Origin of the sequence: Streptococcus parasanguinis, from assembly GCF_001069785.1 — a bacterium.
Lineage (GTDB): Bacteria > Bacillota > Bacilli > Lactobacillales > Streptococcaceae > Streptococcus > Streptococcus parasanguinis_T.
The window spans coordinates 1-49,548 of sequence record NZ_JVSR01000073.1 but is presented as its reverse complement, the minus strand read 5'-3'; the positions used below and the strand labels follow the sequence as shown (position 1 = coordinate 49,548).

The following is a 49,548-nucleotide window of genomic DNA, read 5'->3' as shown; positions in this document are numbered from 1 at the left end:
ACGAAATCGAATTCTAACGAATTACCGATTTCTGTCCCACTCTCTTTTTTCGGGCTTCTTCTTGGGGAAAATGAAAGGGATTTCTTTTTTCCACTGAAATTCAGAAAAATCGTCGAGAAATCAAAAAAGCGCTTTTCAAGCACCTATTTTTTTTGTATAATAGAGTCAGATAGTTATATATAAAAAAGAAGTGAAACACATGATTACATTATTTTTATCACCGAGTTGTACATCATGTCGAAAAGCTCGGGCTTGGTTAAAAAAGCACGATGTTCCATTTAAAGAACACAATATTATGACAAGTCCTTTGAGCAAACAGGAGTTGACAAGTATATTGGCCTTGACCGAAAACGGAACAGACGACATTATTTCAACTCGTTCAAAGATTTTTCAAAAATTGGATGTTGATGTTGAAGATTTATCCATCTCAGCCTTGATCCGTCTGATTGAGGAAAATCCAAGTCTCTTGCGGAGACCGATTATTTTAGATAACAAACGTATGCAGATTGGCTTTAACGAAGATGAAATTCGGGCCTTCTTGCCACGGAGTTATCGCAAACAAGAGTTACGCTCTGCCACTCTAAGAGCAGAAATAAACTAAGAAGTATGTCGAATGCAAAAATATTATAGTTACCCACTGGACTTATCGTGGAGCACTGAAGAGCTTGCTTCAGTGCTTTCTTTTTTCAATAAAGTTGAAGAAGCCTATGAAAGTAAGGTAGAGGCCAAAGAATACATGGAAGCCTACCGCGCTTTTAAGAAGGTCGTACCTAGTATCGGAGAAGAAAAGCGTCTCGGACGGGAGTTCGAAGAAGTGAGCGGTTATTCTCTCTATCGTGCGACCCAGGCTGCAAAGCAAAAAGAGGAAGGATGGTTTTCTCTTGAAGAATAAGTTAGAGTTTGCCAAACAAATCGTTTTAGAGTCTGGAGACTATTTGCGTCTTCATCTCCATGATGACTTGATGATCTCAAAAAAAACTGGGCCGACAGATTTAGTCACCCAGATGGACCAACAGGTTCAAAAGGATTTGGTTGAAAAAATCAAACATCGCTACCCAGAAGATCGGATTTTTGCGGAGGAAAATGGCCTTCGTTCCCCAATTTCAGAAGGTTCCGTTTGGGTGATTGATCCTATTGATGGGACCAATAATTTTGTGACCCAAAAGGAAGATTTTGCGGTGATGGTGGCCTATTTTGAAGACGGAATTGGTCAGTTTGGCCTGATCTACGATGTGATGCGGGATCACCTTTTTTACGGGGGTGGAGAATTCCCTGTTTATCGCAATGAGGTTGAACTGACGCCCTTTGTGGACCAACCTCTGGAAAACCTTTTGATTGCTTCAAATGTCGGCATGCTTGAGAAAAATGACTGGGGCATGGCCGATCTTGGTATGGACTCTCTTGGCATTCGGGTCTATGGCAGTGCCGGTATTAGTTTTTCAAAAATTCTCTCAGGTGGGATTCTAGCTTATTTTAGCTATATCTGGCCTTGGGATTATGCCGCAGCTGCGATCATGGGGGAACAGTTGGGCTATACCGTTTTAAATCTAAATGGAGATAAACCTAATTACCAGTCAGTGGAACCCATTATGATGGTTCCAAAGGTGAAGTTAACAGAGATTCAAACCTATCTTAAGAAAGGGAGAAGTTAAATGAATTTTCCCCATGGTTTTAAAGAAAAATACCAGCATCTTCTAGGTGAGGATGCTGCTGCTTTTTTTGCGACCTTTGATCAAGAAGCAGTAGCAGCCTTTCGCACCAATCCTTTGAAAGAAGCACAAAAAATATTTGATGATTCGATTCCCAATACTCCTTGGGGCCATTATGGAAAGGTCTCAGGGAAATCCATCGAACACGCGACGGGCTTGGTCTATTCACAAGAACCAGCAGCTCAGATAGTGGCCCAAGTCGCCCAGCCAAATCCTGGGATGAAGGTTCTAGACTTAGCCGCAGCACCTGGTGGTAAGACGACGCAACTTTTGTCTTATTTGGACAATCAAGGACTCTTGGTCTCCAATGAAATCCACAAGGGTCGTTCGAAAATTCTTGTAGAGAATGTAGAACGCTTTGGTGCGCGAAATGTGCTGGTGACCAATGAGTCTGCCGATCGTCTGGCCAAAGTTTTCTCAGGCTTTTTTGATCTGATTGTACTAGACGCCCCGTGTTCAGGTGAGGGGATGTTCCGTAAGCAACCAGATGCCATGGACTATTGGTCCATCGATTATCCTCGAGAGTGTAGTCTTCTTCAAAGAGAAATTCTAGAGGATGCTCTCAAGATGTTGGTTCCAGGTGGTTCCTTGGTTTATTCAACCTGTACCTGGGCTCCTGAGGAAAATGAAGAGATCGTATCCTGGCTCTTAGATAATTTTGATCTAGAATTGGAAACGATCGAGAAGATCAATGGTATGGCAGAAGGCATTGACCATCCAGAAACGGCGCGCATGTATCCTCATCTCTTTAAAGGGGAGGGACAATTTGTTGCTAAGTTCCGTTATCTAGGAGAGAATCGTCCTGCCAAAATCCCTTCCAAAAAGGACCAATTATCTGCGGAGCAAAAGAAATGGTGGCAGGAGTTTTCTAAGAAACACTTGAAGATCACTCTAGAAGGTGTCCTCGAAACCTTTGGTGACGAACTCTACTTGGTTCCGCTTGATTTACCAGATTTGCGAAAAGTAAAAATCGCCCGAAATGGTTTGCACCTAGGGACCTTCAAGAAAAATCGATTTGAACCTAGTTTTGCCTTGGGCCTTGCTCTGAAACCGAGTGAGGTAAAAGAGACCGTTTCGATCACGCCTGAAGACTTTGTTCATTATGTGGCGGGAGAGACGGTTCAATTGAAGGAAACGCATCCAAATGGATGGTACCAGGTCCTTGTCGAAGGCAATGGTTTGGGCTTTGCCAAAGTGACCGGACAGACCCTGAAAAATTTCTATCCAAAGGGGCTTCGTTTTAGGTAAAATGCTGGGCAAAGAACTCGTTCTATGATATAGTGGGAGTACAGGTTTTTTTGAAAAAACTTGTCAAAATCATAAGTGAAATAGTGAAATATCAAGGAGACATGATTTGAAAAAGTCTAAAAAGCTGATCCTAGGACTAGCGACGATCGCATTAGCAGGAAGTTTATCTGCTTGTGCTTCTTGGATCAATCGCGGAGAATCCATCACTGCTGTCGGATCGACTGCCTTACAACCCTTGGTTGAAGGAGTAGTAGATCGCTACATTGAAGAACATCCTGGTAAGATTGTAAATGTACAAGGAGGAGGTTCTGGTACAGGACTTTCACAAGTTCAATCAGGCGCTGTGGACATCGGAAATAGTGACCTCTTTGCAGAGGAAAAATCTGGGATCGATGCCTCTAGTCTGGTCGACCATCAGGTAGCCGTAGCAGGAACAGCCATCATTGCCAATAAAAATATCTCAATCGACAATTTGACAACGGAGCAATTGCGAAAGATCTTTACGGGTGAATATACCAACTGGAAGCAATTGGGAGGTCCAGATCTTGAAATCACGATTGTGAACCGTGCAGTTGGTTCTGGTAGCCGAGCTATCTTTGATACGATCATCATGGATGGCAAACAACCCAAGCAGGCCCAAGAGCAAGACTCTAATGGAATGGTGAAAAACATCGTTTCTCAAACGCCAGGAGCCATCTCTTATCTAGCCTTTACCTACTTAGATAGTAGTGTCAAAACCATGAAGCTCAATGGCTATCAACCAACTAAAGCTAATGTCGTCAACAATAACTGGCCAATCTGGTCCTACGAACACATGTATACTAAGGGAAAACCTAATGAGTTGTCTAAAAAATTCATTGACTACATGATGACCGATGAGGTTCAGCAAAAAGTTGTTGGCAAGATGGGTTATATCCCGATCAATGACATGAAAGTAACCCGTGATTTAAAAGGGAATGTGTCAAAAAAATAAAAGAATTAGGTAAAAAATGAACGAAGTAGCAAAAAAAATGCTGACGAAATCAAAAAACTCCCGCCTAGAAAAATTTGGGAAAACCATTACTTTTTTATGTATGAGTTTGATTGTTGTCGTCGTTGCCATGATTTTGATTTTCGTGGCCCAAAAAGGTTTATCGACTTTCTTTGTCAATAAAGTCAATATCTTTAGTTTTCTATTTGGGAGTACTTGGAATCCTGCTGCAAAGGAATTCGGAGCCCTACCCATGATTCTAGGTTCCTTTATTGTAACCTTGCTTTCTGCCCTCTTGGCAACGCCGTTTGCCATTGGTGCAGCTGTTTTCATGACAGAAGTCTCCCCCAAAGGAGCTCGTTTCTTGCAACCAGCGATTGAGCTTTTGGTGGGAATTCCTTCCGTTGTTTATGGATTCATTGGTCTTCAAGTGGTCGTCCCATTTACGCGTAGTATCTTTGGAGGGACTGGTTTTGGGATTCTCTCAGGGGTCTTTGTCCTCTTTGTTATGATCCTGCCAACTGTTACCTTTATGACGACCGATAGCCTCCGAGCTGTACCCCGTCATTACCGGGAAGCTAGTATGGCCATGGGAGCGACCCGCTGGCAAACCATTTGGCATGTCACGCTCAAGGCAGCTCGCTCTGGAATCTTTACAGCGGTCGTCTTTGGAATGGCGCGTGCCTTTGGGGAAGCCTTGGCTATCCAGATGGTGGTCGGAAACTCTGCAGTGGTGCCAACCTCGCTTACAACACCAGCTTCCACCCTCACCTCTATTTTGACCATGGGAATCGGAAATACCGTCATGGGTACGGTCAATAACAATGTTCTTTGGTCACTCGCCTTGGTATTGCTCCTCATGAGTCTTGCCTTTAACAGTGTGATTAAACTGATTACGAAAGAAAGAGGTAAGAAGAACTATGCACGCTAAACGAATGGATAAAATTGCAACAGGAGTGCTGTATGCTATTTCAGGGGTCATCGTTGCGATTCTTGCCTCATTGATCCTTTATATCTTGGTCCGTGGCTTGCCCCATGTATCTTGGCACTTCTTGACTGGGAAATCTTCTTCTTACCAAGCAGGAGGAGGGATCGGAATTCAATTGTATAATTCCTTCTTCCTCTTGGTCATTACCTTGGTGATTTCCTTCCCACTTTCTCTTGGGGCTGGGATTTACCTCTCTGAGTACGCTAAAAAAGGTCGTTTGACCAATTTGGTTCGTACCTGTATTGAGATCTTGTCTTCTTTGCCATCTGTCGTTGTAGGTCTCTTTGGTTACCTGGTCTTCGTTGTCCAGTTCAAATATGGATTTTCGATCATTTCAGGGGCCTTGGCCTTGACCGTCTTTAACCTGCCACAGATGACCCGCAATATCGAAGATAGCTTGCAGCACGTTCACCATACACAGCGCGAAGCAGGTCTAGCACTGGGCTTGTCTCGCTGGGAAACTGTGATCCATGTCGTGGTTCCAGAAGCTCTTCCAAGTATTATCACTGGGGTTGTCTTAGCCTCTGGACGGATCTTTGGGGAAGCTGCAGCCTTGATCTATACAGCAGGTCAGTCGGCTCCAGCCCTTGATTGGTCAAACTGGAATATCTTTAGTGTGACCAGTCCAATTTCGATCTTCCGTCAGGCTGAAACCTTGGCCGTCCATATCTGGAAGGTCAACAGTGAAGGAACTATTCCAGACTCGATCGAAGTCTCAGCCGGTTCTGCCGCCGTTCTTTTAATCTTTATCTTGATCTTTAACTTTGGAGCGCGCAAACTCGGAAGTTACCTCCATAAAAAACTAACATCTGCTTAAAGGAGAAGAAATGTCAAAATACAATTGGGATGAGAGACACATCATTACTTTTCCTGAAGAAAAGGTGGTCCTATCGACCAAAGATTTGCATGTCTATTATGGAACGAACGAGTCCATTAAAGGCGTCGACATGCAGTTTGAAAAGAATAAAATTACAGCCTTGATCGGTCCTTCAGGATCTGGGAAATCAACCTACCTCCGTAGTTTGAACCGGATGAATGATACCATCGATATTGCGCGTGTAACGGGTGAAATTTGGTATGAAGGAATCGATGTCAATCGTCCAGATATCAATGTTTATGAAATGCGTAAGCATATTGGGATGGTTTTCCAACGGCCCAATCCTTTTGCCAAATCGATTTATAAAAACATCACCTTCCCGCATGAACGCGCTGGGGTGAAAGACAAGAAGATCTTGGACGAATTGGTCGAAACTTCTTTGAAACAGGCAGCTCTGTGGGATCAGGTCAAGGATGACCTTCATAAATCAGCCTTGACACTTTCAGGTGGCCAACAGCAACGACTTTGTATCGCACGGGCCATCTCTGTGAAGCCAGATATCTTACTCATGGATGAGCCAGCTTCAGCGCTTGATCCGATCGCAACAGCGCAATTAGAAGAAACCATGCTTGAGTTGAAGAAGAATTATACCATTGTCATCGTGACCCACAGCATGCAACAAGCAGCCCGTGCTAGTGATTATACTGGTTTCTTCTATCTTGGAAACCTCATCGAGTACGATAAGACTTCGAATATTTTCCAAAATGCGAAATTGCAATCGACCAACGATTATGTATCGGGTCACTTTGGATAAAGTAAAATGACAACAAAAAGGAAAATAGAATGACAGAACCAATTTTGCAAGTCAAGGACTTGTCGGTTTATTACAATAAAAAGAAGGCTCTAAATAGCGTCTCCTTGGACTTTGCTCCAAAGGAAATTACAGCCTTGATTGGTCCTTCAGGATCAGGGAAATCTACCCTTTTAAAAGCCATTAACCGCATGGGCGACCTCAACCATGAGGTCACCACCACAGGAACCATCCTCTACAATGGACATAATATCTACGGACCACGGACCGATACGGTCGAATTGCGTAAGGAAATCGGAATGGTCTTCCAACAGCCCAATCCATTCCCAATGTCCATTTATGATAATGTGACCTATGGATTGATGATTAATGGTGTCAAGGACAAGTCTGTCTTGGATGAAGCAGTTGAAACCTCTTTGAAACGCGCTTCCATCTGGGATGAAGTCAAGGATCGCCTGCATGATTCAGCGATCGGACTTTCCGGTGGTCAGCAGCAGCGGGTCTGTGTGGCGCGGGTTCTTGCGACCAGTCCAAAGATTATTCTTTTGGATGAGCCAACTTCTGCGCTAGACCCGATTTCAGCTGGGAAGATTGAAGAAACCTTGTATGGACTAAAAGACCGTTACACCATGCTCTTGGTGACACGCTCCATGCAACAAGCAAGTCGGATTTCCGATAAAACAGCCTTTTTCTTGGATGGGGATTTGATCGAGTACAATGATACCAATGAAATGTTCTTGAACCCAGCTAAGAAAGAAACAGAAGACTATGTCTCTGGTAAATTTGGATAGGAAGAAAATAAAATGTTACGAGTTCAATTTGAAGAAGATTTAGAGAAGTTGCATAACCAGTTTTATGCAATGGGAAATGAAGTGTTGAGTCAGATCAACCGTACGGTTCGTGCTTTCGTGACCCATGACCGTGAATTGGCCCGTCAGGTCATCGAAGATGATGCGGAGATCAACGAATACGAAGTGAAGCTTGAGCGCAAGTCTTTTGAGATTATCGCGCTTCAACAGCCGGTTTCACAAGACCTTCGCGTCGTGATGACCGTCTTAAAAGCAGTCTCTGACTTGGAGCGGATGGGGGACCACGCAGTATCGATTGCCAAGGCAACGATTCGCATGAAAGGGGAAGTCCGTATCCAATCTGTTGAGGAAGAAATCAGCAAGATGGGCCGTGAAGTCAAAGATTTTGTCGAAGCGACACTAGATGTTTACCTCAAAGGCGATGTGGATTTGGCCTATGAAGTTGCTTCACGAGATGAAGTCATCAACCATTACTTCGATAGCATCCAAGAATTAGCAACAGAAGAAATTCGGAAAAATCCAGAGTCCATCGTGACTGGTCGTGATTATTTCCAAGTGATCAACTTCTTGGAACGCATCGGAGATTATGCAAAAAATATCTGTGAATGGGTAGTTTACTTTGAAACAGGTAAAATTATCGAAATGTAAGATCATGGAGTCTTTTCGATCTCAGACAGGCATTGTCATGCTTGTCTTTTCTTTTATCCCAACTTTGTGATAAAATAGTTTTATTAGGGCTTTTGATTGGAAAAGCGTGAAACATTTAAAGGAGGAAATTATGCAAGCAGTTGCACATTTTGTAGAAACATTCGTTCCAGAACATTATGAAGTGTTTTTGGATTTAAGTCGTAAAACCAAGACCTTTAGCGGTCGTGTGGTGATCACGGGTCAAGCCAAGGCGGACAAGATCTCGCTTCACCAAAAGGATTTGACCATTGAAACAGTAGAAGTAGCCGGTCAAGCCCGTCCATTTACGGTTGATGATGCCAATGAAGCAGTTTATGTTGAATTGGAAGGAACAGGTCAAGTGACAGTTACTCTGACCTATTCTGGTAAGATCACAGACAATATGACTGGGATTTACCCATCTTACTACAGTATTGATGGCGTGAAGAAGGAAGTTCTTTCTACTCAGTTTGAGAGCCATTTTGCGCGTGAAGCCTTTCCAAGTGTGGACGAGCCTGAAGCTAAAGCAACGTTCGATCTTTCTTTGAAATTTGACCAAGAAGAAGGTGAAATTGCCCTTTCAAATATGCCTGAAATCGATGTGGAAAACCGCAAAGAAACAGGAATTTGGAAATTTGCTACGACTCCACGGATGTCTTCTTACCTCCTTGCCTTTGCTGCCGGAGATCTTCAAGGGATCACGGCCAAAACAAAAAATGGCACTCTCGTAGGTATCTATTCAACCAAGGCCCATCCCTTGAAAAACTTAGAATTTTCTCTTGATGTAGCGGTACGTGTCATCGAATTTTATGAAGACTATTATGGCGTGAAGTATCCAATTCCTCAATCCCTCCATGTAGCGCTTCCTGACTTCTCAGCTGGAGCGATGGAAAACTGGGGCTTGGTGACTTATCGTGAAGTCTATCTCCTTGTAGATGAAAACTCAACTGCAGTTAGCCGTCAACAAGTTGCTCTTGTAGTCGCTCACGAATTGGCTCACCAATGGTTTGGTAACCTGGTAACCATGAAGTGGTGGGATGACCTCTGGTTGAACGAAAGTTTTGCCAACATGATGGAATATGTATCTGTCAATGCCATCGAACCAAGCTGGAATATCTTTGAAGACTTCCAAACAACAGGTGTTCCATTGGCTTTGAAACGCGATGCAACCGATGGGGTTCAATCTGTCCATGTAGAAGTCAAACACCCTGATGAAATCAATACTCTTTTTGACCCAGCCATCGTCTATGCGAAGGGAAGCCGTCTCATGCATATGCTTCGCCGCTGGTTAGGGGATGATGCTTTCCGTAAAGGACTCAAAGCTTACTTTGAAAAACACCAATATGGCAATACCATCGGTCGTGACCTTTGGAATGCCCTAGGTGATGCTTCTGGTCGTGATGTAGCAGCCTTCATGGATTCTTGGTTGGAACAACCTGGTTATCCAGTCCTTACAGCAGTGGTAGAAAATGATACCTTGAAGATCAGCCAAAAACAATTCTTCATCGGAGAACATGAAGACCAAGGCCGTCAATGGGTTGTGCCATTGAACAGCAACTGGTCTGGTATTCCAGATACACTTGAAACAGAAACGCTTGAAATCCCAGGTTATGCTGCCCTTGCTGCTGAAAATAGTGAACCGCTTCGTTTCAATACGGAAAATACAGCCCACTACATTACCGATTACCAAGGAGAGCTCTTGGATGCGATTGTAGACAATATGGCTTCCTTGGATAACTTGAGCAAGCAACAAATCCTTCAAGAACGCCGTCTCTTGGCAGAAAGTGGTGTCATCTCTTATGCAAGTCTCTTGCCAGTCATCGAGAAATTGACCCAAGAAAGATCTTATTTGGTTGTATCAGCAGTTTCATCAATCCTTCAAGGTCTCAGCCTCTTTGTGGATGAAGGAACTGAAGTAGAAGCAGCTTATAAGAAGTTGCTCGTGACCTTCAACCAATTCAACTTTGAACGCCTTGGTTTTGAACCAAAAGCCGGAGAAGCGGATGAAGATGAAATGGTTCGTCAATTGGTTATTTCAAATATGATCAAGGGAGACGATGCCAAAGCAAGCGCTAAAGCAAGTGAAATCTATGCAGCCCATGCAGAGGATATCAGCAAGCTTCCAGCCGCTATTCGTTTGCAAATTTTGATTAACCAAATCAAACACCATGAAAGCAAAGAATTGACTGATTTGTACTTGAACACTTATGCTCAAGCGACAGATGGTAACTTCAAGCGTCAATTGTCTACAGCTCTGGCTTATACAACCGATGCAGACACAGTTGAAAAGATTTTGACAGAGTGGAAGAACAAGGATGTTGTGAAACCACAAGACTTAGCAATGAGTTGGTATTTCACCTTCTTACATCATGAGTTCACTCAAGAATCTGCCTGGACTTGGGCGCGTGAAAATTGGGAATGGGTCAAAGCAGCCCTTGGCGGAGACATGAGCTTTGACAAGTTTGTCATCTACCCAGCCAATACCTTCAAAACAGCAGAGCGCTTAGCAGAATTCAAAGCCTTCTTTGAACCACAATTGTCTGATATGGCTATCAGCCGAAACATCAGCATGGGAATCAAGGAAATCGCAGCGCGTGTGGATTTGATTCAACGGGAAAAAGCAGCAGTAGAAGCCGCTATCCTTGCGACAAAATAGATTTAAAAAAATCGATACAGAAATTTCTGTATCGATTTTTTAGCGTCCTTTGAATCTTATTTGAAATACCAGTGGTGTTTGAGGCTGGCAAAAATCGCCTTGCTGGTGATAGTGATGATGACCAGTTTGATGAGGTCGGCAAGGATAAAGGGAGCAACGACCAAAGTAAATGCTTTTTGGAGATCGGTATGCGTGACCAGCATAAAGCCGATAGCTCCTGACACAAAGAGGAGAGCACTACTGAGGAGATTGGCCAAAAAGATAGTGACAAGGCTGGATTTAGCACTCGTGAACAGAGACGTGATCCATGCTCGGAATGGGAAGAAGAGGAGGAAACCAGCAGTAGGACCAAGGAAATGCGAAGCGCCACCAGCACCGCCGGCAAATACTGGAAAACCTAAGAAGCCTAGAAGTAGGTAGAGGCAGACAGTGACAAAGGCATGGCTGGGTTTATAGATGGTCCCGATGATCCCGATCATGAGTGTCTGCAGGGTCAAAGGAATTGGACCAAAGGGAATGGTGAATTGAGATAGGACGGAGATCATGGCCACTCCAATGGAGATGAGAACTAAGGGAAAGATTTTCTTCATAACAGTTAACCTCTTTTTTATTTTATGGTAACTATTCTACAATAAGGGGTTCATCCTGTCAATAGCCCGCACTTTTTTTAGGATTTTTTAAGTAAAAATTTAGGCAGGCTTAAGACTCCTGAAGTATAATCGCCTTACTAAAGGATCGAGCTCCCTTTAAATTTTAAAAGACAAGTACTTGTACAAAAAGATAAAAGGTAAAAAGATGAATCAAAAAGAAACAAAACAAGTTGTCGAAACGCAAGAAGCAAAAGAAAAAATGGTTGTCCTAAAACGAAGTCCTAAGTGGTGGATTGGAATGGCAGCAGTTGGTGGATTGTTGGTCGGTGCTGGAAGTGGCTTTGGTGTCGGTGTCATCGCCTCTCAATCTTCCAATAACCAACAATTTTCTCAACCGGTCCAAACGGGTCAGGACCAAGGATCCAATCAGCAACAAAATAGTCAAAATAGCAATCCTTCACAAGGAAACCAGCAAAATGGTGGCCCACAAGGGAATGGTCCAGATAATGGCATGAACCAATCTGGAGGACAAGAAGGGAACCAGGGTTCCTCTAAAAAGTCCAATAAGAAGAATTCAAAAAATAAAAATAAGACGAGTGATAGTCAAAGTAAGAAAGAAAACACGACAAACTCATAGGATTAGCCTTCCTCAGGCAGGCTGAATTTGATCATAAAACCAAGTTCTAAACTATAGGAAATGAAGGGAAGTCGTGTTATAATGGTTAAGAATAGATTAGAAAGACTCACTCACGAAAGAGAAGAGGATACGACAATGATTAAAATTCTATTGGTCGAAGATGACCTTGGTTTGTCAAATTCAGTATTTGATTTTTTAGATGATTTTGCGGATGTCATGCAGGTCTTTGACGGAGAAGAAGGTCTTTACGAAGCAGAAAGCGGGATCTATGATTTGATTTTGCTGGACCTGATGCTTCCTGAAAAAGACGGCTTCCATGTCTTGAAAGAATTGCGTGAAAAAGGCGTGACAACCCCTGTTTTGATCATGACAGCCAAAGAAAGTCTGGATGACAAAGGACACGGCTTTGAGCTGGGGGCAGACGATTACCTCACCAAGCCTTTCTACCTAGAAGAGCTCAAGATGCGGATTCAAGCCCTCTTGAAGCGCTCAGGAAAGGTCAATGAAAACACCCTTAATTATGGCAATTTGAAGGTCAATTTATCTACCAATTCGACTTATGTGGATGGGAAAGAAGTGGAACTTCTTGGGAAGGAATTTGATCTCTTGGTCTACTTCCTTCAAAACCAAAATGTCATCCTTCCAAAGACACAGATCTTCGATCGTCTTTGGGGCTTTGATAGTGACACAACCATCTCTGTTGTTGAGGTCTATGTTTCAAAAATTCGTAAGAAATTAAAAGGTACTGATTTCGTTGAGAGCTTGCAAACATTGCGCAGTGTGGGGTATATCTTAAAAGATGTTAACAAGGATTAAGAAAACCGTCGGGGAAGATGATTTTTCCTACTTCATCCGATATTTTGGTCTCTTCACCTTGATATTCTCAGCCATGACCTTGATAATCATCCAGGTCATGCGCTCGAGTCTCTATACAACGGTCGATGAGAATCTCAAGACTCTCAGTCAGGATCCCTACTCGCTTGTAGCGATTGCTTATCGAGACCAGCGACAGTCAAATACCAAAGGAGATGATAATGATCATGAGATGATGATCCCAGATCATGATAAATCAGAACCTAAAGGAGATGTCACATCCAATACCACTGTTGTTTTGCTCAATAAAAAATATGAAAACTTGACAACCGGTAATGGGTTTTTAAACTTCAAAACGGTGACGTTTGGTCGAAAGCTCCTCAACAAGGTTTCCCAGCTCCAAATTACAAACAGCTATGGGAAAAAAGAAAGTTACCGGGCCTATATGGCAGAGTTGAGTTTATCTGATGATGAAAGTGATAGTGACATCAAGTATGCGGTTGTCATGACCAATATCAGTCAACTAGAGCAGACCAGTGAAGAGCACGAAAGTCAAATCGCCCTCATCATGATCTGCTTCTGGGGAATCTCCTTATTCGCTAGCCTCTTCTTAGCACGTCTCAGCGTCAAGCCCCTTCTTGAGAGTATGCAAAAGCAAAAGGCTTTCGTGGAAAATGCTTCCCATGAGTTGCGGACGCCTTTAGCAGTTCTGCAAAATCGCCTCGAAACGCTTTTTAGAAAGCCTGAAGCGACCATTATGGAATCGAGTGAGAATATTGCATCCAGCTTGGATGAAGTTCGAAATATGAAGCTCTTGACCACCAACCTTCTTAACATTGCCCGAAGAGATGACGGCTTGAAACCAGAGATGGAAGATATCGAACCAAGCTTTTTCGATCAGACCTTCTCGAATTTTGAGATCATTGCGGAAGAAAATGACAAACTCTTCCGAGGAGATAATCAGGTGGACAAAGTCATTTGTTCTGACAAGACACTCCTCAAGCAATTGATGACCATTCTCTATGACAATGCCTTGAAATATACCGATGAAGATGGCGAGATCCAGTTTGAAGTCCAGTTGAAGGATAAAAATCTTCTTTTGAGAGTATTGGATAATGGTCCAGGGATTCGAGATGAGGATAAGAAACGGATTTTTGATCGTTTTTACCGGGTCGACAAGGCCAGAACCCGTCAAAAAGGTGGATTTGGCTTGGGACTATCCCTCGCTAAGCAGATCGTAGAAGCCTTTAAAGGGACCATTCAAGTCAAAGATAATAAACCAAAAGGGACCATCTTTGAAGTGAAATTATCCATTAAGACGGAAAGTCGTAAAAAAAATCGTTCATAATCTTTTAAAAATAGAAAAGAGGAAAACCTATGAGTTCAAAAATGTTGCACACTTGCCTTCGTGTGGAAAACTTAGAAAAATCAATCGCTTTTTACCAAGATGCTTTTGGTTTTGAAGAAAAACGTCGGAAAGATTTCCCAGACTACAAGTTTACTATCGTGTACTTAGGCCTGCCTGGAGATGACTATGAGTTAGAATTGACTTACAATTACGATCATGGTCCATATGTGATCGGAGACGGCTATGCTCACGTCGCATTGAGTACTCCTGATCTAGAAGGTTTGAATGCTGAACACAAGGCTAAAGGCTATGAAGTGACGGAACCAAAAGGTCTTCCAGGGACGCAACCGAATTACTATTTTGTTGTAGATCCAGATGGTTATAAGGTAGAAGTCATTCGCGAAAAATAAGAGTGATTAAAAATTAGGGCCGTTGTCGGCGACGACAGTCGGCCTCTTTTTTATGAAACCATTTACAAAAAAGGAATGTTTTTTCGAGAGAAATTTGCTATAATAAAGTTATGAGATTCAAACACACGAAAACTATTTTATTAATCATTATAAATCTCCTTTTTCTGAGTCTTTTGTATATCGGGTATCAAAAGATTCAAAGGCTTCGTGAACAAAAAGCCTATCAGGATCAGTTTGCCAAGGTCACCCAATTAGAGAAAAGCTCTGAAAAAGGGAAAGATGTTCAAGTTCAGGAAGGAATTTTAGGAACTTCTTATGTGACCGCTTTTTATCCTACTAAGGATGGACAGCCTGTTGAGATTATTAAAGAGAAGATCCAAGAAGACCTTCAGCGTTTAGGAACCGATGAAAAAACCAAAGAACCAAAGCATTTGACCTTCTACCATAGTGAAGAAGCAGAAGCGCCTTTTGTCGGCTATCACCCTATCCAAATCAAACGGGCGGAGTACCAGTACAAAAAAGGGAAATTCATCAAAGATGAGACGGTGAAGCTGCCCCTCTTTTACTTGGATGATGAGAACAATCCTCTGACCCTTAGCCAAGTTTTTGCGGATCCAGATGGAGCCAAGCAGATCTTTTTGGAGGAATTACGGGGAAATCTAGCCTTTCGTCAGCTGGATGAGGAAAGCATTGATCAAATGGTAGCCCACTTCTCAGAGTTGGATTTGAGCCAATGGGAATTCCAATATGAAAAAGGAAACTTCACCATTCCATTTCCAACTAAGGTTAAGGGAGACGATACCTTCACTGTTCCCTTGTCTAAATTCTATGACGTGATTGATACAGAGCGCTTGCTTCCTGATGATCTAGCTTCTTACGAATCCTATATAGAAGAACGCCACCGTAAGATGATTGCCCTGACTTTTGATGATGGACCAGATCCAACCACGACCCCTCAGGCACTTGCCATCTTAAAGAAATACAATGCCAAAGCTACCTTCTTTATGGTCGGAAAAAATGTCAGTGCGAATCCGGATATTGCTAAGCAAGTCCGCAAAGAAGGTCATCAAATCGGGAACCATACTTGGGATCACCCTCAATTGCCAAAATTGAGCTTGGATAATGCTAAAAAAGAGATCTTGGATACCCAAGAAGCTATTCAAAAAGCGACAGGAGTGCAGACCAAGATTACCCGTCCTCCGTATGGAGCTATCAATAACGCTATCCAATACGGTATCGACCAATCCTTCATCATGTGGGATGTTGATAGCCTAGATTGGAAGACACATAATACGACGGCTATTCTCAATGAAGTGAAAAAAGAAGTCAAACCGGGTTCGATTATCCTCATGCATGATATCCATCAAACCACGATTGACGCTCTACCGACCGTCCTTGACTACCTCAAATCACAAGGCTATACCTTTGTAACGGTGGATGAATTGTTGGATTACCAACTTGAAAGTCATCGCATTTATTACAATGGAAATTAATATAAAAATCCTCTGCAGTTCATTCACTAGCAGAGGATTTTCTTATTCATTTAAATAGAGTTCTGAATTTTTTAAAACTAGTTCACGTACAGAAGCGTATTTTTTTAAGGATTTGAGTTCTTCTGGGTGAGTGATAAAGGTAATCACATAGCCATCCCGCCCCATTCGACCTGTTCGACCAGCGCGGTGGGTATAGGTCTCCATATCACGGGGAATATCGTAGTTAATCACACACTCAAGATGTTCAATATCGATTCCACGAGCGACCAAATCGGTGGCCAACAAAAGGGTTAGCTGATGGTCTTTGAAGCGTTCCAGAATGACCTTGCGGTATTTGACATTGACATCACTGGCGAGCGACACGGCCTCAACACCCCGGTATTGTAGTTTTTCTTCAGCACTCCCCAGATCAGACAGGCTGTTGAAAAAAGCCAGACCACGAAAATCTTCGACGTAGGCGAGTTTACGGAGCAATTCGACCTTGTCCCGCTTATCCACTTGCATATAAAAATGTTGGATATTGTCCAAAGAAACTCCATCAACCGTAACGCGAAGAGTATTTTCCTCTAGTTGGTCTGGATCGACCTTGGCTGTGGCGCTCATATAGATATATTGGTGGTCACGGGGAGCATAGTGGCTGATCTTGTCGACGAAGTGGTACTGAGAATCGCTCAGTAATTGGTCGAATTCATCTAAAATGATGGTTTCTACATTCATCATTTTGATCTTTTTCAGCTTGATCAGTTCAAAGATCCGACCAGGCGTCCCAACCAGGATTTCGGGTCCTTTTTTGAGTCGTTCGATTTGCCGTTTTTGACTGGATCCTGAAAGGAAGAGTTGTGTCTGGAGACCGAGAGGCTCTGCCCATTGTTTGGTGACATCAAAAATTTGTCCTGCTAATTCTGTATTAGGGGCCAAAATCAAGAGTTGTTGGGCCTTCTTCGGTTTGAGTTTGAGCAAGCTCGGAAAGAGGTAGGCGAGAGTCTTACCAGTACCGGTAGGACTGATCCCGAGGACATTTTCTCCTTCATAGATAGGGGAGAAGATTTGTTCCTGAATTTCAGTGAATGTATCAAATCGGAGTGTTTCTAACTGGTCTTTCCAGCTTTGTGGAAATTGTTCTTTCATTCTTTTTCATCCTTAAATTGTATTCCAGCGCTCTGACGCATCTGGTAGAGGGTTTCATGGACCTGAGCAGCCGTTTGTAACCATTCGAGATAAGCAGCCTCTTTTTGACCAGCCATGGCATGGGCAAAGGCTTCTGCCTCTTCTTGCATTACATGACTACAAGGCGTGAGAGGAAGATCGATGACTTCACCAGCATGGCTGACAAATTGGGCCTGGTTGATAGCTGCTACAGCATTTAGAGTCAGCGTTCCAGTCTTGGTATAGATTTCAGCAGGTAAATGGCTGGTGATATTTTTCCCCGCCTGAATGGCAACCTGAAATTCTGGATAAATCAAGACACCCTGACCATAGAGATCAACCAAATTGGGTAATTGCTGAGCGGTGTAGTGGCTCGAGATTGGAGCTCCAAAGAAGCCAATGGCCAGGTAGAGGCAGTAGACACCCAGATCCATCAAGGCCCCACCTGCATAGACATCTGAGAAAATATTGGGTATCTCACCTGCTAGAAGAGCAGGCAACTTGGAAGAATATTTGGCAAAGGTAAAGTTGGCGCCTAGTATTTCCTGATTAGAGAGGAAGTCTTTAACCACTTGAAAGGCTGTTTCTTGGTAATTTCTAGCAGCTTCAAAGAGATAGACCTGGTGCTCCTTAGCAAGCTTGACCAGTTCCTTCCATTCAGAAGGCTTCGTCACAGCCGGTTTTTCAATGATGACATGCTTCTTTGCTAAAATAGCAAGCTTGGCCTGAGCGAAGTGAAGAGAATTAGGGCTGGCAATGTAGACTACGTCCAGCGCACTGTCTAAGAAATCGACCAAGTCTGTATAGCAAGAGATCGCTCCATAAGGCTCACCAAAATCTTGAGCCTTCTTCATCTTTCTGGAATAGACAGCCTGCAAGTGATAGTGACCCGTTTGGTGAGCAGCATTTATAAACTCATGTGAAATCCAACTCGTTCCAATAATTCCAAGCCTTAGCATAAGATGTCCTCCCGTAATCAATTCACTCTATTATACCATGAAAAGGGGGAGGGGACAGTATAAAGTAGAAAATATGCACTGATTATTGTATAATGAAGTGATATGCTTAGAAGGGAAAACAATAGGATTGAGAAATTCAGAATTACTGATCATTATTCCTGCTTATAATGAGAGTGGAAATATTGAAAAAACAATCAAGATGATTGAAGAACATACACCTGAATTTGATTATGTCATTATCAATGATTGTTCTACAGATCATACACTTGAAATTTGTCGCAATAACAACTTTAATGTTATCGATTTACCGATTAATTTAGGAATTGGTGGTGCTGTCCAGACTGGTTATCAATATGCAGTTAAAAATGGCTATCAATATGCTGTTCAAGTGGATGGAGATGGTCAGCATAATCCTGAATTTATCAGAAAGATGCTTCAAGTCCTTCAAGAGAAGAATGTGAACATGGTGATTGGCTCTCGTTTCATTGAAAATCAAGGTTTCCAATCCTCCTTCGCGCGACGGATTGGAATTTCATTTTTTGAAAAATTAATTAAGATTTTAACCGGTCAAAAGGTAACAGATCCAACTTCTGGTTTACGAGTTGCTGACCGAAAAGTAATTGAGGAATTCGCCAAGCAATATCCAAGTGATTATCCAGAACCAGAGACGATTGTGTCCCTGTTAACCTCAGGCTATTCCGTTGCAGAAGTGCCTGTATTAATGAACGAACGAGAACACGGAGAATCATCGATTACATTCAGTAAGTCTGTTTACTATATGATCAAAGTGACAATGGCAATGCTATTGGCTAGAATTGGTGGAGGATATAAGAAATAACATGCTAAATATTTGGTTAACCCTTATTGTAATTATTTTTATCGTTTATATTCTACGCCTAGTTGCAAAGAAAGTCGTTGAACTGAGAAATGTCATTTCTTGGCTCATTCTTTGTTTGCTATCGTTGCCAGTCATTTGGTTTCCTAATTTGATTGGAGCAATATCTTTATTTCTTGGTATTCAGACACTAAGTAACTTTATTTTTTTATTAAGTACATTTTTATTAATATTTTTAATTTTTTCATTAACTCGTACTGTATCAAAACAATCAGTACAGATTAAGAAATTGTCACAAACGATTGCTTTATTAAGAAGTGAGAATGAAAATGAACAATAAAGTAAATAGGAGTATTTATTTTTGGAATTTTGCAGGAAATATAGCAGCAGCTGCAGTCTCAATATTGTATTTGATTATTGTCTCTCGTTATACTTCCGCAAGTGATGCTGATAATTTTAGTTTGGCTTATGCAATTGGAAACCTATGGGTTGTAATTGGTATTTTTCAAGTTAGAAATTATCAGGCGACTGATTTGAAAGAAACGTACTCGTATTTGGAATATTGGCTAACTAGGGTTATTACAGTTTGTTTAATGTTAGTTTCACTATTTCCGTATTTATTTTTTAGTGGAAATAATGTTGGAAAAGGGGATTTATTTTTAATTATAATCCTAACAGTTATTTATCGTTCATGTGATGCTTTTTCTGATTTATTCCAAGGATTATTTCAACAACATGAACGTTTAGATATTGCAGGGAAATTAATGGTGCTTCGTTATAGTTTAAGCACAATCATTCTCCTAATTAGTTTGTTACTTTCAAATTCTTTAATTTTTTCTTTAATTTGTTTATGTTTTTTTAATGTTCTTTTTGTTTTTGGGGGTGATTACATCCAATCCAAACAAATAAGAACGATACCTTTTAATCAGATTTCATCTGCTACATTTAAGCGATCAATTAGCATCATGAAAACTTGCCTTCCATTGTTTGTCAACGGCTTTTTATTGGTATATGTATTGAATTATCCAAAACAAGTGATTGATAAATTGCTAGTAGAGGGCGTATTACGTGAAGGTGCTCAAAGGGATTTCAGTATTCTATTCATGCCTGTTTTCTTTATGAGTTTATTTGTATTAGCACTAAGACCGTTAATAACCGATTTGGCAAAACAATGGTCAGAAAAAAGATTTTATACATTTAATGCTATGATTCGTAAGATTTTATTATTGCTTATGATTTTGGGACTAGTAGTATCAATACTGGCCTATTTGATAGGGATTCCTATTTTGAATATTATAAGTGGTATTGATTTATCAAATTATAGTTTATTACTTACTATTTTAGTGCTTTCCGGCTTTTTATATTCTATAGCTTCTGTCATAGGTGATTTTTTAATTATATTGAGGAAACAAGTCTATCTACTCTATGTTTATGTCGCAATGGCGTTATTGACGAATATTCTTACGCCTATAGCGATGAGGGAGTTTGGCTTGTTTGGAGCAGGGCTTAGTTTTGTTATTGTTATGTTGTTTTACACCATTGCTAGTTGGATTGTCTTTGTAATTATGAGAAGGAAGGAGATTCAAAAATATGAATCAGTGGAATGATCATACATTTGTAATCTGTGCTTATGGGGATAGTCCTTTTTTAGAGGATTGTATAAACTCGTTATTAAGCCAAACCGTAAAAAGTAATATCATTTTGTATACTTCTACTCCAAGTGTATTTATCGAAAGTATTTGCCAAAAATATGCCATTCCGTTTAATACAACTGTAGGTGGCGGGATTGGGAAAGATTGGAATAATGCTTTATCTTTTGTTACTACCCAATATGCTACAATAGCCCATCAAGATGATTATTATGAGCCAACCTATTTAATGGAAATTCAAGAGAGGATAAAGAAGCATCAAGATGCTATCATTCTTTATTCTGATTATTTTGAAGAAAAAAATGGAGAGGTTATTAAACCGACTTCAAATCTAAAAATCAAATCATTAATGTTAAAAACAATCTCATTATTCCCTAAAACTAAGTGGTGGAGAAATCGGATACTTGCTTTTGGAAATCCAATTTGTTGCCCTGCTGTAACTTATAATTTAGAATTGGTTAAGGGCTTTAGATTTGATGAGGAATGGAGAGTTAGTCTTGATTGGCTTGCCTGGTACCATTTGGCTAAATTTGATGGCAGATTTGTATATGTTCCAAAAAAATTAATGTGCCATCGTATTCATGAAGACTCTGAAACGAGTAATACCATTAGTGACAATACTCGAACAAAGGAAGATTACATGATGTTTAAACTCTTTTGGCCAAACGGATTAGCGAAATGTTTAAATCGTTTTTATAAAAAGAGTCAGGATACGAATGGTTAAAGATTGCGTTCTCGAGGTTTGATAACAATATAAAAGTTTGAATATCTTAATTATTTGCAAAACTATGGGTTCTATTAAAATATATAAAGGATAAGATTGTGAAAGAAGCGCCTAAGATTAGTGTCATTATTCCAGTATATAATGCAGAATTATATCTCAAAAGATGTATAGATTCCGTTTTGAATCAAAGTTTTAAATCATTTGAAATTATTGCAATTGATGATGGTTCAAAGGATAATTCGTTTAAAATATTGAATGAATACCAACAATTTTCTCCAAATATTAGAACTTTGAGTCGAGAAAATAAAGGTGCAGCCTATACTAGAAATGAAGGTATCAAGCTTGCAAAAGGTGAATTCATCATGTTTATCGATAGTGATGATTATATAAACCCAGATTACTTGCAGGTGTTTTATGATGAAATATCAAGTGGGATAGATGATGCAGTTATTGGTGGTCTTCAGAGAGTAAACCAAGATGGTAAACAACTATTTTCTATCCAATTGGGTAAAGATAAATGGTCGAAATATAGATCGATTTCACCATGTGCTCGCATCTATAGAAAAAAATTTTTAGTAGATCACGAACTTTCTTTTCCAGATATTCCGCTGGCTGAGGACTTGTTGTTCAGCTTAACGGTATATACAAAATCTGAAAATATAAGAACTATCTCATATTGTGGATATAATTGGTTTTTCAATGAGAATAGTGCGTCTAATACATTAAATAAAGGATTTAATCCAAATTTAGATATCAAGAATGTACTTGATAAAATAGCAGCGATTATCCCTAAAGATTTTTCTGAAACTAAATTAATTAAATTTTTTATAAAAAAATTTACTCTTTATTGGTTATTGGACGGTGGGAGACACTCTACAAGTGCAGAGTTTTTACGTCAATATAAAGAAATTAATGATTGGATCAGGATAAATGGAATGAAGTCCACTCTTTCTGTTTTTAATCGAGAAATTAGAGATGAGAGGTTTATGGTTAAACTAGCTATCTTTACAATGAACTTGATTGAAAAGCTCGGTTTATTAAAACTGTTTGCAAAACTGTATTGTAAAGGGTAGTTAGAAGATATACAGTTTACTGATAAGTTAGTAGCAGATGTTAATAGGAGCAATGAATGGTTATATCAGTTGTAGTCCCATGTTTTAACGAAGAAGAATCGATTCCATTATTTTATCGAGAAATGGAACGTGTTCGGATGAAGATGGGAGAAAAGTTTGAATATATTTTTATAAATGATGGCTCTTCAGATGGTACACTATCCGTTCTTCGAAAGCTACATGTTACAGATTCAAATGTGCACTACCTTTCTTTTTCTCGAAATTTCGGGAAAGAGGCGGCGCTGTACGCTGGACTTGAGCGTGCTAGTGGTGAATATGTGACGGTCATGGATGTAGATCTGCAGGATCCACCGGAGTTATTGATCGAAATGAAGCAGAAGTTGGAGGAACAGCCTGATTTAGACTGTGTCGGAACGAGACGCGTAACCCGTGATGGGGAACCTCCGATTCGCTCTTTCTTTGCACGGATGTTTTATAAATTGATCAATCATATTAGCCAAGTAGAAATGGTTGACGGGGCGCGTGATTTTCGTTTGATGCGTCGTCCTATGGTCGATGCGATCCTTGAACTATCGGAGTACAATCGTTTTTCAAAAGGGATTTTTGCTTGGGTAGGATTTGAAACAGAATACCTCGAATATAAAAATGTTGAGCGAGTGGCAGGAGAGACGTCTTGGAATTTTTGGTCCCTCTTTAAGTACTCGATTGAAGGGATTGTCAATTTCTCGGATGCCCCATTAAACATTGCCTTTATTGGTGGACTGTTATCTTGGATTTTGGCCTTTATCATGATGATTTTGATTGTAATCCGTACCTTGGTCTTTGGGGATCCTACTTCAGGTTGGCCATCCCTTATGACAGTGATTCTTTTCCTGGGAGGGTTCCAATTATTGACCATTGGGATTTTAGGGAAATATATCGGTAAGATTTTCATGGAGACTAAGAAACGTCCAATCTATGTAATCAAAGAGAAAAGCAAGTAAAAAGCAGAAAACTTCTGCTTTTTTTGCTATAATGATAGGGATAAAGCATTTGAAAGGAACGTAACATGATTTTAATTACAGGTGCAAATGGTCAACTTGGAACGGAGCTTCGCCATTTGTTAGACGAACGAAATGAAGAATATGTAGCTGTTGATGTAGCTGAAATGGATATCACAAATTCAGAGAAAGTAGACGAGGTATTTGCGGAAGTAAAACCAACCTTGGTCTACCACTGTGCTGCCTATACAGCTGTTGATGCTGCGGAAGATGAAGGTAAAGAGTTGGACTATGCCATCAACGTGACGGGTACGGAAAATGTAGCAAAAGCGTCTGAAAAACACGGTGCAACCTTAGTTTATATCTCAACCGACTACGTTTTTGATGGGAAAAAACCAGTGGGACAAGAATGGGAAGTAGACGATCAACCAGATCCTCAAACAGAGTACGGTCGTACCAAACGTATGGGGGAAGAATTGGTTGAAAAACATGTTTCCAATTTCTATATCATCCGTACGGCTTGGGTTTTCGGGAACTACGGTAAGAACTTTGTCTTCACCATGCAAAACCTTGCCAAGACTCATAAGACTTTGACGGTCGTTAATGACCAACATGGTCGTCCAACCTGGACACGTACTCTTGCTGAGTTTATGACTTATTTGGCTGAAAACCGTAAGGAATATGGTTATTACCACTTGTCTAACGATGCGAAAGAAGATACAACTTGGTATGACTTTGCAGTTGAAATCCTCAAAGATACGGATGTAGAAGTGAAGCCAGTGGATTCTAGCCAATTTCCAGCTAAGGCAAAACGCCCACTGAACTCCACGATGAGCTTGGCAAAAGCGAAAGCTACAGGATTCGTTATTCCAACTTGGCAAGATGCCTTGAAAGAGTTCTATAAACAAGAAGTGAAATAAGATCAAATAGAAGCGGCCCTCAAGGGTCGCTTTTCTGTTTGGATTAGGCAAAAAGCCTAGAAAATGGTATAATTGAATAGACTGTGAATGATTTGAAAGGGAACTCTATGCAACATGTTTTTATTATCGGAAGTCGTGGGCTTCCGGCTCAATATGGCGGTTTTGAGACTTTTGTGGATCAATTGGTTTCGCATCAAGTGTCTCCAGATATTCAATACCATGTTGCCTGCCTTTCTAATGATCAAGCTTATCAACATTTTGACTACAAGGGTGTGGATTGTTTTACCATTAAAGCCCCTAAGCTTGGGCCTGCGCGTGTCATCGCCTATGATATGATGGCCATCAACTATGCCTTGAAGCTTATTAAGAAACAAGGAATTGAACAGCCGATTTTTTATGTCTTAGGAAATACAATCGGAGCCTTTGTGGCGCCCTTTGCGCGTAAGATTCATAAGATAGGCGGAAGATTTTATATCAATCCAGATGGACTGGAGTGGAAGCGGGCCAAGTGGGCTAAACCGATCCAAGCCTATCTCAAGTATTCTGAAAAGATCATGACGCGCCATGCGGACTTGGTAATTTCAGACAACCCAGGTATTGAGTCTTATATCAAGGAAGCCTATCCTTGGTCCAAGACGACCTATATTGCTTATGGGACGGACCTATCTCCGACCAGCCTAAATAGTCAGGATAATAAGGTCCGAGAATTCTATCACAAGTGGCAGACTCAAGAGAAAAACTATTACCTAATTTTGGGCCGCTTTGTCCCAGAAAATAATTATGAGACTGCCATTCGTGAATTTATGGCCTCTTCCACCAAACGGGATTTGGTGATTATTTGTAACCAAGAAGGCAATCCCTATTTTGAGGAGCTCCGAGTTCGAACTGGATTTGATCAGGATCCTCGTGTTAAGTTTGTAGGAACGGTCTATGATCAAGACCTGTTGAAGTATATCCGTAAAGAAGCCTTTGCCTATATCCATGGTCATGAAGTGGGCGGAACCAATCCTGGTCTCCTAGAGGCTCTTGCTCAGACGGATCTCAATTTAGTTTTAGGGGTCTCCTTTAACCAAACGGTTGCAAAAGATTCGGCTCAATATTGGACTAAAGAAACTGGAAATTTGGCGCATTTGATTAACCAGGTCGATCCTTTAGAAGACGTATCTGAATGGGGGCAACGAGCCAAGGCCAATATGAAGCAAAACTTTACCTGGGAAAAAATTGTAGGTGAGTACGAGGAATTATTCTTATCATGAAAGTAAATATCTTGTTGTCCACCTATAATGGTGAACAGTATCTAAAAGAGCAGGTCAAAAGTATCCAAGACCAGACTTATCCAGACTGGCAACTCTTGATCCGAGATGATGGGTCAACCGATGGTACGGTAGAGATCATTCAAGAGTTAGTTGCCCAGGATGAGCGCATTCGCTTTATCAATCAAGGTGCTATCGAAAATCTCGGCGTTATCAAGAGTTTCCATACGCTTCTGAAATATGAAAAAGCTGATCTTTATTGCTTCAGTGACCAAGATGATGTCTGGCTTCCTGAAAAAATTGCTCTTCAAGTAGCAGAAGCGGCCAAGCATCCTCAAGAAGAGCCTTTGCTGGTCTACACAGATCTAAAAGTGGTTGATGAAAACTTGAACGTGCAGCATGAGAGTATGATTCGCACCCAGTCTGATCATGCCAATACAGAACTGATTCAAGAGCTGACAGAAAATACGGTAACTGGCGGAGTGGCCATGATTAACCACGCTCTGGCGGAGTTATGGACAGGTCAAGAAAAACATGCGCTCCTTATGCATGATTGGTATTTGGCCTTGTTGGCAACTGCCTTTGGGAAGCTCATCTATATCGATCAGCCAACAGAATTGTACCGTCAGCACAGTAGCAATGTTCTGGGGGCTCGTACCCTTAGAAAACGGGTCAAAAACTGGGTTCGCCCTCATATTCTTTTTGCTAAGTATTGGAATCTCATTGAATCCAGTCAAGAACAAGCAAAAAATCTATTGGATCTGCCTGTCAGTTCCCAAACTAAAGAAATTATTGAAAACTTTGTCACCATTATGGATGTTCCACTAAAAGAACGTTTGAGACGGATTCGTAAGTACGGTTACCGGAAGAACCGAGCTTTTCATACGGTTGTGTTTACCAGCTTGATTCTGACAAAGTTTGCATATCGAGGTAAAAAATAATGTTTGACGTTTTTAGTCAGAAAAATCGAATTTTATTACGAGAATTAATCAAAACAGACTTTAAATTACGCTACCAAGGATCGGCGATCGGTTATCTTTGGTCCATTTTAAAGCCCCTGATGACCTTTACGATCATGTATATTGTCTTCATCCGATTCTTACGTTTGGGTGGAGATGTGCCTCATTTCCCAGTTGCCCTCTTGTTGGCCAATGTAATCTGGGGCTTCTTCTCAGAAGCAACATCTATGGGGATGGTGTCGATCGTTAGTCGAGGCGACCTGTTGCGGAAGTTGAATTTCTCCAAACATATCATTGTCTTGTCTGCGATTTCAGGAGCAGCCATCAACTTTGTCATTAACCTTGTAGTGGTCTTGATTTTTTCATTCTTTAATGGGGTGACATTCTCTTGGACAGCCTTGATGGTCATTCCGTTGTTCTTTGAGTTATTCTTGATGGCGACAGGATGCGCACTGATCTTAGCGACATTCTTTGTTCGTTTCCGTGACTTAGGTCAAGTATGGGAAGTACTCCTGCAAGCCGGCTTGTATGCGACGCCAATTATCTATCCGATTACCTTTATTGCAGACCGCAATCCATGGGCTGCTAAGTTGGTCATGATGAATCCTTTGGCTCAAATTATTCAAGACATGCGTTATTTCTTGATTGATAAGGCCAACACCCCTGTCTGGCTTTTGGTGGAAAATAAGTTCTTGGTTTTGATTCCTTATGTTTTACCAATTCTTATTTTTGTCGCTGGCTTTGCTTACTTTAACAAACATGCTAAGAAATTTGCGGAGATTCTCTAATGACAGATAAACAAATTGCAGTAAAAGTAGACCATGTCAGCAAGTACTTTAAGTTGCCAACAGAAGCAACCAATAGTCTTCGAACTGCTCTGGTCAATCGCTTCAAAGGAATCAAAGGCTATAAAGAACAGCACGTTCTCAAGGATATTTCATTTGAAGTAGAAAAAGGAGACTTTTTCGGGATCCTCGGAAGAAATGGTTCTGGGAAATCAACCCTCTTAAAAATTATTTCTGAAATCTATGTACCGGAAAAAGGTACTGTCACTATCGATGGGAAACTGGTGTCCTTTATCGAGCTTGGAGTAGGCTTTAACCCAGAACTGACAGGTCGTGAAAATGTCTATATGAACGGGGCTATGCTTGGCTTTTCAACAGCTGAAATTGATGCCATGTATGATGATATCGTAGACTTTGCTGAGTTGCATGAATTCATGAACCAAAAGCTCAAGAACTACTCATCAGGCATGCAGGTTCGTCTAGCCTTTTCGGTTGCCATTAAGGCCCAAGGCGATATCTTGATTTTGGATGAGGTTCTCGCAGTAGGAGATGAGGCCTTCCAGCGCAAGTGTAACGATTACTTCCAAGAGCGCAAGAAATCAGGGAAAACCACGATTCTGGTTACCCATGATATGGGAGCCGTTAAGAAATATTGTAACAAGGCTGTTTTGATTGAAAATGGTTTGGTGAAGGCTTTAGGGAGTCCAGAAAATGTTGCCAATCAGTACAGTTTTGATAATACAGCTCCTTTGCAACAGGGAGGAGAAGCTAATGGAGCAGGTAATTCAAACCAGGAAGAAAATGTCTTGGTCGAAAACTTTCAGCTTCAGTTGTTAAGTTCGAACAAATTACGCCCTCAGGATCCTATTCAATTCCAGATTGATTTTGATGTTCGTGAAGATATCCAGACCTATATCGCTCTGTCTTTGACGGATATTGATCGGAACATTTGGATCTACAATGATAATTCTATGAATCAACTGATGAGTGGAGCTGGACATAAAACGGTTCATTATACTTGTTCACTGCCAACAGTAAATGACTTGAAAATGAAATTAGAAGTGACAGTAAGGGATGCTGAAGGGCAGATGTTGGCTTTTTCAGATGCTACCCAAACTCCACTGATCTTTATCAATCGAGATGATATAGCTTTGGATGATAAATCAGCAATGGATGCGGCAAGTGGCTTAATCCAACGCAATGGAACATGGTCAATGACTGACTAGACTGAGGGAGATATGGAAACGACGCCTTTTGTTTCGATTATTTGTACGGTTTTTAATAAAGAGCCCTGGCTAAAGAAGACGATTGATAGCTTCTTAGCCCAAGAGACAGAGTTTGCTTATGAGATTATCTTGGTGGATGATGCTTCAAGTGATGGATCTCGTTCCATCATTCAGGATTATCAAGCAAACTACCCTGACCTGATCCGTGGCTTTTATCAGAATGAGAATCAGGGAATCGCCAAAACCTGGGTAGCTATTTGTAAGGAAGCACGGGGGCAATACATTGCTCGCTGTGACGGAGATGATTTTTGGGTTGACCCTTTAAAACTTCAGAAACAGGTTGACTTATTAGAAAGTAAACCTGATTGCAAATGGTCCAATACAGATTTTGATATTTATGATGAAAAAGGAACTCTCGTTTCTAAGGCTGGCTTTGCTAATCATACGATCCCATTAGCAGATACTTATGAAAAGATGCTGGCAACAAGAGGCTTTACCATGGCCTCTACATGGTTAGTAGATAGAGATCTGATGGTAGAAGTCAATCAAGAGTTAGACTTAACGACATCAGATGATACTTTCAACCTCCAATTGGAGCTCTTTCAACGGACTTCTTTAGCCTATCTGGATGAAGCGACAGTTGCTTATACCATTAATCAAGGATCGGATTCTCGTCCTACTGATTTTAAAAAATTAGAACGACGATTTCATAAGTTGTTGAAAACACAACTTGAGTATCTTGATAAATATCCAAATGCCGATTATAAAGAGATGACGAAGATCCTTTTAGATCGTAATAATACTTATGAGATTCGTCTTTCCAAACCAATGGATTCTCTTTCACACATCGGAATGGAGTCTGTTACAATTTATTTTGGTGACGAAGAAAATACTTATTCGGAAGATCGTACCATGACCAAACTTCTTCAAAAAGAAGATAGTCTAGCAATCGAAATTCCGAAGGGAACTTCTGTTATCCGAGTTGATCTGTCTGAAAGTCCAAGTTATTACTCTGATGTTGAATTGAGAGATTCTAACGGAAAGGTTTGCTGGCCAGTTTATAGTAATGGTATCGTTACAGATAATTTGTTTCTTTTTAGTGAACCAGATCCTCAATTGATTTATGAAGTTGAAGAAGAAGGTGTGTATCAACTGAGCTATAAAATAATTTCTATAGATAATCCCTCTGCACCGGATTATATTGGAAAAGTTTTTGCTGCCGAAATGTTAGATTGTCAAAATAGTTTGAAAAATCTTAAGGCAGAGTTACAAGCTACGAAAGAAGCATATAATACAGTCATCCATTCTCGCCGTTGGACGATTCCAACAAAGATCTTGAAATTCTTTAGAATAAGGAAATAATATGCAACGTTTACTTTTATATGTTCACTACAATAAGTTTAATTTTATTAGTGGACATGTACTTTACCAATTAGAAAACATTCGTCCCTTGTATTCACGGGTGGTCTTTATCTCTAATAGTCAGCTACCAGAAGATGTGAAGTCTAATTTAGTAGCACAGCATCTGGTAGACGATATTCTAGAGCGCCAAAATAGTGGCTTTGACTTTGCGGCATGGCGGGATGGAATGAAGACAGTTGGCTTTGACCAACTGGCTCATTTTGATTCGGTTACCCTCATGAATGATACCTGCTTTGGACCTCTTTGGGATCTAGAACCAATTTATCAGCAGTTCGAACAGGATAATGAAGTGGATTTCTGGGGAATGACCAATTACCGGAAAGACAAGGATTTTAACGAGCATATTCAGAGTTATTATCTTAGCTTTAAAAAACAGGTTATTGAATCAAGTACTTTCCATGAATTTTGGCAGGGTGTTCAAGACTTCACCAATGTTCAAGATGTGATTGATAACTATGAAACCAAGGTCACAACGAATTTCTTGGATGCTGGTTTTCGCTATAAGACGGTCTTTGATACCATTCATGAAGACACCACAGGGATGCTCTATCCGGACTTTTCTTACTACAATCCTACAGCGATTCTCAATCATAAGGTTCCTTTCATCAAAGTCAAAACCATTGCAAACAATGAAGGAATTATGCCTTATATTTTCGACGAGTTGGAGCGTGTATCGAACTACCCATTAGACTTGATTCTCAACCACATGTCTATGATTGATCGTCCGGACTATCCTTATCTCTTGTCTCGTAAGTACTTGAAAAATCAGGAATTAGCTGGAGAGTTCGGTAAAAAAGTTGCAGTTCATCTTCATGTCTTTTATGTGGACCTCTTGGAAGAATTTCTAGATGCTTTTCAAGCCTTTCATTTCGCTTATGACTTATGGATCACGACAGATGTAGAAGAGAAGAAGCAGGATATTGAGAAAATTCTTTCTAATCGGGCACAAGATGCGACGGTTGTGGTGACTGGAAACATTGGACGGGATGTATTGCCAATGCTGGTCTTAAAAGAGCAACTCTCAAAATACGATTATGTTGGCCATTTCCATACTAAGAAATCCAAGGAAGCAGATTTCTGGGCTGGTGAATCTTGGCGGAAAGAATTGATCGAGATGTTGGTCAAACCGGCAGATCAAATCCTTGCCAATATGGAGGCCAATCCAAAAGTTGGAATCACCATCGCAGATATTCCAACCTTCTTCCGATACAATCGAATAGTGGTTGCCTGGAATGAAGCCCTCATTTCACCAGAGATGAACAAGGTCTGGGAACGGATGGGAGCGACCAAGACGATTGACTTCAAAAATCTCAATACCTTTGTCATGAGTTATGGGACCTTTGTTTGGTTTAAATACGATGCTTTGAAACCACTCTTTGATTTGAATTTGACAGCGGCAGATGTTCCAGCTGAACCTCTACCTCAAAATTCGATATTGCATGCGATTGAACGTTTGTTGATATATATTGCTTGGGATCAAAAGTATGACTTTAGGATCTCCCAAAACCCACATGTTCTGACACCATTTATTGATAATAAGCAATTGAACAATCGTGAGGATCTTCAACCCCATACCTTCGTGGACTTTAATCAAATTGGGGGGATCAAAGGAGCTTTGAAGTATATCGTAATTGGTCCTGCAAGAGCTGTGAAATATATACTAAAAAGAATGATAAAAAGAAAGTAGAGTAAATTATATGGGAGTTATTGATAAGACTAAAATTAGGAATATTTTAATCGCTATATTTTTAGTATTATTTTCAAGGGTGTTTTTGGCTAGTTTATTTCAGTTTACTATCAATCTTAAAATTATACTATTAATTATTAGTATTGTAATTTATTTTATTCTTTTTGATCCAAAAGATAAAAAGAAATTGCCAATTAATGCTTTTTTTCTGATAATTATTTTCGGTAGTGTAATTTCAGTAGTGAAACCAGTCCAATATGGATTAGATGAAGAGTCTCATTTACCAAACGTAATCAGTATTTCGGATAGTCCTATTTTTAAATATTCTAATGAGAAATTGGAAGATTATAATTCAGTTTTTAAATATGATGCACTAAGAAATCCTAGTAAAAAAGATAAAAATTATTGGTTCAATGTTGAGCATAAGGAAAGTAAAATTAAAGGAGTAAGAGTTGGATTTGATAATCCAGCCTTTATTCCTAGTGCAATTGGATGGAATATAGGTAGATTAATCTCTAAAAAAGTGTTTGTTTCCTATTATTTGGGAAGAATCTTCGAAGTCATAGCATATGCCATTCTAGTATTTATTGCATTAAAAATCAGCAAAGTTTATAGAGAAGCGATATATTTATTTTCTACATTCCCTGCAGTATTGTACATTATAGCAGGTTATCATTATGATTATTTATATTTTGGAGCAACTTTAATTAGTCTTGCTATATTGACAAATATTCTATCAGGTGAACGTAAAATTGATAGAAAATATGCTTTTGTATTTCAATGCTCTACATTACTATTTTCATTTGCAAAATTTCCGTTTGTATTAATTGGAAGTCTATTTTCAATATTGCCAAATAAGTATTATCAGGATAAATCAGTAAGAAAATTCAGTTCAATCCTGTTTGGTTTAAATTTATTCATTTCCTTTACATACGTTGGAATCATTAAATTGTTTGCTTCAGACAATGCTTTGTCAGGCAAAGGACCAGGACTATTATATTTTGTAACACATCCATTACCATTAATTAGAACTTTACTTTTAGCGCCATACGGTATTATTCATGATTTTGTTTCTGAACCATTGAAATATGTTTCAGAATCGTCTCCGTTTTTAATTGCAATTTCGATAGTTACTTTCTTTTTTGCTATGTTTGTCATTGCATTAAAAAATAAAATTGAAATGCCAACATTTTTTAAATATTACTGTCTTCTTTTACTTGCAGGTATTGCCTCATTAATAGTAATTGCTATTTCAGGAGATCCTAGGGTATACCACAAAGGTGATATTACTGTAGGTGGTGTACAAGGTCGTTATTATTATTTTATTCTGATGTTTTTGCCACTTTTTTGTGGATCATGGTTTAGAAAATTATTTGGTTTTTTAGATATGACAATTCAAAATGAAGATTCGAATTTTGAATGTAGTTTGCAATATATGTTAGTGTATTTAAATATTTTAACAATTAGTATCGGAATATACACTCAATTGCAGGGATAAAAAATTTATAGGAAGGATAAAAAATGAAGAGAAAGAGGAAATTAGATTTAAGAGATTTTCTTTTTAAAATTTATAATAAAATAACAAGAACACAAAAGTACTGTATAGCTCTCTTTCTTTTATTTTTTATAAGCAATACTTTCTTAACACAAAATTTGATTTCTAAAGAGATCAAATCAACAGGATCTGTATTATTCTTAGTTAATCAGTTTGGAATTTGGTTTGGAATTGCCTTCTTAATTCTAGTTTTACTAATTTCACAATACGCTTTAAAATGGATTTTTTTCCTTAAAATTTTAGTTTCATACGTAATCTATTTAATACTATCATACTCGATTGATGTTTCGCTTAATATTAATAATCCTAGTTATAAGATTGATCATTTTGAAAAAAACAATTTTTGGCAATTTAATTCTCTAGTATTTATTTTGTCATTGTTAGTGATTTCTTATGTTTTGGGTCAGATCAAAAAATCATATGATAATAAAGCGAATAGAAAAAAATTAGAACCTATTGGGAAAATGTTCGAATATGTCTTGCATTCTAGCGTAGTTTGTTCGTTCATTTTTACTGATTCTAAAATTCTTTCTTTTTTGTATCGTACATCATGGTATGTATCTGGAAATTTTGAGAAATTAGGAGCAGGAAAGTACTCCTTGAGCCAATTTTGGATTTTAGAATTTCATTTGCTACTCTTAAGTTTTTTCCTGACTTTAGTTGGCTTACTTTTTGTAAAAGGACAAGTTGATGTAGTAAAAAATAGGTCTGGTTTTTCGCTAGCTGCATTTACAAGTATTAGTCTTGCAATATTATTTAATACAGGAATTCAATTGGGTCTAGGCCATGGGGAACCTTTGGTTGGATACTCAATATTTCCTGGAGGTGTAATATTTCAGATATTGTGTTTATCTTATCTGTTTATTTTTCTATATATTATCTTTAATAGATATTTATTTACGACAATATTGATTTTATTTGGTGGGGTTCTGTTTATTGTTGCTAATGCTATAAAATTTAGTATGCGTGCGGAACCAATTTTGCCAAGTGATTTGGTCTGGGTATTTCAACCTTCTGTTTTATTTAGTTTTGTAGATGCTTCGGTTTTAATGACTGTGAGTATTTCCTTAGTCATTTTTACGTTTATCTATATAATAGGACGGAGATATATTTATCCAGGTAGAATTATTCGTGCAACGATCTTAAGATTTGTTTTATTAGGACTTATGCTCTTATTGTCCATTAATGTTTATTCTATTTTTAAAAGAAAAGATAATGGAAAAATTATTGATGACGTTCCGATTATTACCTTGTTAAATAATTTCCAAGATACAAAATGGTTAGGAAATTCCATAAACGCTAGATATCGATCGTTGTCATATGTATGGTTGAATCAAATAACAACAGATCCAATTATAGAACCGAAGGGATATAGTAAAGAAAAAATCAAAGAAATTGAGAAGAAATATGATCAAGTAGCTTTAGAAATCAATAAAAATAGAAATGAGTTAATTGATAATCAAACGATTGTTTATGTTTTAAGTGAGAGTTTTGCTGACCCATCAAGAATTGAAGGGGTAAATTTATCTAGAAATCCTATACCAAAAATTCAAGAAATTAAGACAAAAGTTACAAGTGGATTAATGCAATCAGATGGTTATGGTGGTGGAACCGCAAATATGGAGTTTCAAACATTGACAGGGTTACCTTTTTATAATATTAATCCGACAGTTTCTGTATTATACTCAGAGGTTGCTCCTAAAATGAGAAGACTAATTTCAGTTAGTGATTCATTTAATAATAAAGAAGTTATTCATTTCGAATCTCCAATTAATTATTCTAGAAATGTGATTTACAATAGATTGAAATTCAATAAATTTATAAGCATTGATGATAAAAAGAATTATGATTTAGGTTATCAGGAAGTACATATAAGCGATGAATCTACGTATAAGGCAGTATTAAAAGAGATGGATGCTAAAAAGAATCAATTCTTTTCTGTCATTACGATTCAAAATCACTCCCCATTTATAGCAGGAGAACCTTCAGACTTAACAGCAACAGGCAATGGTTTTTCAGATGATGAAAATACCAAGTTAACGAATTATTCACGTCTTTTAACCTTTACCGACACCGCCACCCAATCCTTCCTGGAAAGTCTTTCTAAAATAGATAAGAAGATTACAGTGGTATTTTATGGGGATCATTTGCCAGGTCTTTATCCTGAGTCCGCCTTTAAGAATAATCCGGAGAGTCAGTATCAGACAGACTACTTCATTTGGAGTAATTTTGATGCACCGAAATTGAATTATCCTTTGGTCAATTCAAGTGATTTCTCTGCTATGGTCTTTGAACAGACTAATTCAAAAGTTTCGCCTTACTATGCTTTATTGACAGAAGTATTGAAAAAAGCAAGTGTCGATAAAAAGGCCTTAGAAGGAGAAGCACAAGAAATTGCAGAGGATTTAAAAATGGTTGAATACGACTTGATTAGTGGGAAAGGTTACCTTTCTAAAGACTTCTTTAAAGTTCCAACTGATAAATCCAATTAAAAGGAGAGCAAGCAGGTAAAAATCTTTGTGATTTTGGCTGTCTGGCTCCCTTTTTTTTGTTTTTTATGCTAAACTATTAGATGGGGGTACGCTCATGATTAAGATATTTGGAAAGGTCCATTATCATTGGCAACCGGACTTATCTATTCTTGTGACTTATTGGTCCATTGCAGTGATTCCAGTCTTTATTGGACTGGCCTTGATGTATGAGAGCTCTAGTGTGCCAACGCTAGTTTTGTTTTCGTTCTTTTTATTTATGGTCTTGCTTGCGATTGGGGTCCATCGTTACTTCACGATCTATGAGGATGGGATCTTGCGGATTATTACAGCTAATCCTTTTACTCCAATCAAGGTAAAGATTGACACGATCGAAAAGGTCGAAGTAAATAAGAAATCGATCAAGCTCATATTTAATGATGGATCGCGCAGTCGAACATTCTGTATGCGTAAATGGCCGAAAAAATACTTTATCAATGCACTTGCCTTAAATCCTTATTTTAAGGGAGAAGTAATCCTGACGGACAATTTCATCCATGTGGATTACTACGAGATGTATTATGCAAACAAATAAAAAGCCCTCTTAATCTTTTAAGAGAGCACGAGTGGGGCATTCTTTAATAGCCTCGAGAACATCGTTTGTGACAGGAACTTCCTTTTCAAGGAGGTCGTCCTCTTCAGCAGCAAATTTAACGATGCCATTGTCATGGTAATCAAATAATTCAGAATAGGTCTGACAGAGACCGCAAGCGATGCAACGATCTGGAATTAACGTAACTTTCATACTTCTATTGTAATGATTTTTACGAGAAAAAACAAGGAGGAAGTCATGGAAAAAGAACCATGGGAAGAAGATATTTACGATGATGGAGAAGAAACATTGAAAAGAACGAGTAAGTTAAACGGAATGAAGGCAGATCGTCTATTGACGATTTTAGCCATTATTTTCTTTGTAGTAGTAGTGGCGATGGTCTGCTTGTTGATTTTCCTTTCAACAGGTGGCAGCAATAAATCAAAACAAATGTCTGGTTTCTACAATGGTGAGACTAAGGTTGAACAGAAAACATCGGCTCCTGCAGCACAAACTGACCAAGCGGCTAAAGACGATGGTTCAAAAGATGAGAACTCTAAAGAAGGTACGATCACTGTTCAAGCAGGTGAAGGGGAAGCGGCGATTGCTGCGCGTGCGGGTATTTCCATTGCCCAATTGGAACAGTTAAATCCTTCTCATATGTCTACAGGATCATGGTATGCGAATCCTGGTGATGTCGTTAAGATTCAGTAGGAGTTGAGGACAGCATGAAACAAATTCAAATTGCCATTGATGGACCGGCTTCTAGTGGAAAATCCACGGTTGCAAAGATCATTGCCAAGGATCTAGACTATACGTATCTAGATACGGGGGCTATGTATCGTGCAGCGACTTACCTAGCTTTGCAAAATAATCTGACAGCCGAACAGGTAGATGACTTGTTAGCCCTTTTAGATCAATATCCAATTAGTTTTGGTCGTTCGGAAGAAGGAGAGCAGCTTGTCTTTGTAGCAGACGTGGATATTACCCATCCAATTCGTGATAACCAAGTGACCAATAATGTTTCGTGGGTCGCAGCGCTTGCGCCTATCCGTGAAAAGTTGGTGGCTCTTCAGCAAGAGATTGCAGAGAAGGGTGGAATCGTCATGGACGGTCGCGATATTGGGACTGTTGTCTTGCCACATGCAGAGTTGAAGATCTTTTTGGTCGCTTCTGTTGAGGAGCGGGCAGAACGTCGCTTCAAGGAAAATGTTGAAAAGGGCATCACAGCGGATCTTGAATTGTTAAAAAAAGAAATCGCTGAGCGGGACTATAAGGACAGCCACCGTGCTGTGTCTCCTTTGAAACCTGCAGCAGATGCCATTCATTTTGACACAACGGGTGTTGGCATTGCAGAAGTTGTGGCCTTTATTGAAGAAAAAGCAAAAAAACTTCTTGACAAAGAATAAAAAACTTGATATCATATAAAAGTTGAGAAAAGCAGAAGTGAGAACTTCTCGCCTTGTGACGCAAGTTGCCTGGCCCCTACGGATCAAGTTTCAGTAATGAAATACATCATGTAGTTCGGGCCTGTTTTGTAGGTCCGTTCTTTGTTTTTCTCGAATAATAAAAAAGAGGTGAAAACCATAGCAAAGCAAGACTTATTCATCAATGATGAAATTCGTGTACGTGAAGTTCGCTTAATCGGTCTTGAAGGTGAGCAATTGGGTATCAAACCACTTAGCGAAGCGCAAGCACTTGCGGACGACGCTAATGTTGACTTGGTTCTCATTCAACCTCAAGCTAAACCTCCTGTTGCGAAAATTATGGACTACGGTAAGTTCAAATTTGAGTACCAGAAGAAGCAAAAAGAACAACGCAAAAAACAAAGCGTTGTGACCGTGAAAGAAGTTCGTTTGAGCCCAGTGATTGATAAGGGTGATTTCGATACAAAACTTCGCAATGCTCGCAAATTCCTTGAAAAAGGAAATAAAGTGAAGGTATCCATTCGCTTTAAGGGTCGTATGATTACCCACAAAGAGATTGGTGCTAAAGTTTTAGCCGACTTCGCTGAAGCAACACAAGATGTGGCGATCATCGAACAACGAGCTAAGATGGATGGACGTCAAATGTTCATGCAATTGGCGCCAGCAACTGACAAGAAATAATCTGTCAGAAAGTTAAAAAAAGGAGAAAATATCATGCCAAAACAAAAAACACACCGCGCATCAGCTAAACGTTTCAAACGTACAGGTTCTGGTGGACTTAAACGTTTCCGTGCTTACACTTCTCACCGTTTCCACGGAAAAACTAAGAAACAACGTCGTCATCTTCGTAAAGCATCTATGGTGCATGCAGGAGATTTCAAACGTATCAAAGCAATGCTTACTCGCTTGAAATAATCGCGTATTCGTAAGTAAAGAATTCTAGGAAATATTGGAGGAAATATAAATGGCACGTGTTAAAGGTGGCGTTGTATCACGCAAACGTCGTAAACGTATTCTTAAATTAGCTAAAGGTTACTATGGAGCTAAACATATCTTGTTCCGTACTGCAAAAGAACAAGTAATGAACTCTTACTACTATGCATACCGTGACCGTCGTCAAAAGAAACGTGATTTCCGTAAATTGTGGATCACACGTATCAATGCGGCAGCTCGTTTGAACGGACTTTCATACTCACAATTGATGCATGGTTTGAAATTGGCTGAGATCGAAGTGAACCGTAAAATGCTTGCTGATTTGGCTGTTAACGATGCAGCAGCTTTCACAGCTCTTGCAGATGCAGCTAAAGCAAAACTTGGTAAATAATTTTATAAGGCTGAGGAGTTTTCCTCAGTCTTTTTTTCTTGCTGATTTCATGCTATAATGAAATCAATTATAGGAGAAATCATATTAGATGGAGGACCTAAAGGTGACACATAATCGACTAGCATGGGATGAATATTTTGCAGCACAGGCCTTACTGATTTCGAATCGAGCGACTTGTAATCGAGCTAAGGTTGGGGCTGTTCTGGTTAAGGATAATAAGGTCATTGCAACAGGTTATAATGGATCCGTTTCTGGGACAGATCACTGTTTAGAGGATGGCTGTCTCATGGTCGAGGGACACTGTGTCCGGACGATTCATGCGGAAGTCAATGCGATTTTACAAGGAGCTGAACGGGGAATTCCAAAAGGGTTTACAGCTTATGTGACGCATTTTCCTTGTCTCAATTGTACCAAGCAATTGCTTCAAGTCGGTTGCAAGAGAGTGGTATACATTCATCAGTATCGAATTGATGAATATGCCGAGTATCTTTACCGTGAAAAAGAAGTAGAATTGGTCAATTTACCAATTGAAGAAGTGAAAAGAGCTATTGCAGAGGCTGATTTTATTTAATGAAGGCTTCCAGTCTATTTTAAAAGTATCATGAATGAAACGTATGAATATGGTGGAAGTAGTAGTGAAATTTTGTATAATAGTCTTAAAGAGAGCATGAAAAATAATATAAAGCTTAGGTGAGAGTTATGACAGATCAACAGAAAAATCCTGAAGTAGATAAAGAAAAAGAGGAATTTGTTTCAGATGAAAGTCTTCTTCCTAACAATGAAATGAAGCCAGAGAAGAGAGTTGGAAATTCTGTAATACTTTCTATTGCTCTGTTTTTAGCCATTGTTTATCTAGTTTTACTTTTATTAGCTGTCTTTGCATTAGGAGCATGGGCTATTGCTTTTTTGTATTTCTTGGGTGTCCATATTATTTGCTTTTTTATAGCGACTATCCTCTTGTGGAATGGAAAAGCAAAGGGCAATAAAACAACTCTTTATATAGCAGCAGCTATTTATGTTTTTTCATTTATTGCTGCGGGTGATCCGGATTGGGTGATTAATCATATACCACCGCTTGTGGTAGGAGTGCTGGTATTGATTGGAACTGTGTTGTTTAAAAATGGAGACTGATTAAAGTAGATAGGGTTGAAAATTTTTAAAGAACTGTTATCATTTAAGTAGGTGGTAGGTCATCGATCACCCATTGGTACACGGACGCCTACCATTTTTGAAGATAAAAAAAGCACCGTGTGAGGGTGCTAGATCTTGCCTGCTGAACTCGTCAATTGATAGATACCCTACGGGGTATTTTTTGTGAACTTTTTAGGAACTTTGAGGACTGTTTAAGTCAGTTTAACTGGGTAGTGCATAGAACGAAAAAGCTGATTTAATGGGCTTTTTGAAAAATCATTTTCCATATCATATGTAATGTGTTATAATGAAGTGTTATATGGTCCCGATAAGGTGATAGTCTATCTATCAGTACTTTGTAACTCTATAACAATATTTTTTAAGGGGGGACATTTTTATGTCAGAACGTAAACTTTTCACGTCTGAATCAGTATCTGAGGGGCATCCAGATAAGATTGCAGACCAAATTTCAGATGCTATTTTAGATGCTATTTTAGAGCAAGATCCAGAAGCTCACGTAGCTGCCGAAACAGCTGTTTATACTGGTTCCGTGCATGTCTTTGGTGAGATTTCAACGACTGCTTATGTGGATATTAACCGTGTGGTTCGTGATACCATTGCAGAGATTGGGTATACTAATACGGAATATGGATTCTCTGCTGAGACGGTAGGAGTACACCCATCTTTGGTGGAACAATCTCCTGATATTGCCCAAGGGGTTAATGAAGCCTTGGAAGTTCGTGGGAATGCAGATCAAGATCCACTTGATTTGATCGGAGCAGGAGATCAAGGTCTTATGTTTGGTTTTGCGGTGGATGAAACAGAAGAACTCATGCCATTGCCAATTTCACTCAGCCACAAATTGGTTCGTCGTTTGGCAGAACTTCGTAAGTCTGGGGAAATCAGCTATCTTCGTCCAGATGCCAAATCACAAGTAACTGTTGAGTATGATGAGAATGACCAGCCAGTGCGCGTGGATACAGTTGTTATTTCAACCCAACATGATCCAGAGGTCAGCAATGAACAAATCCATGAAGATGTAATTAACAAGGTCATCAAGGAAGTGATTCCAGCTTCTTATCTAGATGAGGAGACCAAATTCTTCATCAATCCAACTGGTCGCTTTGTTATCGGTGGGCCTCAAGGGGACTCCGGTTTGACAGGTCGTAAGATCATCGTGGATACTTATGGTGGTTATTCACGTCACGGTGGTGGTGCCTTCTCTGGTAAGGATGCCACTAAGGTAGACCGTTCGGCTTCTTATGCAGCTCGCTATATTGCCAAAAACATCGTTGCAGCTGGTCTTGCTAAGAAAGCAGAAGTGCAATTGGCTTATGCCATTGGGGTTGCTCAACCTGTCTCTGTTCGGATTGATACCTTTGGTACTGGAACAGTCGCTGAAAGTAAGCTTGAAAAAGCAGCACGTGAGCTCTTTGATCTTCGTCCTGCAGGGATTATCCAAATGCTGGATTTGAAACGTCCAATCTACCGTCAAACAGCAGCATACGGCCATATGGGACGGACGGATATCGACCTTCCATGGGAACGTTTGGACAAGGTAGAAGCCTTGAAAGAAGCTGTAAAATAATTCGTTGAAATGGAAAAGTTAGGGTCAAGTTGATCCTAGCTTTTTTTCGTTTTGAAAATTCCTACAGATGGAAAAATAGGTCGATCTGTGGTATAATAGATGCAGTATTTTGAATACGTTGTCCCTTTTATTTCCGTTACAAAAAACGATAGTAAAAGGAAAAAGACTTGAAAGAGCTAATAAATTATTAAGATGAAAAAAATTGTAATAAATGGTGGTCGCCCTCTAAAAGGAGAGGTGACCATTAGTGGTGCAAAAAATAGTGTAGTAGCCTTGATTCCGGCGACCATTCTGGCGGATGATATTGTGACCCTTGATGGGGTACCGGATATCTCCGACGTGGCGAGCCTGATTGAAATCATGACCATCATGGGGGCTAAGATCGAGCGCAAAGAAGACAGTTTGATCATTGATCCTCGTGGGGTGAAGAATATGCCCATGCCATTTGGAAAGATCAACAGTCTGCGAGCTTCCTATTATTTCTATGGCAGTTTACTAGGACGCTATGGTCAAGCAACTGTTGGACTACCTGGTGGGTGTGATCTTGGCCCACGTCCGATCGATTTGCATTTGAAGGCCTTTGAAGCGATGGGAGCCGCTATGACCATGGATGGCTCTAGTATGAAACTTGCGACTGATGGCAAGCCTCTTCAAGGAGCTAACATCTACATGGATACTGTTAGTGTTGGTGCAACGATCAATACGATTTTAGCAGCAGTCAAGGCTGAAGGTCGGACAGTGATCGAAAATGCGGCTCGGGAACCTGAGATTATCGATGTGGTGACCTTGCTCAACAACATGGGAGCTCATATTCGTGGAGCAGGAACAGATATTATTATCATTGATGGTGTTCCACAATTGCATGGAACGAGACATCAGGTGATTCCAGATCGCATCGAAGCTGGAACCTATATTGCCCTTGCAGCTGCTATTGGGGAAGGTATTCAGATCAATAATGTCCTGTATGAGCATTTAGAGAGCTATATTGCTAAGTTAGAGGAAATGGGTGTGCGCATGACCATTTCTGAAGATAGCATCTTTGTAGAAAAGCAAACAGGCTTGAAGGCGATCCAGATCAAAACGTCTCCTTATCCTGGTTTTGCGACTGATTTGCAACAACCGATCACACCTTTGCTCTTAACGGCTGCAGGACGTGGGCGCATTGTTGATACAATTTATGAAAAACGGGTCAACCATGTACCGGAATTGGCCAAAATGGGGGCCACCATTTCGACCTTGAACGACCACATTATCTATGAAGGGCCAAATCAATTGACAGGATCCAGTGTGAAAGCAACGGATCTCCGAGCTGGTGCGGCTTTAGTGATCGCCGGTCTCATGGCTTCTGGAACAACAGAAATTACAAATGTGGAATACATCCTTCGCGGGTATTCAGATATTATTCATAAATTGACCCAACTTGGAGCAGACATCCAGTTGGTAGAGGAATAGTGACAGAACTAGGGATCTGATAGTGGCGGCTGGATACACGAACAATGGAGTTTGAAATGAATATTTGGACGCACTTAGCTGCCTATTCACTAATTGAAACACAAAGGTTGTATTTACGACCTTTTCTCTTTGAGGATGCGGAAGATTTTTATAAGATTGCTTCGAATCCTGATAACCTACAATTTATCTTTCCTGCACAAGCCGATCTTGCTGAAACTCAATATGTACTAGCCAACTATTTCATGAAAAATCCTTTGGGGGTTTGGGCGATCTGTGATAAGGAAACCAATCAGATGATTGGCTCCATCAAGTTTGAAAAGTTGGATGAGATTAAGGGAGAGGCTGAGTTAGGCTACTTTTTACGCAAAGATTTTTGGGGAAAGGGTCTGATGACAGAAGCGGTCAAAGAGTTGGTTTATCTATCGTTTGAGAAATTTCAACTGAAGGAGCTTAAGATTGTCACCCATGTTGAAAATGCCGGGAGTCAAAAGGTCGCTTTAAAGGCTGGCTTTCGTCTCTTTCGTCAATTCAAAGGGAGTGACCGCTATACGCGTAAAATGCGCGATTATTATGATTTCCGCCTAGGTAGAGGGGACTTCTATGAGTAAACACCAAGAGATTTTAGACTATCTCGAAAAATTACCGATTGGAAAACGGGTCAGTGTCCGCAGTATTTCCAATTTTTTGAATGTCAGTGATGGGACAGCTTACCGTGCCATTAAAGAAGCTGAAAATCAAGGAATTGTAGAAACGCGTCCTAGAAGTGGGACCATTCGTGTCAAATCGCAAAAAGCTGTACTAGAGCATTTGACCTATCGGGAAATTTTAGAAATCACTGGCTCTGAAATATTAGCAGGTGAGGAAGGTCTCGAAAAAGAATTTAATAAATTTTACATCGGTGCTATGACGGAGAAGCACGTCCTAGACTATGTGTCTGAAGGAGGCCTTTTGATCGTGGGAGACCGTACTAGCATCCAACGATTGGCTCTTAAGCATGACAATGCGGTCTTAGTGACAGGTGGCTTTGAGGTCAGTGAGGATGTGATTGATCTGGCTAATCAGGTAAAAATCCCAGTCATACGAACTTCACACGATACCTATACCGTCGCGACTATGATCAATAAGGCCTTGTCTAATATGCAGATCAAGACGGATATCTTGACAGTCGAGCAGGTCTATCGGCCCTTCCATGAGTACGGCTATCTTTCTGAGACGGATACGGTCCGGGATTATTTAGATTTGGTTCGAAAGAATCGTTTTAGTCGTTTTCCGGTTGTCAATCAGCACCAGATGGTAGTGGGCGTCGTAACCATGAGAGATGCTGGAGATAAGGCGCCTCAGACGACCCTTGATAAGGTGATGTCACGGACCATTTTTACCACTAATTTGTCCACCAGCATTGCGACGATTAGCCAACGGATGATCGCTGAAGATTATGAAATGATTCCTGTTGTTCGTAATAACCAGACCTTGCTGGGGGTTATTACGCGTCGGGATGTCATGGATCGGATTAGCAAGGTGCAGTTTTCGAGCTTACCAACCTTTAGTGAGCAGATCGGTCAAAAGATTCAGACAGAGAACGACCATTACCAATTCACAGTGGAGCCAAGTATGCTGGAGAAAAGCGGTGTTTTGGCCAATGGGGTCATGATCGAAGTGCTGATGAAGATTATTCGCAAGATGATGCAACACAGTGGGCGTAGCTTGATTGTCGAACAGTTGATCATCAATTTTTTACAGGCTGTGCAGGTGGATGATGTGATCCGCATTGAACCACAACTAGTTCGACGAACCAGACGTTCGGCCTTGGTTGATTTTAGCTTGTATTTAGATCTGCAGCTAGTTGCGAAAGCAACCATTACAATTAAGATTAATTAAACAAAAAGAAATGAGGAGACAATGATTACATTAAAATCACAACGTGAAATTGAAGCCATGGATCGTGCAGGAGATTTCCTTGCCAGCATTCATATTGGATTACGTGACTTGATCAAGCCAGGGCTTGACCTATGGGAAGTAGAAGAATATGTCCGTCGTCGCTGTAAAGAAGCCAATGTCTTGCCACTTCAAATCGGAGTAGAAGGCAGTCTCATGGACTATCCTTATGCGACTTGCTGTGGTTTGAATGACGAAGTAGCCCATGCTTTTCCACGTCACGTCATTCTCAAAGATGGGGATCTCCTCAAGGTAGACATGGTCTTGTCAGAACCACTCGATAAATCTGTTTTGGATGTTTCAAAATTAGATTTTGATAATGTAGCCCAAGTGAAGAAATACACGGAGTCCTATACTGGTGGCTTGGCGGACTCTTGCTGGGCTTATGCGGTTGGAAATGTTTCGCAAGAAGTCAAAGATTTGATGGACGTGACTAAAGAATGTCTTTACAAAGGAATTGAGAAAGCAGTCGTAGGCAATCGCTTGGGAGATATTGGCGCAGCGATTCAAGAGTATGCAGAAAGCAAAGGCTATGGCGTGGTGCGTGACTTGGTCGGCCACGGTGTCGGCCCTACCATGCATGAAGAACCAATGGTACCGCATTACGGTCGTGCTGGACGCGGTCTTCGTTTGCGTGAAGGGATGGTCTTGACGATTGAGCCAATGATCAATACCGGTACTTGGGAGATTGATACTGATATGGAAACTGGTTGGGCCCACAAGACCCTCGACGGTGGCCTTTCTTGTCAATACGAGCATCAATTTGTGATTACAAAAGATGGTCCAGTGATCCTAACTAGTCAAGGTGAAGAAGGAACTTACTAAAAGATTGAGAGGAAAGAATGGAGCTGAAGGCACGTGTCTGGTTTCGCTCTTTGCTCTTTTTTAGTAAAAATGGGGAGGTGACGAATGAAAAAGGTCCTACAAAAAGTACTGGCTCAGCCATTTATAAAGGGCTTCGTGCGGTTTTATCAGAGTGCAGAGTCTGATATCACCAGTATTGCAGTTGCCTATTATTTGCTGATCTCCATTTTCCCTTTGATGCTGATTGCAGCCAATATTCTGCCTTACTTTCATATTCGTCCTACCCAGATTCTTTTGAGCTTACAAAAAGTCTTGCCAGCCTCCTTATATCGAATAGTGGCACAGATGATTTCGAGTGTCTTGACCAAACCTTCGACAGGCTTACTGAGTTTCTCGATTATTTCTGCTTTGTGGATCTTCTCTCAGAGCATTGCCTACCTCCAAAAAGCCTATAACAAGAGTTATGGGGTGGAAAAGGAGCGTGGTATTATCTGGGGGCGACTCTTTAGCTTTCTGATCAGTTTTGCCTTGCAGGGTTTGTTTGGACTCTCGCTGATCCTTTCCATGTTTGGGAAAATGATCGTTCGTTATCTCTATCAGACCTTTTCATTTGATCGGACGATTTATGTGCGCTTACTGAATTTGACAGAGCCGACCATCTATCTCTTGCTTTTTGTTAGTCTGGTCTTGCTCTATTACACCCTTCCAAATGTCAAAATTCCAAAATTTAGATATGTTCTTCCAGGAGCGACCTTCGTTGTTGCTGTCCTGTATGCGATCTTGAATATCTTTTGGAAATATGTGGATCGTTATGTGAGTCATTTTTTAGATGCTCGTTTCTTCGGTTCGGTCGTCCTAGCGGTCATCATGTTTTGGTTCATCTTGGTGGCAAAAATCATGATTATTGGTTGTATTTTAAACGCCAGTATCCAATTTGCCAGAGAAGCCAAGTTCCAAACGCGCAGTGGAGAAATTGTCTCTAAGTTAAAATCAGAAGAAGTGGACTTTCGGCATAGAGAAGTTTCACAAAAATTAAAGCGTCGGTTACGCTTGATAAAAAAAGAAAAAACGGAATAAGGGAGAGTGGGACAGAAATCGGTAATTCGTTAGAATTCGATTTCGTAGTCCCACCTCCGCACAGTTGAGTAGGGCTGTAAAAGCTGATGGGATCAGCGTATTAGAGCCCACTCAACCACTGCGTCTTGCTCGACAATTCAAAAATAATTGAGAGGTTAGGACTTTTGTCCCAGCCTCTTTTTTTCTTACCTATTTTTATTGCATTTGCAATAAAAATGTGTTATGCTATTGTCAATAGGAAAGGAGGAGTGAGATGAGTATTTTGCGTGAGATTGGCATCATTGCGCGAGCACTGGATTCTATAGCAAATATTGAATTTCGAGATTTGGATCTGGCGCGTGGTCAATACCTCTACTTGGTGCGAATTGCCGAGCAACCTGGAATGATTCAGGAAGAACTATCTGACCTCTTGAAAGTAGATCGATCCACCGTTGCAAGGTCTGTAAAAAAATTAGAAGAACGAGGACTGATTCAGCAGCGTCCAAGGGGTGAAAACCTTAAAATCAAGGAATGGGAATTAACTGAAAAAGGTAAGCAGATTTACCCCTTCATTTTAGGGGAACATCTTTACTCTGAAAAAACTGCCTTAAAAGGATTTTCCAAAGAAGAAGTCGCACAGTTAGAGGAGTATCTCATCCGAGTTCGAGAGAATATCACCTTGGATTGGGAGCTAGTCAAAAAAGGTCAAAAAAGAAATTATAGTGAGGTAAAGCAATGAAAGTGACAGTCGATCAAGCATTTTGGGATTTATTTCCAACAGCTAGAATTACAGTGATGTCTTTGTATGGCATTGATAATACAGTAGATGAAGCCAAGGATCCTTATTTCAAAGAATTATTGGACAAGGGTGCCAAGCGAGCATGGGAATTTATCGATGAAGTAAACTATACCCAGAGTGAGTTTGTTCAAGAGTGGCGCCAAGCTTTTAGCAAGTTCAAAACAAAAAAAGGAGCCCGATCTTCCATCGAGGCCCTCTTAAAACGGGTTCACCAGGGACGTGAATTCTATCCGATTAATCCTTTGGTGGATCTTTACAATAGCGTGTCGATGGCTTATTCCCTTCCTTGTGGGGGAGAAGATATGGATAAATTGGTGGGTGGCCTCTCTCTAGGTCAAGCGAAAGGAGGCGAACCTTTCTTTCCATTAGGAGCTGACGAAGATGCGCCAGCTTTGGAAGGGGAGATCATCTACTACGACCAAGAAGGCGCCGTTTGCCGTTGTTTGAATTGGCGAGAAGCTCAAAGAACCATGCTAACTGAAGATACCAAGGATGCTATTTTGGTGATTGAAGCCATTGATGAGGAGCAGGCCAAACGGGCACAAACAGCTATGCAGGAATTGAAAGACCTAGCCAAGGATTATTTTGGGGTCGAAGGAACGATCTATCAATTAAGTGCAGAGCATGTAAGTATAGAAGTTTAAAAGAATAAGGCTGAAACAATCGTTTCAAGCCTTGTTTTTATTTTTAAAGACAAAGAGTTTACTAAAGACGTAATTGAGGACCACAATGGCCACTTGTGCAAAGAGGGTTTCGATTAGATTGATCTGGCTCTTGTTGTTGTGGACGAATTGACCGATAATTCCTGGGAACTGCTTGACAAAAATCTCAGTCAAGGCCATGTCCAGTATAAAGGTTCCAGAGCGCGCAATCGCAAATCGGATCAAGCGCTGAAACCAGCCCTTTCTTTCTTGTTTAAAGACAATGGTATCGTTGGTCGCAAAGGCAAAGAGGATCCCGGCAATGTTTCCAATCGCTGTCGCTAATCGTTCATCACGAGACACATGATAGATGAAGAGGCGGGTTCCGACGGAAACAATGGTTGTGGCAACTCCAAAAAAGAGATAGGATAAAATTTCATTATCAAAAAATTTTTTAATGAGTGTTTTCATAAATTCAGTCTACCATAAAACCTCAAAATATGCTATACTTGAAAGGTTGAAGAAATCAAACCTTCAACCCTTGGTGCTTAAGATCCTTTCGCCAAGCATATTACACGCGGGAAAACCGCTAAAGGAGAATAGATGAAACAGTTAACTGCTCGTGATATGGCACAAATTGCCATTGTTGCTGCGATTTATATCGTATTGACCATTACCCCACCTCTCAATGCGATGGCCTACTATGGCTATCAATTCCGTGTTTCGGAGATGATGAATTTCTTAGCCTTCTACAATAAGAAGTACTTGATTGGAGTGACTCTTGGTTGTATGATTGCTAACTTATTTAGTTTTGGATGGATCGATGTCTTTGTCGGTGGAGGTTCGACCTTTGTCTTCTTAGGACTCGGACTCATTTTATTTGGTCGTTTTAAAAACAAGTTCTTGTTTGACGGTCTTATTCGATTGGACCATTTCTTGTTTGCGATTTTCTTTTCCATTTCCATGTTTACGATTGCCTTGGAACTTTATTACCTTCAAGGCCAACCATTCTTCTATAACTGGTTGACTATGGGATTGGGTGAATTCGCATCCTTGATTTTTGGAGCGATTGTGATCAATCAACTTTCTAAACGGATCGATTTTACAAAATAAGAAGAGAGTGGGACAGAAATCGGTAATTCCTTAGAATTCGATTTCGTCGTCTCACCTCCGCACAGTTGAGTAGGGCTGTA

53 protein-coding genes, 1 riboswitch and 1 other annotated feature are annotated in these 49,548 nt (G+C 40.1%); of the genes, 48 read left to right on the top strand and 5 right to left on the bottom strand.

Annotation, left to right across the window (positions count from 1 at the left end):
* Positions 1-199: 199 nt before the first annotated feature.
* The 11 genes from ADG03_RS06150 (at position 200) to ADG03_RS06100 (ending at position 10,674) form a co-directional block, all read left to right on the top strand.
* Positions 200-601: a Spx/MgsR family RNA polymerase-binding regulatory protein gene (locus ADG03_RS06150; protein ID WP_021152971.1), complete on the top strand. Its 402-nt coding sequence runs from the start codon at positions 200-202 to the stop codon at positions 599-601.
* A gap of 12 nt (positions 602-613) precedes the next feature.
* On the top strand, positions 614-892 hold the full coding sequence (locus ADG03_RS06145; RefSeq protein WP_049472021.1) for a UPF0223 family protein: 279 nt from the start codon (positions 614-616) through the stop codon (positions 890-892).
* Entirely contained in the window at positions 882-1,652 is a 771-nt protein-coding gene (locus ADG03_RS06140; RefSeq protein ID WP_049472020.1) for an inositol monophosphatase family protein, read from the top strand. Before ADG03_RS06145 ends, ADG03_RS06140 begins: the two co-directional genes overlap by 11 nt.
* Positions 1,653-2,957 carry an RsmF rRNA methyltransferase first C-terminal domain-containing protein gene (locus tag ADG03_RS06135; protein WP_049472019.1) on the top strand — a complete coding sequence of 435 codons (1,305 nt, stop codon included), beginning with the start codon at positions 1,653-1,655 and terminating at the stop codon, positions 2,955-2,957.
* A gap of 106 nt (positions 2,958-3,063) precedes the next feature.
* Positions 3,064-3,930: a phosphate ABC transporter substrate-binding protein PstS family protein gene (locus tag ADG03_RS06130; RefSeq protein ID WP_049472018.1), complete on the top strand. Its 867-nt coding sequence runs from the start codon at positions 3,064-3,066 to the stop codon at positions 3,928-3,930.
* A gap of 16 nt (positions 3,931-3,946) precedes the next feature.
* Entirely contained in the window at positions 3,947-4,858 is a 912-nt protein-coding gene (gene pstC / locus ADG03_RS06125; RefSeq protein ID WP_049472017.1) for a phosphate ABC transporter permease subunit PstC, read from the top strand.
* Entirely contained in the window at positions 4,848-5,732 is an 885-nt protein-coding gene (gene pstA, locus ADG03_RS06120; RefSeq protein WP_049472016.1) for a phosphate ABC transporter permease PstA, read from the top strand. The genes pstC and pstA overlap by 11 nt, the downstream gene beginning before the upstream one ends.
* 10 nt (positions 5,733-5,742) lie before the next feature.
* A complete protein-coding gene (gene pstB / locus ADG03_RS06115) occupies positions 5,743-6,546 on the top strand; it encodes a phosphate ABC transporter ATP-binding protein PstB (protein ID WP_003011874.1) in 804 nt (267 codons plus the stop codon).
* A gap of 29 nt (positions 6,547-6,575) precedes the next feature.
* Positions 6,576-7,334, top strand: coding sequence for a phosphate ABC transporter ATP-binding protein PstB (gene pstB, locus ADG03_RS06110; protein ID WP_049472015.1), 759 nt, complete (start codon positions 6,576-6,578; stop codon positions 7,332-7,334).
* Positions 7,335-7,346: 12 nt separating this feature from the next.
* Entirely contained in the window at positions 7,347-8,000 is a 654-nt protein-coding gene (gene phoU / locus ADG03_RS06105) for a phosphate signaling complex protein PhoU (protein WP_003006603.1), read from the top strand.
* A 130-nt stretch (positions 8,001-8,130) separates the two neighbouring features.
* Positions 8,131-10,674, top strand: a complete 2,544-nt coding sequence (locus ADG03_RS06100) for a M1 family metallopeptidase (protein ID WP_049472014.1) — start codon at positions 8,131-8,133, stop codon at positions 10,672-10,674.
* A 56-nt stretch (positions 10,675-10,730) separates the two neighbouring features.
* Here the strand turns inward: ADG03_RS06100 and ADG03_RS06095 are convergent, their stop codons facing one another.
* Entirely contained in the window at positions 10,731-11,264 is a 534-nt protein-coding gene (locus ADG03_RS06095; RefSeq protein WP_003006609.1) for a biotin transporter BioY, read from the bottom strand.
* Between the two features lie 205 nt (positions 11,265-11,469).
* On the opposite strand from ADG03_RS06095, the gene ADG03_RS06090 reads away from it, so the two are divergent.
* The 5 genes from ADG03_RS06090 to ADG03_RS06070 all read left to right on the top strand — a co-directional run bounded on the left by ADG03_RS06090 (position 11,470) and on the right by ADG03_RS06070 (position 15,965).
* A complete protein-coding gene (locus ADG03_RS06090; RefSeq protein ID WP_049472013.1) occupies positions 11,470-11,901 on the top strand; it encodes a hypothetical protein in 432 nt (143 codons plus the stop codon).
* A gap of 135 nt (positions 11,902-12,036) precedes the next feature.
* Positions 12,037-12,717: a response regulator transcription factor gene (locus ADG03_RS06085; RefSeq protein ID WP_049472012.1), complete on the top strand. Its 681-nt coding sequence runs from the start codon at positions 12,037-12,039 to the stop codon at positions 12,715-12,717.
* On the top strand, positions 12,701-14,062 hold the full coding sequence (locus ADG03_RS06080; RefSeq protein WP_049472011.1) for a sensor histidine kinase: 1,362 nt from the start codon (positions 12,701-12,703) through the stop codon (positions 14,060-14,062). Before ADG03_RS06085 ends, ADG03_RS06080 begins: the two co-directional genes overlap by 17 nt.
* Positions 14,063-14,091: 29 nt before the next feature.
* Positions 14,092-14,472 carry a lactoylglutathione lyase gene (gene gloA, locus ADG03_RS06075; RefSeq protein WP_023917784.1) on the top strand — a complete coding sequence of 127 codons (381 nt, stop codon included), beginning with the start codon at positions 14,092-14,094 and terminating at the stop codon, positions 14,470-14,472.
* A gap of 110 nt (positions 14,473-14,582) precedes the next feature.
* Complete coding sequence (locus ADG03_RS06070; RefSeq protein ID WP_049472010.1) at positions 14,583-15,965, top strand: polysaccharide deacetylase family protein; 1,383 nt, start codon at positions 14,583-14,585, stop codon at positions 15,963-15,965.
* Between the two features lie 42 nt (positions 15,966-16,007).
* Here the strand turns inward: ADG03_RS06070 and ADG03_RS06065 are convergent, their stop codons facing one another.
* Both ADG03_RS06065 and ADG03_RS06060 read right to left on the bottom strand, forming a co-directional pair.
* Positions 16,008-17,093, bottom strand: coding sequence for a DEAD/DEAH box helicase (locus ADG03_RS06065; RefSeq protein ID WP_049472009.1), 1,086 nt, complete (start codon positions 17,091-17,093; stop codon positions 16,008-16,010).
* The gene (locus tag ADG03_RS06060; protein ID WP_049472008.1) at positions 17,090-18,070 is read right to left on the bottom strand and encodes a Gfo/Idh/MocA family protein; all 981 of its coding nucleotides are present in this window, start codon (positions 18,068-18,070) and stop codon (positions 17,090-17,092) included. The genes ADG03_RS06065 and ADG03_RS06060 overlap by 4 nt, the downstream gene beginning before the upstream one ends.
* A gap of 127 nt (positions 18,071-18,197) precedes the next feature.
* Here ADG03_RS06060 and ADG03_RS06055 point away from each other — a divergent pair, with 127 nt between their 5' ends.
* The 16 genes from ADG03_RS06055 to ADG03_RS05980 all read left to right on the top strand — a co-directional run bounded on the left by ADG03_RS06055 (position 18,198) and on the right by ADG03_RS05980 (position 36,201).
* Entirely contained in the window at positions 18,198-18,908 is a 711-nt protein-coding gene (locus ADG03_RS06055; protein ID WP_049472007.1) for a glycosyltransferase family 2 protein, read from the top strand.
* Position 18,909: 1 nt separating this feature from the next.
* A complete protein-coding gene (locus ADG03_RS06050; protein WP_049472006.1) occupies positions 18,910-19,245 on the top strand; it encodes a DUF2304 domain-containing protein in 336 nt (111 codons plus the stop codon).
* Positions 19,235-20,512 (top strand): lipopolysaccharide biosynthesis protein, encoded by a 1,278-nt coding sequence (locus ADG03_RS06045; RefSeq protein ID WP_065426856.1) that lies wholly within the window; start codon positions 19,235-19,237, stop codon positions 20,510-20,512. The genes ADG03_RS06050 and ADG03_RS06045 overlap by 11 nt, the downstream gene beginning before the upstream one ends.
* The gene (locus ADG03_RS06040) at positions 20,496-21,278 is read left to right on the top strand and encodes a glycosyltransferase family 2 protein (protein ID WP_049472004.1); all 783 of its coding nucleotides are present in this window, start codon (positions 20,496-20,498) and stop codon (positions 21,276-21,278) included. The genes ADG03_RS06045 and ADG03_RS06040 overlap by 17 nt, the downstream gene beginning before the upstream one ends.
* Before the next feature lie 98 nt (positions 21,279-21,376).
* Positions 21,377-22,351 carry a glycosyltransferase family 2 protein gene (locus ADG03_RS06035; protein ID WP_239667173.1) on the top strand — a complete coding sequence of 325 codons (975 nt, stop codon included), beginning with the start codon at positions 21,377-21,379 and terminating at the stop codon, positions 22,349-22,351.
* A gap of 56 nt (positions 22,352-22,407) precedes the next feature.
* Positions 22,408-23,334, top strand: coding sequence for a glycosyltransferase family 2 protein (locus tag ADG03_RS06030; protein ID WP_049472002.1), 927 nt, complete (start codon positions 22,408-22,410; stop codon positions 23,332-23,334).
* Positions 23,335-23,399: 65 nt separating this feature from the next.
* Positions 23,400-24,251, top strand: coding sequence for a dTDP-4-dehydrorhamnose reductase (gene rfbD, locus ADG03_RS06025; protein WP_049472001.1), 852 nt, complete (start codon positions 23,400-23,402; stop codon positions 24,249-24,251).
* A gap of 107 nt (positions 24,252-24,358) precedes the next feature.
* Positions 24,359-25,507 (top strand): beta 1-4 rhamnosyltransferase Cps2T, encoded by a 1,149-nt coding sequence (cps2T, locus tag ADG03_RS06020; protein ID WP_049472000.1) that lies wholly within the window; start codon positions 24,359-24,361, stop codon positions 25,505-25,507.
* Positions 25,504-26,445 carry a glycosyltransferase family 2 protein gene (locus ADG03_RS06015; protein ID WP_049471999.1) on the top strand — a complete coding sequence of 314 codons (942 nt, stop codon included), beginning with the start codon at positions 25,504-25,506 and terminating at the stop codon, positions 26,443-26,445. The genes cps2T and ADG03_RS06015 overlap by 4 nt, the downstream gene beginning before the upstream one ends.
* Complete coding sequence (locus ADG03_RS06010) at positions 26,445-27,251, top strand: ABC transporter permease (protein ID WP_003003247.1); 807 nt, start codon at positions 26,445-26,447, stop codon at positions 27,249-27,251. Before ADG03_RS06015 ends, ADG03_RS06010 begins: the two co-directional genes overlap by 1 nt.
* Positions 27,251-28,474, top strand: a complete 1,224-nt coding sequence (locus tag ADG03_RS06005; protein ID WP_049471998.1) for an ABC transporter ATP-binding protein — start codon at positions 27,251-27,253, stop codon at positions 28,472-28,474. The genes ADG03_RS06010 and ADG03_RS06005 overlap by 1 nt, the downstream gene beginning before the upstream one ends.
* 12 nt (positions 28,475-28,486) lie before the next feature.
* Positions 28,487-29,836, top strand: coding sequence for a glycosyltransferase (locus tag ADG03_RS06000; protein ID WP_049471997.1), 1,350 nt, complete (start codon positions 28,487-28,489; stop codon positions 29,834-29,836).
* A 1-nt stretch (position 29,837) separates the two neighbouring features.
* On the top strand, positions 29,838-31,583 hold the full coding sequence (locus ADG03_RS05995) for a rhamnan synthesis F family protein (protein WP_049471996.1): 1,746 nt from the start codon (positions 29,838-29,840) through the stop codon (positions 31,581-31,583).
* Between the two features lie 10 nt (positions 31,584-31,593).
* The gene (locus ADG03_RS05990; protein ID WP_049471995.1) at positions 31,594-33,081 is read left to right on the top strand and encodes a DUF2142 domain-containing protein; all 1,488 of its coding nucleotides are present in this window, start codon (positions 31,594-31,596) and stop codon (positions 33,079-33,081) included.
* A 23-nt stretch (positions 33,082-33,104) separates the two neighbouring features.
* A complete protein-coding gene (locus ADG03_RS05985; RefSeq protein WP_049471994.1) occupies positions 33,105-35,630 on the top strand; it encodes an LTA synthase family protein in 2,526 nt (841 codons plus the stop codon).
* A 94-nt stretch (positions 35,631-35,724) separates the two neighbouring features.
* On the top strand, positions 35,725-36,201 hold the full coding sequence (locus ADG03_RS05980; protein WP_049471993.1) for an EbsA family protein: 477 nt from the start codon (positions 35,725-35,727) through the stop codon (positions 36,199-36,201).
* Positions 36,202-36,210: 9 nt separating this feature from the next.
* On the opposite strand, the gene ADG03_RS05975 is transcribed toward ADG03_RS05980, so the two are convergent.
* The gene (locus ADG03_RS05975; RefSeq protein WP_003003472.1) at positions 36,211-36,411 is read right to left on the bottom strand and encodes a ferredoxin; all 201 of its coding nucleotides are present in this window, start codon (positions 36,409-36,411) and stop codon (positions 36,211-36,213) included.
* A gap of 45 nt (positions 36,412-36,456) precedes the next feature.
* On the opposite strand from ADG03_RS05975, the gene ADG03_RS05970 reads away from it, so the two are divergent.
* The 15 genes from ADG03_RS05970 to ADG03_RS05900 all read left to right on the top strand — a co-directional run bounded on the left by ADG03_RS05970 (position 36,457) and on the right by ADG03_RS05900 (position 48,358).
* Positions 36,457-36,912 (top strand): SAG1386/EF1546 family surface-associated protein, encoded by a 456-nt coding sequence (locus ADG03_RS05970; RefSeq protein ID WP_049471992.1) that lies wholly within the window; start codon positions 36,457-36,459, stop codon positions 36,910-36,912.
* Positions 36,913-36,926: 14 nt separating this feature from the next.
* A complete protein-coding gene (cmk, locus tag ADG03_RS05965; protein ID WP_049471991.1) occupies positions 36,927-37,607 on the top strand; it encodes a (d)CMP kinase in 681 nt (226 codons plus the stop codon).
* A 23-nt stretch (positions 37,608-37,630) separates the two neighbouring features.
* Positions 37,631-37,759, top strand: a sequence feature (ribosomal protein L20 leader region).
* A gap of 16 nt (positions 37,760-37,775) precedes the next feature.
* Complete coding sequence (gene infC, locus ADG03_RS05960) at positions 37,776-38,306, top strand: translation initiation factor IF-3 (RefSeq protein ID WP_003003721.1); 531 nt, start codon at positions 37,776-37,778, stop codon at positions 38,304-38,306.
* 33 nt (positions 38,307-38,339) lie between these two features.
* On the top strand, positions 38,340-38,540 hold the full coding sequence (gene rpmI, locus ADG03_RS05955; RefSeq protein WP_003003453.1) for a 50S ribosomal protein L35: 201 nt from the start codon (positions 38,340-38,342) through the stop codon (positions 38,538-38,540).
* Between the two features lie 49 nt (positions 38,541-38,589).
* Entirely contained in the window at positions 38,590-38,949 is a 360-nt protein-coding gene (rplT, locus tag ADG03_RS05950; RefSeq protein ID WP_000124830.1) for a 50S ribosomal protein L20, read from the top strand.
* Between the two features lie 103 nt (positions 38,950-39,052).
* Positions 39,053-39,520: a deoxycytidylate deaminase gene (locus tag ADG03_RS05945; RefSeq protein WP_049490930.1), complete on the top strand. Its 468-nt coding sequence runs from the start codon at positions 39,053-39,055 to the stop codon at positions 39,518-39,520.
* Between the two features lie 128 nt (positions 39,521-39,648).
* On the top strand, positions 39,649-40,080 hold the full coding sequence (locus tag ADG03_RS05940; RefSeq protein WP_049471990.1) for a hypothetical protein: 432 nt from the start codon (positions 39,649-39,651) through the stop codon (positions 40,078-40,080).
* Between the two features lie 397 nt (positions 40,081-40,477).
* Entirely contained in the window at positions 40,478-41,668 is a 1,191-nt protein-coding gene (metK, locus tag ADG03_RS05935) for a methionine adenosyltransferase (RefSeq protein WP_049471989.1), read from the top strand.
* Positions 41,669-41,860: 192 nt separating this feature from the next.
* Positions 41,861-43,120: a UDP-N-acetylglucosamine 1-carboxyvinyltransferase gene (locus tag ADG03_RS05930; protein ID WP_049471988.1), complete on the top strand. Its 1,260-nt coding sequence runs from the start codon at positions 41,861-41,863 to the stop codon at positions 43,118-43,120.
* Positions 43,121-43,176: 56 nt separating this feature from the next.
* On the top strand, positions 43,177-43,728 hold the full coding sequence (locus tag ADG03_RS05925; RefSeq protein ID WP_003003737.1) for a GNAT family N-acetyltransferase: 552 nt from the start codon (positions 43,177-43,179) through the stop codon (positions 43,726-43,728).
* Positions 43,721-44,998 carry a CBS-HotDog domain-containing transcription factor SpxR gene (gene spxR, locus ADG03_RS05920; protein WP_049471987.1) on the top strand — a complete coding sequence of 426 codons (1,278 nt, stop codon included), beginning with the start codon at positions 43,721-43,723 and terminating at the stop codon, positions 44,996-44,998. The genes ADG03_RS05925 and spxR overlap by 8 nt, the downstream gene beginning before the upstream one ends.
* 21 nt (positions 44,999-45,019) lie before the next feature.
* Positions 45,020-45,880, top strand: a complete 861-nt coding sequence (locus ADG03_RS05915; RefSeq protein ID WP_003015764.1) for a methionyl aminopeptidase — start codon at positions 45,020-45,022, stop codon at positions 45,878-45,880.
* 84 nt (positions 45,881-45,964) lie between these two features.
* Complete coding sequence (locus ADG03_RS05910; RefSeq protein ID WP_049471986.1) at positions 45,965-46,936, top strand: YihY/virulence factor BrkB family protein; 972 nt, start codon at positions 45,965-45,967, stop codon at positions 46,934-46,936.
* 253 nt (positions 46,937-47,189) lie between these two features.
* The gene (locus ADG03_RS05905) at positions 47,190-47,654 is read left to right on the top strand and encodes a MarR family winged helix-turn-helix transcriptional regulator (RefSeq protein ID WP_049471985.1); all 465 of its coding nucleotides are present in this window, start codon (positions 47,190-47,192) and stop codon (positions 47,652-47,654) included.
* The gene (locus tag ADG03_RS05900) at positions 47,651-48,358 is read left to right on the top strand and encodes a B3/B4 domain-containing protein (RefSeq protein ID WP_049471984.1); all 708 of its coding nucleotides are present in this window, start codon (positions 47,651-47,653) and stop codon (positions 48,356-48,358) included. The genes ADG03_RS05905 and ADG03_RS05900 overlap by 4 nt, the downstream gene beginning before the upstream one ends.
* Positions 48,359-48,382: 24 nt before the next feature.
* Here ADG03_RS05900 and ADG03_RS05895 read toward each other — a convergent pair whose 3' ends face one another.
* On the bottom strand, positions 48,383-48,826 hold the full coding sequence (locus ADG03_RS05895) for a GtrA family protein (RefSeq protein ID WP_021153029.1): 444 nt from the start codon (positions 48,824-48,826) through the stop codon (positions 48,383-48,385).
* Positions 48,827-48,854: 28 nt separating this feature from the next.
* A riboswitch (PreQ1 riboswitch) is annotated at positions 48,855-48,961 on the top strand.
* On the opposite strand from ADG03_RS05895, the gene ADG03_RS05890 reads away from it, so the two are divergent.
* Positions 48,959-49,468 carry a QueT transporter family protein gene (locus ADG03_RS05890; RefSeq protein ID WP_049471983.1) on the top strand — a complete coding sequence of 170 codons (510 nt, stop codon included), beginning with the start codon at positions 48,959-48,961 and terminating at the stop codon, positions 49,466-49,468. (Overlaps the previous riboswitch by 3 nt.)
* The last annotated feature ends 80 nt before the right edge of the window (positions 49,469-49,548 follow it).

Excerpts from the sequence above, each read along its gene's own strand:
- ADG03_RS05990 (WP_049471995.1), top strand. The coding sequence starts at position 31,594 with ATGGGAGTTATTGATAAGACTAAAATTAGGAATATTTTAATCGCTATA.
- ADG03_RS05895 (WP_021153029.1), bottom strand. The coding sequence starts at position 48,826 with ATGAAAACACTCATTAAAAAATTTTTTGATAATGAAATTTTATCCTAT.
- ADG03_RS06005 (WP_049471998.1), top strand. The coding sequence starts at position 27,251 with ATGACAGATAAACAAATTGCAGTAAAAGTAGACCATGTCAGCAAGTAC.
- pstC (WP_049472017.1), top strand. The coding sequence starts at position 3,947 with ATGAACGAAGTAGCAAAAAAAATGCTGACGAAATCAAAAAACTCCCGC.
- pstA (WP_049472016.1), top strand. The coding sequence starts at position 4,848 with ATGCACGCTAAACGAATGGATAAAATTGCAACAGGAGTGCTGTATGCT.
- ADG03_RS05940 (WP_049471990.1), top strand. The coding sequence starts at position 39,649 with ATGACAGATCAACAGAAAAATCCTGAAGTAGATAAAGAAAAAGAGGAA.
- spxR (WP_049471987.1), top strand. The coding sequence starts at position 43,721 with ATGAGTAAACACCAAGAGATTTTAGACTATCTCGAAAAATTACCGATT.
- metK (WP_049471989.1), top strand. The coding sequence starts at position 40,478 with ATGTCAGAACGTAAACTTTTCACGTCTGAATCAGTATCTGAGGGGCAT.
- ADG03_RS05905 (WP_049471985.1), top strand. The coding sequence starts at position 47,190 with ATGAGTATTTTGCGTGAGATTGGCATCATTGCGCGAGCACTGGATTCT.
- ADG03_RS06040 (WP_049472004.1), top strand. The coding sequence starts at position 20,496 with ATGAATCAGTGGAATGATCATACATTTGTAATCTGTGCTTATGGGGAT.
- ADG03_RS06010 (WP_003003247.1), top strand. The coding sequence starts at position 26,445 with ATGTTTGACGTTTTTAGTCAGAAAAATCGAATTTTATTACGAGAATTA.
- ADG03_RS06090 (WP_049472013.1), top strand. The coding sequence starts at position 11,470 with ATGAATCAAAAAGAAACAAAACAAGTTGTCGAAACGCAAGAAGCAAAA.
- ADG03_RS06070 (WP_049472010.1), top strand. The coding sequence starts at position 14,583 with ATGAGATTCAAACACACGAAAACTATTTTATTAATCATTATAAATCTC.
- ADG03_RS05925 (WP_003003737.1), top strand. The coding sequence starts at position 43,177 with ATGAATATTTGGACGCACTTAGCTGCCTATTCACTAATTGAAACACAA.
- ADG03_RS05995 (WP_049471996.1), top strand. The coding sequence starts at position 29,838 with ATGCAACGTTTACTTTTATATGTTCACTACAATAAGTTTAATTTTATT.
- ADG03_RS06100 (WP_049472014.1), top strand. The coding sequence starts at position 8,131 with ATGCAAGCAGTTGCACATTTTGTAGAAACATTCGTTCCAGAACATTAT.
- ADG03_RS05910 (WP_049471986.1), top strand. The coding sequence starts at position 45,965 with ATGAAAAAGGTCCTACAAAAAGTACTGGCTCAGCCATTTATAAAGGGC.
- ADG03_RS06060 (WP_049472008.1), bottom strand. The coding sequence starts at position 18,070 with ATGCTAAGGCTTGGAATTATTGGAACGAGTTGGATTTCACATGAGTTT.
- ADG03_RS06000 (WP_049471997.1), top strand. The coding sequence starts at position 28,487 with ATGGAAACGACGCCTTTTGTTTCGATTATTTGTACGGTTTTTAATAAA.
- ADG03_RS06135 (WP_049472019.1), top strand. The coding sequence starts at position 1,653 with ATGAATTTTCCCCATGGTTTTAAAGAAAAATACCAGCATCTTCTAGGT.
- ADG03_RS06065 (WP_049472009.1), bottom strand. The coding sequence starts at position 17,093 with ATGAAAGAACAATTTCCACAAAGCTGGAAAGACCAGTTAGAAACACTC.
- ADG03_RS05930 (WP_049471988.1), top strand. The coding sequence starts at position 41,861 with ATGAAAAAAATTGTAATAAATGGTGGTCGCCCTCTAAAAGGAGAGGTG.
- ADG03_RS06145 (WP_049472021.1), top strand. The coding sequence starts at position 614 with ATGCAAAAATATTATAGTTACCCACTGGACTTATCGTGGAGCACTGAA.
- ADG03_RS05900 (WP_049471984.1), top strand. The coding sequence starts at position 47,651 with ATGAAAGTGACAGTCGATCAAGCATTTTGGGATTTATTTCCAACAGCT.
- ADG03_RS05970 (WP_049471992.1), top strand. The coding sequence starts at position 36,457 with ATGGAAAAAGAACCATGGGAAGAAGATATTTACGATGATGGAGAAGAA.
- ADG03_RS05890 (WP_049471983.1), top strand. The coding sequence starts at position 48,959 with ATGAAACAGTTAACTGCTCGTGATATGGCACAAATTGCCATTGTTGCT.
- ADG03_RS05985 (WP_049471994.1), top strand. The coding sequence starts at position 33,105 with ATGAAGAGAAAGAGGAAATTAGATTTAAGAGATTTTCTTTTTAAAATT.
- ADG03_RS06150 (WP_021152971.1), top strand. The coding sequence starts at position 200 with ATGATTACATTATTTTTATCACCGAGTTGTACATCATGTCGAAAAGCT.
- ADG03_RS05980 (WP_049471993.1), top strand. The coding sequence starts at position 35,725 with ATGATTAAGATATTTGGAAAGGTCCATTATCATTGGCAACCGGACTTA.
- ADG03_RS06095 (WP_003006609.1), bottom strand. The coding sequence starts at position 11,264 with ATGAAGAAAATCTTTCCCTTAGTTCTCATCTCCATTGGAGTGGCCATG.
- rfbD (WP_049472001.1), top strand. The coding sequence starts at position 23,400 with ATGATTTTAATTACAGGTGCAAATGGTCAACTTGGAACGGAGCTTCGC.
- ADG03_RS06015 (WP_049471999.1), top strand. The coding sequence starts at position 25,504 with ATGAAAGTAAATATCTTGTTGTCCACCTATAATGGTGAACAGTATCTA.
- rpmI (WP_003003453.1), top strand. The coding sequence starts at position 38,340 with ATGCCAAAACAAAAAACACACCGCGCATCAGCTAAACGTTTCAAACGT.
- ADG03_RS05975 (WP_003003472.1), bottom strand. The coding sequence starts at position 36,411 with ATGAAAGTTACGTTAATTCCAGATCGTTGCATCGCTTGCGGTCTCTGT.
- ADG03_RS06045 (WP_065426856.1), top strand. The coding sequence starts at position 19,235 with ATGAACAATAAAGTAAATAGGAGTATTTATTTTTGGAATTTTGCAGGA.
- cps2T (WP_049472000.1), top strand. The coding sequence starts at position 24,359 with ATGCAACATGTTTTTATTATCGGAAGTCGTGGGCTTCCGGCTCAATAT.
- ADG03_RS06050 (WP_049472006.1), top strand. The coding sequence starts at position 18,910 with ATGCTAAATATTTGGTTAACCCTTATTGTAATTATTTTTATCGTTTAT.
- cmk (WP_049471991.1), top strand. The coding sequence starts at position 36,927 with ATGAAACAAATTCAAATTGCCATTGATGGACCGGCTTCTAGTGGAAAA.
- pstB (WP_003011874.1), top strand. The coding sequence starts at position 5,743 with ATGTCAAAATACAATTGGGATGAGAGACACATCATTACTTTTCCTGAA.
- ADG03_RS05915 (WP_003015764.1), top strand. The coding sequence starts at position 45,020 with ATGATTACATTAAAATCACAACGTGAAATTGAAGCCATGGATCGTGCA.
- ADG03_RS06085 (WP_049472012.1), top strand. The coding sequence starts at position 12,037 with ATGATTAAAATTCTATTGGTCGAAGATGACCTTGGTTTGTCAAATTCA.
- ADG03_RS06030 (WP_049472002.1), top strand. The coding sequence starts at position 22,408 with ATGGTTATATCAGTTGTAGTCCCATGTTTTAACGAAGAAGAATCGATT.
- rplT (WP_000124830.1), top strand. The coding sequence starts at position 38,590 with ATGGCACGTGTTAAAGGTGGCGTTGTATCACGCAAACGTCGTAAACGT.
- gloA (WP_023917784.1), top strand. The coding sequence starts at position 14,092 with ATGAGTTCAAAAATGTTGCACACTTGCCTTCGTGTGGAAAACTTAGAA.
- phoU (WP_003006603.1), top strand. The coding sequence starts at position 7,347 with ATGTTACGAGTTCAATTTGAAGAAGATTTAGAGAAGTTGCATAACCAG.
- pstB (WP_049472015.1), top strand. The coding sequence starts at position 6,576 with ATGACAGAACCAATTTTGCAAGTCAAGGACTTGTCGGTTTATTACAAT.
- ADG03_RS06080 (WP_049472011.1), top strand. The coding sequence starts at position 12,701 with ATGTTAACAAGGATTAAGAAAACCGTCGGGGAAGATGATTTTTCCTAC.